The sequence below is a fragment of the Williamsia sp. DF01-3 genome (assembly GCF_023051145.1).
Classification (GTDB): Bacteria; Actinomycetota; Actinomycetes; order Mycobacteriales; family Mycobacteriaceae; genus Williamsia.
The window spans coordinates 2,754,456-2,812,126 of record NZ_JALKFS010000005.1 but is presented as its reverse complement, the minus strand read 5'-3'; the positions used below and the strand labels follow the sequence as shown (position 1 = coordinate 2,812,126).

The 57,671-nt window shown below is 66.1% G+C and carries 51 protein-coding genes and 2 pseudogenes (2 of these 53 cut by a window edge); 13 read left to right on the top strand and 40 right to left on the bottom strand.

Features of this window, described 5'->3' with window-relative positions; translation table 11 throughout:
- Nucleotides 1–1,070: the 3' portion of an alanine dehydrogenase gene (ald, locus tag MVA47_RS15370; RefSeq protein ID WP_247208556.1), read on the top strand. Its footprint begins 85 nt before the window's first position; 1,070 of the gene's 1,155 nt are visible here — the last part of the coding sequence; its start codon lies off the left edge, out of view; it ends in the stop codon at nt 1,068–1,070.
- Here ald and MVA47_RS15365 read toward each other — a convergent pair.
- From MVA47_RS15365 to MVA47_RS15345, 5 genes are all read right to left on the bottom strand, one after another.
- The gene (locus tag MVA47_RS15365; protein ID WP_247208555.1) at nt 1,031–2,884 is read right to left on the bottom strand and encodes a putative nucleotidyltransferase substrate binding domain-containing protein; all 1,854 of its coding nucleotides are present in this window, start codon (nt 2,882–2,884) and stop codon (nt 1,031–1,033) included. The genes ald and MVA47_RS15365 overlap by 40 nt on opposite strands.
- Nucleotides 2,885–2,912: 28 nt before the next feature.
- Complete coding sequence (locus tag MVA47_RS15360) at nt 2,913–4,235, bottom strand: pitrilysin family protein (RefSeq protein WP_247208554.1); 1,323 nt, start codon at nt 4,233–4,235, stop codon at nt 2,913–2,915.
- 14 nt (nt 4,236–4,249) lie between these two features.
- A complete protein-coding gene (locus MVA47_RS15355; RefSeq protein WP_062797833.1) occupies nt 4,250–6,532 on the bottom strand; it encodes a polyribonucleotide nucleotidyltransferase in 2,283 nt (760 codons plus the stop codon).
- A gap of 366 nt (nt 6,533–6,898) precedes the next feature.
- The gene (gene rpsO, locus MVA47_RS15350) at nt 6,899–7,168 is read right to left on the bottom strand and encodes a 30S ribosomal protein S15 (RefSeq protein ID WP_023959738.1); all 270 of its coding nucleotides are present in this window, start codon (nt 7,166–7,168) and stop codon (nt 6,899–6,901) included.
- Between the two features lie 184 nt (nt 7,169–7,352).
- Entirely contained in the window at nt 7,353–8,330 is a 978-nt protein-coding gene (locus MVA47_RS15345; protein ID WP_247208553.1) for a bifunctional riboflavin kinase/FAD synthetase, read from the bottom strand.
- 158 nt (nt 8,331–8,488) lie between these two features.
- On the opposite strand from MVA47_RS15345, the gene MVA47_RS15340 reads away from it, so the two are divergent.
- The gene (locus MVA47_RS15340) at nt 8,489–9,151 is read left to right on the top strand and encodes a metal-dependent transcriptional regulator (RefSeq protein ID WP_247210819.1); all 663 of its coding nucleotides are present in this window, start codon (nt 8,489–8,491) and stop codon (nt 9,149–9,151) included.
- Between the two features lie 33 nt (nt 9,152–9,184).
- Here the strand turns inward: MVA47_RS15340 and truB are convergent, their stop codons facing one another.
- From truB to rimP, 11 genes are all read right to left on the bottom strand, one after another.
- Nucleotides 9,185–10,108, bottom strand: a complete 924-nt coding sequence (truB, locus tag MVA47_RS15335) for a tRNA pseudouridine(55) synthase TruB (protein ID WP_247208552.1) — start codon at nt 10,106–10,108, stop codon at nt 9,185–9,187.
- Between the two features lie 10 nt (nt 10,109–10,118).
- Complete coding sequence (locus MVA47_RS15330) at nt 10,119–10,772, bottom strand: 4'-phosphopantetheinyl transferase (RefSeq protein ID WP_281504774.1); 654 nt, start codon at nt 10,770–10,772, stop codon at nt 10,119–10,121.
- The gene (locus MVA47_RS15325; RefSeq protein ID WP_247208551.1) at nt 10,769–11,761 is read right to left on the bottom strand and encodes a metallophosphoesterase; all 993 of its coding nucleotides are present in this window, start codon (nt 11,759–11,761) and stop codon (nt 10,769–10,771) included. Before MVA47_RS15325 ends, MVA47_RS15330 begins: the two co-directional genes overlap by 4 nt.
- Nucleotides 11,762–11,814: 53 nt before the next feature.
- A complete protein-coding gene (locus tag MVA47_RS15320) occupies nt 11,815–13,248 on the bottom strand; it encodes an MATE family efflux transporter (RefSeq protein WP_247208550.1) in 1,434 nt (477 codons plus the stop codon).
- Complete coding sequence (locus tag MVA47_RS15315; RefSeq protein ID WP_247208549.1) at nt 13,245–14,219, bottom strand: bifunctional oligoribonuclease/PAP phosphatase NrnA; 975 nt, start codon at nt 14,217–14,219, stop codon at nt 13,245–13,247. Before MVA47_RS15315 ends, MVA47_RS15320 begins: the two co-directional genes overlap by 4 nt.
- Nucleotides 14,216–14,704: a 30S ribosome-binding factor RbfA gene (gene rbfA / locus MVA47_RS15310; RefSeq protein ID WP_247208548.1), complete on the bottom strand. Its 489-nt coding sequence runs from the start codon at nt 14,702–14,704 to the stop codon at nt 14,216–14,218. Before rbfA ends, MVA47_RS15315 begins: the two co-directional genes overlap by 4 nt.
- A 73-nt stretch (nt 14,705–14,777) precedes the next feature.
- Complete coding sequence (locus tag MVA47_RS15305; protein WP_030163524.1) at nt 14,778–15,071, bottom strand: DUF503 domain-containing protein; 294 nt, start codon at nt 15,069–15,071, stop codon at nt 14,778–14,780.
- Nucleotides 15,072–15,230: 159 nt separating this feature from the next.
- Nucleotides 15,231–18,155 (bottom strand): translation initiation factor IF-2, encoded by a 2,925-nt coding sequence (gene infB / locus MVA47_RS15300; protein ID WP_247208547.1) that lies wholly within the window; start codon nt 18,153–18,155, stop codon nt 15,231–15,233.
- 103 nt (nt 18,156–18,258) lie between these two features.
- Entirely contained in the window at nt 18,259–18,555 is a 297-nt protein-coding gene (locus MVA47_RS15295) for a YlxR family protein (RefSeq protein WP_247208546.1), read from the bottom strand.
- 104 nt (nt 18,556–18,659) lie between these two features.
- A complete protein-coding gene (gene nusA / locus MVA47_RS15290) occupies nt 18,660–19,685 on the bottom strand; it encodes a transcription termination factor NusA (protein ID WP_030163530.1) in 1,026 nt (341 codons plus the stop codon).
- Nucleotides 19,682–20,278, bottom strand: coding sequence for a ribosome maturation factor RimP (gene rimP, locus MVA47_RS15285; RefSeq protein WP_247208545.1), 597 nt, complete (start codon nt 20,276–20,278; stop codon nt 19,682–19,684). The genes nusA and rimP overlap by 4 nt, the downstream gene beginning before the upstream one ends.
- Before the next feature lie 256 nt (nt 20,279–20,534).
- On the opposite strand from rimP, the gene MVA47_RS15280 reads away from it, so the two are divergent.
- Entirely contained in the window at nt 20,535–21,047 is a 513-nt protein-coding gene (locus MVA47_RS15280; protein ID WP_247208544.1) for a hypothetical protein, read from the top strand.
- Between the two features lie 2 nt (nt 21,048–21,049).
- The gene (locus MVA47_RS15275) at nt 21,050–21,478 is read left to right on the top strand and encodes a ferritin-like domain-containing protein (protein ID WP_308280556.1); all 429 of its coding nucleotides are present in this window, start codon (nt 21,050–21,052) and stop codon (nt 21,476–21,478) included.
- A 1-nt stretch (nt 21,479) separates the two neighbouring features.
- Here the strand turns inward: MVA47_RS15275 and MVA47_RS15270 are convergent, their stop codons facing one another.
- Nucleotides 21,480–23,219, bottom strand: a complete 1,740-nt coding sequence (locus tag MVA47_RS15270; RefSeq protein WP_247208542.1) for a proline--tRNA ligase — start codon at nt 23,217–23,219, stop codon at nt 21,480–21,482.
- A gap of 73 nt (nt 23,220–23,292) precedes the next feature.
- Between MVA47_RS15270 and yaaA the strand changes: the two genes are divergently transcribed.
- Nucleotides 23,293–24,042 carry a peroxide stress protein YaaA gene (gene yaaA / locus MVA47_RS15265; protein ID WP_247208541.1) on the top strand — a complete coding sequence of 250 codons (750 nt, stop codon included), beginning with the start codon at nt 23,293–23,295 and terminating at the stop codon, nt 24,040–24,042.
- A 15-nt stretch (nt 24,043–24,057) separates the two neighbouring features.
- On the opposite strand, the gene MVA47_RS15260 is transcribed toward yaaA, so the two are convergent.
- From MVA47_RS15260 to mqo, 7 genes are read right to left on the bottom strand one after another with little or no spacing between them, the layout of a single operon-like run.
- Nucleotides 24,058–25,563 (bottom strand): MFS transporter, encoded by a 1,506-nt coding sequence (locus MVA47_RS15260; protein WP_374474206.1) that lies wholly within the window; start codon nt 25,561–25,563, stop codon nt 24,058–24,060.
- Nucleotides 25,564–25,611: 48 nt separating this feature from the next.
- Nucleotides 25,612–26,883 (bottom strand): uroporphyrinogen-III C-methyltransferase, encoded by a 1,272-nt coding sequence (cobA, locus tag MVA47_RS15255; RefSeq protein ID WP_023963905.1) that lies wholly within the window; start codon nt 26,881–26,883, stop codon nt 25,612–25,614.
- Between the two features lie 60 nt (nt 26,884–26,943).
- Nucleotides 26,944–28,353 (bottom strand): cobyrinate a,c-diamide synthase, encoded by a 1,410-nt coding sequence (locus MVA47_RS15250; protein WP_247208539.1) that lies wholly within the window; start codon nt 28,351–28,353, stop codon nt 26,944–26,946.
- Nucleotides 28,347–28,961 (bottom strand): cob(I)yrinic acid a,c-diamide adenosyltransferase, encoded by a 615-nt coding sequence (cobO, locus tag MVA47_RS15245; protein WP_031333727.1) that lies wholly within the window; start codon nt 28,959–28,961, stop codon nt 28,347–28,349. The genes MVA47_RS15250 and cobO overlap by 7 nt, the downstream gene beginning before the upstream one ends.
- A gap of 58 nt (nt 28,962–29,019) precedes the next feature.
- Nucleotides 29,020–31,005 (bottom strand): VWA domain-containing protein, encoded by a 1,986-nt coding sequence (locus MVA47_RS15240; RefSeq protein ID WP_374474400.1) that lies wholly within the window; start codon nt 31,003–31,005, stop codon nt 29,020–29,022.
- Nucleotides 30,971–31,429, bottom strand: coding sequence for a GNAT family N-acetyltransferase (locus tag MVA47_RS15235; protein ID WP_023963909.1), 459 nt, complete (start codon nt 31,427–31,429; stop codon nt 30,971–30,973). The genes MVA47_RS15240 and MVA47_RS15235 overlap by 35 nt, the downstream gene beginning before the upstream one ends.
- A gap of 13 nt (nt 31,430–31,442) precedes the next feature.
- Entirely contained in the window at nt 31,443–32,996 is a 1,554-nt protein-coding gene (gene mqo / locus MVA47_RS15230; protein ID WP_308280555.1) for a malate dehydrogenase (quinone), read from the bottom strand.
- Nucleotides 32,997–33,133: 137 nt separating this feature from the next.
- On the opposite strand from mqo, the gene MVA47_RS15225 reads away from it, so the two are divergent.
- Together MVA47_RS15225 and mtr are read left to right on the top strand one after the other, a co-directional pair.
- Nucleotides 33,134–34,168 carry an alpha/beta hydrolase gene (locus MVA47_RS15225; protein ID WP_247208538.1) on the top strand — a complete coding sequence of 345 codons (1,035 nt, stop codon included), beginning with the start codon at nt 33,134–33,136 and terminating at the stop codon, nt 34,166–34,168.
- Nucleotides 34,161–35,585, top strand: a complete 1,425-nt coding sequence (gene mtr / locus MVA47_RS15220) for a mycothione reductase (RefSeq protein WP_247208537.1) — start codon at nt 34,161–34,163, stop codon at nt 35,583–35,585. Before MVA47_RS15225 ends, mtr begins: the two co-directional genes overlap by 8 nt.
- Before the next feature lie 38 nt (nt 35,586–35,623).
- Here the strand turns inward: mtr and MVA47_RS15215 are convergent, their stop codons facing one another.
- Genes MVA47_RS15215 through map form a run of 3 tightly spaced genes read right to left on the bottom strand, consistent with a single transcriptional unit; the run spans nt 35,624 to nt 38,888 of the window.
- Complete coding sequence (locus tag MVA47_RS15215; RefSeq protein WP_247208536.1) at nt 35,624–36,445, bottom strand: alpha/beta fold hydrolase; 822 nt, start codon at nt 36,443–36,445, stop codon at nt 35,624–35,626.
- 35 nt (nt 36,446–36,480) lie between these two features.
- Entirely contained in the window at nt 36,481–37,998 is a 1,518-nt protein-coding gene (locus MVA47_RS15210; protein ID WP_247208535.1) for a cobyric acid synthase, read from the bottom strand.
- A 26-nt stretch (nt 37,999–38,024) separates the two neighbouring features.
- Nucleotides 38,025–38,888: a type I methionyl aminopeptidase gene (gene map / locus MVA47_RS15205; RefSeq protein ID WP_247208534.1), complete on the bottom strand. Its 864-nt coding sequence runs from the start codon at nt 38,886–38,888 to the stop codon at nt 38,025–38,027.
- A 95-nt stretch (nt 38,889–38,983) separates the two neighbouring features.
- Between map and MVA47_RS15200 the strand changes: the two genes are divergently transcribed.
- The 3 genes and pseudogenes from MVA47_RS15200 to MVA47_RS15190 form a co-directional block, all read left to right on the top strand.
- Nucleotides 38,984–40,033, top strand: a complete 1,050-nt coding sequence (locus MVA47_RS15200) for a hemin ABC transporter substrate-binding protein (RefSeq protein ID WP_247208533.1) — start codon at nt 38,984–38,986, stop codon at nt 40,031–40,033.
- Between the two features lie 80 nt (nt 40,034–40,113).
- Nucleotides 40,114–41,112, top strand: a complete 999-nt coding sequence (locus tag MVA47_RS15195; protein WP_247210810.1) for an iron ABC transporter permease — start codon at nt 40,114–40,116, stop codon at nt 41,110–41,112.
- Nucleotides 41,109–41,876: pseudogene (locus MVA47_RS15190) on the top strand (heme ABC transporter ATP-binding protein); the annotation flags it as partial. The gene MVA47_RS15195 and the pseudogene MVA47_RS15190, both read left to right, overlap by 4 nt.
- A 207-nt stretch (nt 41,877–42,083) precedes the next feature.
- Here MVA47_RS15190 and MVA47_RS15185 read toward each other — a convergent pair.
- The 6 genes and pseudogenes from MVA47_RS15185 to puuE form a co-directional block, all read right to left on the bottom strand.
- The gene (locus MVA47_RS15185; protein ID WP_247208532.1) at nt 42,084–43,898 is read right to left on the bottom strand and encodes a penicillin-binding transpeptidase domain-containing protein; all 1,815 of its coding nucleotides are present in this window, start codon (nt 43,896–43,898) and stop codon (nt 42,084–42,086) included.
- 84 nt (nt 43,899–43,982) lie between these two features.
- On the bottom strand, nt 43,983–44,819 hold the full coding sequence (locus tag MVA47_RS15180; RefSeq protein WP_023963927.1) for a GNAT family N-acetyltransferase: 837 nt from the start codon (nt 44,817–44,819) through the stop codon (nt 43,983–43,985).
- A 71-nt stretch (nt 44,820–44,890) separates the two neighbouring features.
- Complete coding sequence (ispG, locus tag MVA47_RS15175; protein WP_023963929.1) at nt 44,891–46,066, bottom strand: flavodoxin-dependent (E)-4-hydroxy-3-methylbut-2-enyl-diphosphate synthase; 1,176 nt, start codon at nt 46,064–46,066, stop codon at nt 44,891–44,893.
- 42 nt (nt 46,067–46,108) lie between these two features.
- Nucleotides 46,109–47,326: an RIP metalloprotease gene (locus MVA47_RS15170; protein ID WP_247208531.1), complete on the bottom strand. Its 1,218-nt coding sequence runs from the start codon at nt 47,324–47,326 to the stop codon at nt 46,109–46,111.
- A gap of 29 nt (nt 47,327–47,355) precedes the next feature.
- Entirely contained in the window at nt 47,356–48,522 is a 1,167-nt protein-coding gene (gene dxr, locus MVA47_RS15165; RefSeq protein WP_247208530.1) for a 1-deoxy-D-xylulose-5-phosphate reductoisomerase, read from the bottom strand.
- A gap of 59 nt (nt 48,523–48,581) precedes the next feature.
- Nucleotides 48,582–49,561: pseudogene (gene puuE, locus MVA47_RS15160) on the bottom strand (allantoinase PuuE).
- 136 nt (nt 49,562–49,697) lie between these two features.
- On the opposite strand from puuE, the gene MVA47_RS15155 reads away from it, so the two are divergent.
- Both MVA47_RS15155 and MVA47_RS15150 read left to right on the top strand, forming a co-directional pair.
- Entirely contained in the window at nt 49,698–49,952 is a 255-nt protein-coding gene (locus MVA47_RS15155) for a DUF2631 domain-containing protein (protein WP_247208529.1), read from the top strand.
- Nucleotides 49,934–50,656: an ankyrin repeat domain-containing protein gene (locus MVA47_RS15150; protein WP_247208528.1), complete on the top strand. Its 723-nt coding sequence runs from the start codon at nt 49,934–49,936 to the stop codon at nt 50,654–50,656. The genes MVA47_RS15155 and MVA47_RS15150 overlap by 19 nt, the downstream gene beginning before the upstream one ends.
- A gap of 39 nt (nt 50,657–50,695) precedes the next feature.
- Here the strand turns inward: MVA47_RS15150 and MVA47_RS15145 are convergent, their stop codons facing one another.
- Nucleotides 50,696–51,748 (bottom strand): class I SAM-dependent methyltransferase, encoded by a 1,053-nt coding sequence (locus tag MVA47_RS15145; protein WP_247208527.1) that lies wholly within the window; start codon nt 51,746–51,748, stop codon nt 50,696–50,698.
- A 150-nt stretch (nt 51,749–51,898) separates the two neighbouring features.
- Nucleotides 51,899–53,008 carry a 23S rRNA (adenine(2503)-C(2))-methyltransferase RlmN gene (rlmN, locus tag MVA47_RS15140; RefSeq protein ID WP_247208526.1) on the bottom strand — a complete coding sequence of 370 codons (1,110 nt, stop codon included), beginning with the start codon at nt 53,006–53,008 and terminating at the stop codon, nt 51,899–51,901.
- A 108-nt stretch (nt 53,009–53,116) separates the two neighbouring features.
- On the opposite strand from rlmN, the gene MVA47_RS15135 reads away from it, so the two are divergent.
- The gene (locus MVA47_RS15135) at nt 53,117–53,512 is read left to right on the top strand and encodes a lipopolysaccharide assembly LapA domain-containing protein (protein ID WP_247208525.1); all 396 of its coding nucleotides are present in this window, start codon (nt 53,117–53,119) and stop codon (nt 53,510–53,512) included.
- A 45-nt stretch (nt 53,513–53,557) separates the two neighbouring features.
- Here MVA47_RS15135 and MVA47_RS15130 read toward each other — a convergent pair whose 3' ends face one another.
- The 5 genes from MVA47_RS15130 to rpsB all read right to left on the bottom strand — a co-directional run.
- The gene (locus MVA47_RS15130; RefSeq protein WP_247208524.1) at nt 53,558–54,469 is read right to left on the bottom strand and encodes a phosphatidate cytidylyltransferase; all 912 of its coding nucleotides are present in this window, start codon (nt 54,467–54,469) and stop codon (nt 53,558–53,560) included.
- A 7-nt stretch (nt 54,470–54,476) separates the two neighbouring features.
- The gene (frr, locus tag MVA47_RS15125; protein WP_023963949.1) at nt 54,477–55,034 is read right to left on the bottom strand and encodes a ribosome recycling factor; all 558 of its coding nucleotides are present in this window, start codon (nt 55,032–55,034) and stop codon (nt 54,477–54,479) included.
- Nucleotides 55,035–55,109: 75 nt separating this feature from the next.
- Nucleotides 55,110–55,856, bottom strand: coding sequence for a UMP kinase (gene pyrH / locus MVA47_RS15120; RefSeq protein ID WP_232232762.1), 747 nt, complete (start codon nt 55,854–55,856; stop codon nt 55,110–55,112).
- Between the two features lie 132 nt (nt 55,857–55,988).
- Nucleotides 55,989–56,813 carry a translation elongation factor Ts gene (gene tsf, locus MVA47_RS15115; RefSeq protein ID WP_247208523.1) on the bottom strand — a complete coding sequence of 275 codons (825 nt, stop codon included), beginning with the start codon at nt 56,811–56,813 and terminating at the stop codon, nt 55,989–55,991.
- A 54-nt stretch (nt 56,814–56,867) separates the two neighbouring features.
- On the bottom strand, nt 56,868–57,671 hold the 3' portion of the coding sequence (gene rpsB, locus MVA47_RS15110) for a 30S ribosomal protein S2 (RefSeq protein ID WP_030163598.1). The gene runs 36 nt beyond the window's last position; only the last 804 of its 840 coding nucleotides appear in the window; its start codon lies beyond the right edge, outside the window; its stop codon occupies nt 56,868–56,870.

Sequence of the window (57,671 nt, the reverse complement as noted above, 5' to 3'; positions counted from 1 at the left end):
GGGGCCACGAGGTCATCATCGAGCAGAACGCCGGCGCCGGATCTGCCATCTCCGACACCGATTTCAAAGAAGCCGGCGCGCAGATATTGGGCACAGCCCAGTCCGTGTGGGAGCAAGCCGAACTACTGCTCAAGGTGAAAGAACCCATCGCACCCGAATACGAGCTGATGCGTGAAGGTCAGGTGCTCTTCACCTACCTGCACCTCGCGGCGAGCAGGGCGTGCACCGACGCCCTGCTCCAGTCCGGTACCACTGCCATCGCGTACGAGACCGTGCAGGCCGCGGACGGTTCGCTCCCGCTACTGGCACCGATGAGCGAGGTCGCCGGTCGGCTGGCGCCGCAGGTCGGCGCCTATCAACTGATGCGGTCGGCCGGTGGACGTGGTGTGTTGATGGGCGGGGTCCCGGGTACCGCCCCCGCCGACGTGGTGGTGATCGGGGGCGGGGTCAGTGGCGTGAACGCCGCGACCATCGCGATGGGTATGGGGGCGACGGTGACCGTTTTCGACCTCGACATCGCCAAGCTCCGTGCGATCGACGCCCGCTTCTCCGGTCGGGTACACACCCGGTACAGCACCGCGCTCGCGCTCGGTGAGGCGGTCAAGAACGCCGATCTCGTGATCGGCGCGGTTCTGGTCCCAGGCGCGAAAGCCCCTGTGCTGGTATCCAATACGCTGGTGTCGGAGATGAGAGAAGGATCGGTCCTTGTCGACATCGCCATCGACCAGGGTGGATGCTTCGAGGACTCACGACCGACCACGCACGACGACCCGACGTTCATGGTGCACGACTCGGTGTTCTACTGCGTGGCCAACATGCCGGGCTCGGTCGCCCGGACCTCGACGATGGCGCTCACAGGCGCCACCTTGCCGTACGTACTGAAGCTGGCCGACCTCGGATGGACCGAGGCGCTGCGTCGCGACACCGCACTCGCCAAGGGCTTGAGCACCCACCGCGGTGAGATGCTGTGCCCGCACGTGGCAGCCGATCTCGAGATCCCGCTGGGCACATCGCCCCTCGACGATTCCGCTCATGCGGGTGGGTCGACGAACTCCCGGACAGACAAGTAGTGCGACATGTTCTCCATCCGCCGCTGGACCGCCGACACCTCTCGCACGGCCTGTCCGACAAGACTGCGGTCCAGGGGTGACAGTCTGGACATGGTGAGCACGTCGGTGGCCCTCTCCCCTCTGTCGAGTTGCGCTACCTGATAGGTCAGCCGGATCTTCTGCAAGACCTCGAACACCTCGATGAGTGTGTTGGCGTTGTCCTCGGTGAGCATCGGACTACCTGCGGCGGCGCCCAACCGTGCGCGCGTACCCAACTCCGGACTCTGCACGCTCAGCGCAGCCCACCGGGCGATGTTGATCACGGGGATCAACGCGTGGGACTTGATGTCGAATGTCCCACCGCGCCGCGACAACACGTCGCGCATCGAGCGGAGTTTCGCTCGATACGACAGCGATTCGGCAAGCAGCAGTCGCATGGTGCCAGGATGCGACCGCACATTGCCGAACACCTCGGACACGGCGGTCACACCGGGATCACCCCAGATGGGCCGGCCATCGAGCAGCAGGGAGGCCAAGATCATGCCTTTGTTGTCCAGGGGCGACATCAGCCACTGCTGGGCCGCTCCCTGCCACTGACTGTGGGTGCGGGAGAACAGTGGCATCTCTGCCGATGCGCCGTTGCTGTCGATGCTGAGACCGCAGCCGCGCAAGACCTCACCGACCTCGGCGAACGCTGCGCGATACGCCCCTATCGACTCCGGGTCGTTCACCGATTCGGCGAACGAGACCGCACTGTCCACGTCAGAACTGAGAACTGGTTCCCGACGCGCATTGCTGCCGAGCGACAGCCAGGTGAGGGCGGCGGGGTCCAATTCTGGGTGCCCACCCAAGACGATCTCGAGGGCACGGCGCACCACGGCATCGGTGACGACCGACAGAACGGCGGTGACCTCGAAGGACGGCCGACCACGTCGCAGCAGATCAGCCACCAGGTATCGCATCCGCTTGCCACGGTCCTGCAGGGTGTCGATCGAGTCGGCACGCGTGATCTGTTCTCGCAGAGCAACACTGATACCCGCAGGGGCATTGACGAAGTCACCGGGCAGAACAACTCCCCGGAGCTTGCCGCCCGGATCGACCACCGGGACACAGGTCAGATCGTGCTCCAGGATGTTGACGAGTACGTCGGAAGCGGGCGCATTGGTCACCGCGGTGATCGCGGGGAAGGTCATGACCTCGTGCACCGGGGTCCGCAGATCTGCTCCGGTGGCGACGACACGGGCGCGGATGTCGCGGTCGGTCAGCACACCGAAACGCCCGTCGTCACAGGGGATCACAATGTACCCACTGCGATGCTCGGTGATGACGGATGCGGCCTCTCGCACGGTCATCGATCCGGAGCCGACCACCGGGGCCGTGCGGATCAACTCGTCCACGGTGCCGTAGTCGTTGATCGACAACGAATCGGTGCGTTGCGCGACGGTGAGCTTACGGGCGAGGAACTCAGCACCCGCTAGGGACGAGAAGACCGCACGCACAGCATGATTGGGGACGCGACAGACCTGAACCGGACCAGCCGCGATGGCGAGTGGCCCGATCGACGATCCGGTCAACATCGCCGAGTAGCCGAACACCCCGCCCGGCCCGAGGATCTCGTCCGGGCCATCGGGTTTGTGATCGGGCGAGTTCCACAGTTCCACCTGGCCGGCTACGACAACGGCGAGTTCCTCGACCGGCCGGCTGAATCCGTCCATGATCTGGCTACCGGACTCGTGGTGCTCGAGCCGGGACGACGCAGCGATCCGTGTGATCTCCGACTCGTCGAGTGAGTCGAACGGCGGGTAGGCGGCAAGGAACTCCGCGATCTGGACCATTGACTCATCGTGCCAGGCCGGGACCCGATCAGCAGATCAGACCGGTCAGTGACTTCGGCAATTGCCGACGGGAGCGGTATGGGCCGACCACCGCGGCTCCCATGGGCCGGCTCAGCAACTCGCCTGCCACCCGGCTCGTGTCGGACACGGTGACCCGTTCGATCTTGCGAAGCGTTTGTTCGACGGAGAGCTGTTTGCCGTAGTTGATCTCGCCGCGTCCGTTGCGATGCATCCGGGACTGGGAGTCCTCGAGCCCCAGCACCATGCCGCCGATCAACGAACCCTTGGCGCGCACCAGTTCTTCCTCGGTGATGCCCTCGCGGGCAACCTGGGACAGGATCTCTCCGGTGACGGTGACGACCTCGGCCAGATGGTCGGGCGAACAACCGGCATAGACGGAGAACGCTCCGATATCGGCAAATGAATCAACCGACGAGTAAACCGAGTACGCCAGACCTCGCGACTCCCGAATCTCCTGGAAGAGCCGAGAACTCAGTCCGCCCCCGAGCGCGGTGTTGAGCACGGACAGTGCCCAACGATCCGGATTGCCCCTGCCGGGCGCGCGAACACCGAGGAGGATGTGTACCTGTTCGGTGTCGCGATAGGACAACTCGAGCGATGGCAGGCCACCGATCGTCTTGCTTCCCACACGAATCGGGGCGGGCGCGGCGTCGCCGCCGAGATGACCGGCGAAGGTGGACCGAACTGCTGCGAGAACATCGGCGTGTGAGACGTTCCCGGCGACCGACAGCACCATCTTGTCGGGTGTGTACCGACGACCGTGAAATGACTTGATCTGCGTTCGGGTCATGTCGGTGATCGATTCTGCCGACCCGATCACCGGCCGTCCGATCGGATGGTCCCCGTACATCGCCGTCATGAACAGATCCGCAAGCAGATCTTCGGGATCGTCGTCGCGCATCGAGATCTCCTCGAGCACAACGGTCCTCTCGACCTCGACGTCTTCGGCGCGACAACGACCGCGCAGGACGACGTCACCGACGATGTCGATGGCCGTGGCGAGGTGCTCGTCGAGTACATGCGCGTAGTAGCAGGTGTGCTCTTTGCCGGTGAAGGCGTTGAGTTCACCGCCGATGGCATCGATCTGCTGCGCCGTACTCGCTGCCGTTCGCGTGGGCGTCGACTTGAACAGCAGATGCTCGAGAAAGTGTGCAGCGCCGGCAACCGACGGCTTCTCGTCACGCGAACCGACCGCCACCCAGAGGCCGACCGATGCGGACCTGACCCCCGGGATGTGTTCGGTGACCACCCGCAGCCCGCCGGGCAGCACGGATCTCCGTACTGCCCGGTGGCTTGCGGTCGACGCGGACTTCGGCCGCGACGAGGTCAAACCTGTTGCGTTGCTCAGGCGTTCGCCTCCGAGACGGGCTCCGCCTCGGCCGGGGCCGAAGCCGCGTCGTCGTCGACGGGGACGAGGCTGATCTTGCCGCGGTCGTCGATGTCGGCGATCTCCACGCGAAGCTTCTCGCCCACGTTGACCACGTCCTCGACCTTGCCGATGCGCTTGCCCTTGCCCAGCTTCGAGATGTGCACCAGACCGTCGCGGCCCGGGAGCAGCGACACGAAGGCACCGAAGGTGGTGGTCTTGACCACGGTTCCGAGGAACCGCTCGCCCACCTTGGGCAGCTGCGGGTTGGCGATGGCGTTGATCATGTCGATCGCGGCCTGCGCAGACGGACCATCGGTGGCGCCGACGAACACGGTGCCGTCGTCCTCGATGGAGATGTTCGCACCGGTCTGCTCGGTGATCGAGTTGATCATCTTGCCCTTGGGCCCGATGACCTCACCGATCTTGTCGACCGGCACCTTGACGGTGGTCACGCGAGGCGCGTACGGGCTCATCTCGTCCGGCTCGTCGATGGCCTCGGCCATCACGTCGAGGATGGTGATCCGAGCGTCCTTGGCCTGGGCGAGCGCCGATGCCAGAACCTTCGACGGGATGCCGTCGAGCTTGGTGTCGAGCTGCAGTGCGGTCACGAAGTCCTTGGTGCCTGCAACCTTGAAGTCCATGTCGCCGAAGGCGTCCTCGGCTCCGAGGATGTCGGTCAGGGCGACGTAGCGGGTCTGGCCGTCGATCTCGTCCGACACCAGGCCCATCGCGATGCCGGCGACCGGCGCCCGCAGGGGCACGCCGGCGTTGAGCAGCGACATCGTGGAGGCGCACACCGAGCCCATCGACGTAGAGCCGTTGGAGCTCAAGGCCTCGGACACCTGGCGGATCGCGTACGGGAACTCGGCGACGCTCGGCAGTACCGGCATCAGGGCGCGCTCGGCGAGTGCGCCGTGGCCGATCTCGCGACGCTTGGGTGAACCCACCCGGCCGGTCTCACCGGTCGAGTACGGCGGGAAGTTGTAGTGGTGCATGTACCGCTTGCTGGTCTCGGGCCCGAGGGAGTCGACCTGCTGCGCCATCTTCACCATGTCGAGTGTGGTGACGCCCATGATCTGGGTTTCACCACGCTCGAAAAGGGCACTGCCGTGTGCGCGAGGAATGATGGCAACCTCGGCAGACAGCGAGCGGATGTCGGTGACACCGCGACCGTCGATCCGGAAGTGATCGGTCAGGATGCGCCCGCGTACCAGCTTCTTGGTCAGCGACCGGTATGCGCCGCCGATTTCCTTCTCGCGGCCTTCGAACTGTCCGGCGAGCTGCTCGAGGATCTCACTCTTGAGTTCATCGGTCTTGTCGTCGCGCTCGGCCTTGGCCGCGATGGTCAGGATCTCGGAGAGCTTGGCCGAACCGGCAGCCTCGACAGCGGCGAAGACGTCGTCCCCGTACGGCGGGAACAGCGGAAAGTCGCCGGTGGGCTTGGCCGCCTCGGCGGCGAGCTTTTGCTGTGCCTCACACAGACGGGCGATGAACGGCTTGGCGGCCTCGAGTCCCTCGGCCACGATGGCTTCGGTGGGCGCCTGCGCGCCACCCTCGATCAGTTCGATCACGTTGTCGGTGGCCTCGGCCTCGACCATCATGATCGCGACATCGGCGGAGTCACCCTCGCCGGAGACGATTCGGCCTGCGACGACCATGTCGAAGACGGCGCCTTCGAGCTGCTCGACGGTCGGGAAGGCGACCCACTGGCCGGCCTTGTTCTCGTCGGTCGGGATGAGCGCAACCCGCACGCCACCGACCGGCCCGGAGAACGGGAGACCCGCGATCTGGGTGGACGCCGAGGCGGCGTTGATGGCCACCACGTCGTACAGGTCCTTGGGATCAAGGCTCAGGATGGTGACGACGACCTGGATCTCGTTACGGAGACCGTCGACGAACGACGGGCGCAGCGGCCGGTCGATCAGGCGGCAGGTCAGGATCGCGTCGGTGGACGGACGGCCTTCGCGACGGAAGAACGACCCGGGGATGCGGCCGGCCGCATACATGCGCTCCTCGACATCGACCGTCAGCGGGAAGAAGTCGAAATGGTCCTTGGGGTGCTTGCCGGCACTGGTGGCCGACAGCAGCATCGTCTCGTCGTCGAGGTAGGCGACAACCGCGCCTGCGGCCTGCTGCGCGAGCCGGCCGGTCTCGAAACGGATGGTGCGGGTACCGAAGGTGCCGTTGTCGATGACAGCGGTGGCTTCGGTGATCTCGTCGTCGTAATCGACGGTGTCTGTGGTGGTGACGTCAGTCATGTGTTGGTGGTTCCTCTCGTCAGGCGTCAGAGATGACGACCTGCTTACGGTCGGTCGACTCGCGGGCGAACACACGCGAGTAGGCCCTGAACCAAGAGGAGGCAATTGCACGTCGCGTGACGGCCATCGATCGAAGCCGCCGGAGAATCGTGTCTCCGGGAGCCACTACCGAGGACCGCTCACCTACTGCAGTGTGTCCGGGCCGCAGATGCCGACCGGGTACTGCCGCGCAAACGGCCGTGATCTTCTTGGTACAAAGCCAACGCCGAGGATATCACTCGATATCCTCGGCGTTCGCACTCTCGGTGGTGCAGTGGCCTGCCGGGCGCCATTCGGCACCTCCGGCGCAGGCCAGTTGGGGCCTTACTAGCGGCGCAGGCCCAGACGCTCGATGAGCGAGCGGTAGCGCTGCACATCGACCTTGGCGACGTACTTGAGCAGACGACGGCGACGGCCGACGAGCAGCAGGAGTCCGCGACGGCTGTGGTGGTCGTGCTTGTGCTCTTTGAGGTGCTCGGTGAGGTCGGTGATGCGCTTGGTCAGCATCGCGACCTGAGCCTCGGGAGAACCGGTGTCGGTCTCGTGCAAGCCGTACTCGGCGAGAATGGTCTTCTTCTGTTCAACGGTCAAAGCCACAAAAAACTCCTGAAAATGCCGTCCGCGCGTTGATGGGAGAACTCCGGGTGGTTTTGACCCACCACCCTCGAAGATCTTGGTGCAGCCACCGCGAACCGCAGCACACACCGACTGGCCACTGTACCGGCGCGGCGGTCACCAGGCCAAATCGAGGCCTGGACCCTCGAGTGGGCCGATGCGCGAGTCAGTCCCGTGGATTGGGCCCGGATGCCAGCACCACACGGGTCTCTTCGACATCGGCTGCGATCTGGTCGATCAGCGACTGCACCGACTCGTACTTGACCTGCCCTCGGATACGTCCGACGAAGTCGACTGCCACGTGCTGGCCGTAGAGGTCGGCCTTGGTGTCGAGAACAAACGCCTCGACGGTGCGCGTACGTCCGGAGAACGTCGGGTTGGTCCCGACCGACACGGCCGCCTGGTAGCTCTCCCCCGGTTCCACCTGCCCGACGACCGGACCCGCTCCCAGAACGGTGAACCAGGCGGCATACACACCGTCGGCCGGAATGGCCGAGTACATCGGCGGTGCCACGTTGGCAGTGGGGAAACCGAGCTCGCGGCCACGTCCGTCGCCACGGACGACCACGCCCTCCACCCGATGGGGCCGGCCGAGGGCCTCGGCCGCCGCCGCGACGTCTCCGGCGTCCACACACGAACGGATGTACGTCGACGAGAACGTCACGGCATGCTCGCCCAGCAGTGACACCGCTTGCACACCGAACCCGAACTTCTCGCCGAATGTTCTGAGTACCTCGACGTTGCCCGCGGCCTTCTTCCCGAACGTGAAGTTGTCGCCGACCACGACCTCTTGCGCGTGCAGGCGCTCCACCAGCACCTCGTGCGCGAAGTCCTTCGGGGACTGGGCAGCGAGGACGGGGGTGAACGGCATGACGCAGAAGACGTCTATGCCCAGCTCTTCGGCGAGCTCGGCACGCCTGGTGAGTGTGGACAACTGGGGAGGGTGACTTCCCGGGCGCACCACCTCGGCTGGATGGGGATCGAAAGTCATCAGCACCGCCGGCACACCACGTTCTTTGGCGGCCTTGGTCGCGGTCGTGATCAACTGCGCGTGACCTCGGTGCACGCCGTCGAAGACGCCGATCGTGACCACACATCTGCCCCAGTCCGCGGGGATATCCTCAAGCCCTCGCCAGCGCAACACGGCACAAGCCTACGACCCCGCCCGCGGGACCGCGACACCGAACTCCCCATGGCGATCTGACGTCTGGTGGTGTCGCGTCCTAAGCTCGACAGGTGCCTCCATCTGATGCTCCCGAAGAAACAGGGAAGGATCTCACCGACTCCGCCGATCAGCGGGGCGTGTCCGAACTGTCCTCGGTGACGCAGGACTACCTGAAAGTGATCTGGACCGGCCAGGAATGGCGTCCGGAGAAGATCACCACCAAGATGTTGGCCGAACGTCTCGGCGTGTCACCGTCCACCGCGTCCGAGGCGATCCGCAAGCTCGCCGATCAGGATCTCGTGGTGCACGAGCGCTACGGATCGATCACGCTCACCGAGGCCGGCAGAACGGCCGCGGTGCTGATGGTCCGGCGGCACCGTCTGCTGGAGACATTCCTGGTCCGCGAGCTCGGCTACGGATGGGATGAGGTGCACGACGAGGCCGAGGTACTCGAGCACGCCGTGTCCGATCGCTTCCTGTCGAGGCTGGACGCGAAACTCGACTTCCCCACCCGAGATCCCCACGGCGACCCGATACCGCAGGTGGACGGGTCGGTCCCGTCGCCATCGGCCCGGATGCTGGCCGATGTGGACGTGGGCACCGCCGGACGGATCGCCCGCATCGCCGACACCGACCCTGAGATGCTGCGCTACTTCGACTCGGTGGGCATCGCGCTCGACCGCACCATCGCCGTCCGAGAACGTCGCCCGTTTGCCGGCACCATCGAGATCTGTATTGACGGCGGAACCCCGATCGATCTCGGAGACATTGCCGCACGGGCTATTTGGCTCGCCGACTGAAGTGAGCCGAACTGAACTCGGCCGGGACGGTTCTCAGCGCAACGTCGCCGGCCGGACCACCATCACCGAGCTGGCCCTGCGGCCCTTTTCCTGCAGCAGCGCGATGGTGTGGCCCTCAGGGTCGATGGCTGCGTAGACCCCCGCCATCCCGATCGGCTCGAGCCAGCGCCCCTGACTGATCGACTCGGCTTCCTCCGCGGTGATGTTGCGATGGGCAAAGGCGAACTGCGCTGCTGCATCGATGTCGAGCGACACCGTCGGGTCGTCGGCCAATTCGGCGATCGTGCGCGACACGTCGAGCCCGAACGGGCCGACCCTCGTGCGCCGCAGTGCCGTCAGGTGGCCACCCACGCCGAGTTCGGCCCCGAGGTCCCGTGCCAGCGACCGGATATAGGTCCCCGCCGAGCACTCGACCTGGACACGCACGTCGGTGTAGACCGCGTCGCCGTCCTGGACGGTCTCGATGTCGACGACGTCGAATCGCGACACCGTCACCTGCCGGGCCTTGAGTTCGAAGTCGGCGCCTTCGCGGGCCAGCGCATGCGCACGCTGACCGTCGACCTTGATGGCACTGACGCGGGCCGGGATCTGGCTGATCTCCCCCGTCAGCGGTTTGACCTCGGTGTGAATGCGCGCGTGGTCGAGGTCGCTCGTGTCGGTGCGGGTGAGAACGCTGCCTTCGGCGTCGTCGGTGTCGGTGGTTGCCCCGAGCCGGATCGTCGCGTCGTACGCCTTGGTGGTCAGCGACAGGAGGCCGAGCATCTTGGTGGCCCGCTCCACCCCGATGACCAGTACCCCCGTGGCCATGGGATCGAGTGTCCCGGCGTGCCCGACACGCCGTGTCTTGAGTAGCTTGCGGCACGAGGCGACGACGTCATGGCTCGTGACGCCCGCGGCCTTGTCGATGATCATCAGGCCCGCGCCGTCAAGGCCTGAACGTGGTGGTCGAGAACTCACGGTCGACTCCTCAATGCACGATCGCGGTGACGATGAGACCGTCCTGCACCAACCAGCGCCCATCGAACCCGAGCAAGGGCCGGCCCCCGTCCACGGTGGCACCGTCCACGAGGAGTTCGGTACGGAAGGTGCCCGTGCCCTCTGCGGTCTGCTCGAACGTGATGTGCGCATCCTCGAAACCGAGCCAACGTTTGGCCAACGGGAACCACGCCTTGTACGTGGCTTCCTTTGCGCAGAACAGCAGTCGGTCCCAGTGGACGTCCGACTCCCGGGCCGCCAACACTTCTCGCTCGGGCTCGATGCTGACGTGCTCGAGAACTCCCTCGGGCAGGGGCTCGTGCGGTTCGGCATCGATGCCCAACGAACGGACCTGCATCGCATAGCCCGCGACCGCAGCCCGGTACCCGTCGCAGTGGGTCAGGCTGCCCACGATCTGGCGGGGCCACAGCGGTTCACCGTTGTCGCCACGCAGGATGGGCACCGGCTCGACACCCAGTCGGCTCAACGCCTCTCGTGCGCAGTTGCGGGTGGTGACGAACTCGCGACGACGCTTGTCCACGGCACGGGCGATCAACGAGGCCTCGGCGGCCATCGGTTCGGCGTCGGCCATCTCGCCGAACGACTCTGCCACTGCGACCCCTGAGGGAAACAGCTTCTCGATCATGGTGTCTCGTCTCGCTTCTGTTCACGCTCGGCGCGGCGCACCTTCACGTCCTCACGTTTCTTGGCCAGCTTCTGGGCGAACTCCTCGGCGCGTTCCTTGTAGTCCGGGGGCAGCTCGAACCGGGCGCCATGTTCAGGCAGGTGCTCGGGCAGCAAACCGTCATCGGGAACGATCTTGCGCAGCAAGGGATCCGGCAGGCCACGGCGGCCCCACTCGCGCGGGTAGCCGACCGACACCTCTTCGAACCGCACCCCGTCGTACCAGGTGGTGCGGGGAATGTGCAGGTGTCCGTACACGCTGCACATCGCGTTGTACCGCAGATGCCAGTCGTCGGTGAGTTCACTGCCGCACCACAGGGCGAACTCGGGGTACATCAATGCGTCGGTGGGCTCTCGTCGCAGCGGCCAGTGGTTGATCAGCACTGTGCGCTCGGCGGGATCGAGTCGGTCGAGTCGGCGGCGGGTCTGGTCGATGCGGGCCCGACTCCAGGCGTCGCGCGTCTGAAATGGCTCGGAGGACAACAGGAACTCGTCCGTGGCCACGACGTTGTTCTCCCGGGCCACAGCCAGGGCCTGCAACTTGTTGACGGTTCCCTTGGGTCGAAAGGTGTAGTCGTACAACAGGAACATCGGCACCACGCGAACCGGCGCGGTCCCGTTACGCGGGTCGAACAGCGGGTAGATGTCCTCGGGCGTGACCACGCCCAGATCGCGGCACATCTGCACCAGGTAGTCGTAGCGGGCGACGCCGAAGATCTGCATGGGATCTTTGGCCGTGGTGTAGAGCTCGTGGTTGCCCGGGGTCCAGATCACGGTCTCGAACCGCGCTTTGAGGCGGCGCAGGGTGTCGGAGATGTCGTCGGTACGTTCGCTGACGTCACCGGCGACGATCAGCCAGTCGCCGTCGTCCTCGGGCCGGATCCGGTCGATGATCGATTCGTTCCCGCGGTGCGCGACATGCAGGTCACTGATCGCCCACAGTGTCGCCATGTCGCGTCCTTTCGCCGATGTTCACAGATCTGCCCGTCTCGTCTTCCGCCCCGTCACGCGAGGGTAGTCGAAGGTTCGGGTGGACCCGGTTCAGGGCGCTGGGGTCGCCCGGATGCCACCTCGGTCCAACGGCCACCGCGCACTCGCCATGCACCGGTGATCAGCCGCAGCACCATGAACACGACTAGGCCGGTCCAGATACCGGCCAGACCCCAATCGAACGCCAGGGACAACCAGATGAGCGGCAATAATCCGATGATTGCCGACAGCAGTGTCGAGGTGCGGAGGAAGGCCGCGTCTGCGCTTCCGAGGAGGATGCCGTCGAGGGCGAAAACGATTCCCGCGATCGGGAGCATCGCGACGAAGAACCACCACGGCGTCGACAGTTCGTCCAGTACCGCGGCGTCGGAGGTGAACACTCGCGGGAAGACGGCGTTGCCCGCGGCGAACATCGCGGCCAAAAGGACCGACACACCCAACGACCAGGCGATCACGCGGCGGGCGACTCTCCATGCTGCCGGGACCGCACCGGCCCCGAGGGCGGCACCGACCAGAGCCTGGGCCGCTATGGCAAACGAGTCGAGGACGAGGGCGACAAAGTTCCAGAGCTGCAGGACGAGCTGGTGGGACGCGACCGCTGCGACGCCGAACCGGCTCGCCACTGCGGCTGCGGACAGGAAACACACCTGAAAGGCGAGACTGCGCATGATGAGGTCGCGACCAAGGGTCAGCTGCGCTGCGATGACCGTCCATTGAGGACGCCTGGACACCGTCGACAGATCACCGGGTCCGGCGCCCTCCGGCGTCCGGCGGGTGACCGCACTGAACTCGCGGAGTACGCGGATCGCGAACAGGAGCCCGGCCAGACTCTGGCCGATGACGTTGGCGATTGCGCTGCCCACAAGCCCCAGGTGCGGCGCACCGAGCAGTCCGTGCACCAGAATCGGGCACAGAATTGCCGAAAGACCCAGTCCGGCAACCACGTACAGAATGGGACGTCGGGTGTCCTGCACGCCGCGCATCCAGCCGTTACCGGCCATCGACAGCAGGATCAACGGCACCCCACAGACCGCGATGCGCAGCCAGTCGACCGCCTCGGTGGCCACGTCACCGCCGCCGGTGAGCACGTCGAGGATCCAGGGGGCGGCCACTTGCATGACCGCCACGATGATCGCACCCACTGCCAGCGCGATCCACGTGGCCTGCAACCCCTCGCCCACCGCTCCGGCTCGATCGCCTGCGCCGAACTTCTGCGCAGCCCGAGCCGTCGTGCCGTACGACAGGAACGTGAGCTGGGTACTGACAACAGACAAGACGAGCACTCCGACACCGAGCGCTGCGAGGTCGAGACCGCCGAGCCTGCCGACAACGGCCAGATCGAGCATCAGGTACAGCGGCTCGGCCACGAGAACAACCAGGGCCGAGGCCGACAACCGCAGGATTCGGCTGTTGGTGGGAGTGAACTCCCCGACGCTCGCTTCGGTCACACCGAGCGCAACAACTGCCCGACGACCTCCGTGGCCGTTCCGGTGGCGCCGTATCCCGCAGCGAGCCGATGACCACCGCCGCCGTGTATCCGAGCCAGCGGGACGAGGTCGACGTCCGATTTGGCGCGCATCGACACCGTCCACTGACCCGGCGAGGCCTCCTTGAACACAACCGCGACCTCGGCTTCGGAGGTGGTGCGCACGATGTCCACCACGCTCTCGCTCTCTTCCCAGCCGAGCGCTGCCGTGGACTCGTGATCGACCACGGCGTACACCAGACCGCGTCCGGCAAACGCGTGGGGAACCAGCTCCGCCGAGTCGAGGGCGGCGGCAACCATCGCCAGCCAGGCGAACCGGTGGGTGTCGAGAAGTCGCCGAGTCCACCTCCGGCCGTCCACACCCAGTTCGAGCAACCGAGCGGCGATCCTGTGTGATCGGGGGCTCGCCCACTTGAATGATCCGGTGTCGGTGACCACGCCGGCATAGAGACAGGTGGCGACCTCGACGTCGAGCGGCACCTCGAGCGCATCGATGATCTCGAGAACGAGTTCGGCCGTGCAGTCCGCGGTGGGATCAACGAAGTTGATGGTGCCGAAGCCGTCGTTGGACGCGTGGTGGTCGATGACCACCGATGACTGCGCCGCCTCCACGACGGCGGCCAGCGATTCCAGACGATGGATGCTGGCGCAGTCGACTGTCACCACAACGGGGTGGCCGACGACCTCGCTCGGCTCGACAAGCGTGTCGGCACCGGGCAATTCGGCCAGCGCCGCAGGTAGCGTCGTCGAATCGGGGAAGCTCACCTCCACCACGGCGCCTCGGCGCCGCAGTGCCCCGGCTATGGCAAGGCCGCTACCGATGGTGTCGGCGTCAGGCCGCGTATGACAGAGGACGGTGACGTGCTCGGCAGCTGCCAGCACGTCGACGATCGACCGTAGTGCGGAGGTGGCCGCCGTTTCGGTGGTGTTCACCTTTCGTCAGCACCCGCAGTACCCGCACCTTCGTCGCCGGGATCGCCATCGGCACGGGCTGGTTCCTTGTAGGGGTCCGGGTCGCCGGCCGGGGCGGCATCGCGGGCCAGACGGGCGACTTCCTCGTCCTGCTGGCGGGCGCGCTCGAGTAGTTCTTCGAGATCACGTGCGGTGTCGGGCACCTTGTCCAACACAAAGCTCAGTGTCGGGGTGAAGCGGACACCGGTTCCGGCTCCGACCTTCGACCGCAGGATGCCGGTCGCCTTGGCCAGACCCGCGGCGGCTGCCGCGTAATCGGGTTCTTCGTCGAGCGACGGACCCATCACCGTGTAGAAAACCGTTGCATCGTGTAGATCACCGGTCACCTTCGCGTCCGTGACGGTGACGTAGGCCAGGCGGGGATCCTTGATTTCCTTGGCGATGGCCGTGGCGACAATCGATGAGATCCGCTTCGCCAACCGCTGTGCCCGTGCGGGGTCTGCCATGGGACCTCACTCCTTCTGTTCTCAGACCGGCCCGTGAGCCGAATTCTTCTCGAGTAATTGTGCTGCAGTGAGCTCAGTCGTCGTCGCTGCTGCGAATTCTGCGCCGGACGGACAACACTTCGACCTCAGGCCGTTGCATGACCAGATCTTCACTGGCATCGAGTATTTCACCGATGTGCCGCGAATCGGTGGCGACTGCCGCGACCCCGATCCGCGCTCTGCGGTGCAGATCGTGGTCGTCGACCTCGGCGACCGAAACCCGCAGACGCGCCAGTGATGCGACGATGGGCCGCACCACTGAGCGCTTCTGCTTCAGGGACCGGACGTCTCCGAGCAGTAGGTCGATCTCCAGGGAGCCGACAAACATGACGTCCTGGTCCGGGATTACTCCCGGGCCTTCTCCCGCAACTCGTAGGTCTCGATGACGTCGGCGACCTTGATGTCCGTCGCCGACGTCATTCGCGTGCCTTCTCCCGCAACTCGTACGTTTCGATGACGTCGTCGACCTTGATGTCCGTCGCCGACGTCATTCGCGTGCCTTCTCCCGCAACTCGTACGTTTCGATGACGTCGTCGACCTTGATGTCGTTGTACGTGATCGTGAGACCGCATTCGTAGCCGTCGCGGACCTCGGTGACATCGTCCTTCTCGCGCTTGAGTGAGGAGATGGTGAGGTTCTCGGCGATCACGACGTTGTCGCGCAACAGACGGGCCTTGGCGTTCCGGCGCATGATGCCCGATGTGACCAGACAACCCGCGATGTTGCCGACCTTCGACGAACGGAAGATCGCACGGATGTCGGCCCGACCCAGTTCGACCTCTTCGTAGATCGGCTTGAGCATGCCCTTGAGCGCGCTCTGGATCTCGTCGATGGCCTGGTAGATCACCGAGTAGTACCGGATGTCGACACCCTCGCGGTTCGCGAGTTCGGTTGCCTTGCCCTCGGCACGGACGTTGAACCCGATGATGATCGCGTTCGATGCCGACGCCAGGTTCACGTTGGTCTCGGTGACGCCACCGACACCGCGGTCGATGACCCGCAACTGCACCTCGTCGTCGATCTCGATACCGAGCAGCGCTTCTTCGAGCGCTTCCACGGTTCCCGAGTTGTCGCCCTTGAGGATCAGGTTCAGCTGCGAAGTCTCCTTCAGAGCCGAATCGAGATCTTCGAGGCTGATCCGCTTGCGGCTGCGTGCGGCCAGCGCATTGCGCTTGCGCGCATTGCGGCGATCGGCGATCTGGCGGGCGATGCGGTCCTCGTCGACGACCAGCAGGTTGTCGCCTGCACCGGGCACCGAGGTGAAACCGATGACCTGGACCGGGCGCGACGGCAGCGCCGCCGTGACATCGGCGCCGTGCTCGTCGACCATCCGTCGGACACGTCCGTAGGCGTCTCCGGCGACGATCGAGTCGCCGACCTTGAGCGTTCCGCGCTGCACGAGCACGGTTGCCACCGGGCCGCGGCCACGGTCGAGGTGGGCCTCGATGGCCACACCCTGCGCGTCCATGTCCGGGTTCGCCCGCAGGTCGAGTGAGGCATCCGCGGTCAACAGAACCGCTTCGAGCAGCGCGTCGATGTTGGTGCCCTGCTTGGCGGAGATGTCGACGAACATGGTGTCGCCGCCGAAGTCCTCGGCGACCAGACCGTATTCGGTGAGCTGAGCGCGGATCTTCTGCGGATCAGCACCTTCCTTGTCGATCTTGTTGACCGCCACGACGATCGGCACGTCGGCCGCCTGTGCGTGGTTGATCGCCTCGACCGTCTGCGGCATGACACCGTCGTCGGCCGCGACCACGAGGATCGCGATGTCGGTGGCCTTGGCACCACGGGCACGCATGGCGGTGAACGCCTCGTGACCCGGGGTGTCGATGAAGGTGACCAGACGTTCGTTGCCGTCCAGTTCGGTGAGGACCTGGTAGGCACCGATGTGCTGGGTGATGCCGCCGGCCTCGCCTTCGCGGACCTTCTCGTTTCGGATCGTGTCGAGCAGTCGCGTCTTACCGTGGTCGACGTGACCCATGACGGTCACCACCGGCGGACGTTGCTCGAGATCTTCCTCGCCACCGGCATCTTCGCCGTAGGTGAGGTCGAAGGAGTCGAGCAGCTCGCGATCTTCGTCTTCAGGACTGACGACCTGCACGACGTAGTTCATCTCGCCGCCGAGCAGCTCGAGCGTCTCGTCGTTCACCGATTCGGTGGCCGTGACCATCTCACCGAGATTGAAGAGCGCCTGCACCAGTGCTGCCGGGTTCGCGTCGATCTTGTCGGCGAAGTCGGACAGCGATGCACCGCGCGCAAGGCGAATGGTCTCGCCGTTGCCACGTGGCAACCGCACGCCGCCGACTGCGGGAGCCTGCATGCTCTCGTACTCGGCGCGTTTCGCCCGCTTCGACTTGCGACCACGACGGACTGCACCGCCGGGGCGACCGAAGGCACCGGCTGCGCCGCCACCACGTCCACGACCGCCGCCACCCGGGCGTCCGCGGAACCCACCGGGAGGACCACCGGGAGCACCTGTCGGGGCTCCGCCGCCACCGCCGCCGGGACCGCCGCGGTATCCACCGCCGCCGCCACCGGGACCGCCGCGCGCACCACCGGCGCCACCGGGTCCGCCACGTGCGCCACCGGGACCGCCGCGCGCACCACCGGGTCCGCCCGGACCGCCTGGGCGGGCCGAACGAGCCGGCATGGCACCGGGATTGGGACGGGGAGGCATGCTGCCGGGGCTGGGACGGGGACCGCCCTGACCCGGTGCCGGGCGTCCGCCGGTCGCGCCGCCGGGTGCGGGGCGCTGGCCGCCGCCGGGGCGGGGACCGCCCGCGCCGGGTGCCGGACGTGGTGCCGGACGCTCGACCGGAGCGGCCGTCGAATAAGGGTTGTTACCGACCCGCGGCGCACGCGGACCGGGCTTGGGGCCCGGAGCGGCCGGACGTGCGGCCGGAGCCGGACGGGAAGGAGCCGCAGGCGGGGTCGCGGAGGCTGCCGATTCTGCGGGAGCCTGAGGAGCCGCCGGAGCCGGACGCTGGGGAGCGGGCCGGTTCTGCGGGGCCGGAGTTGCTGCCGGGGGCGCCGGGGGTGCTGCCGGTGTCGCCTTGGCTGCGGGAGCCGCCGGGCGCGGGGCGCCGGGCTTTGCGCCGGTCGACGGCGCGGCCGGAGCCGAACCGCTGGGTGGCGGTGCCGAAGGAGCCGAGGTGCGCGCGGCACCCGGCTTGGCTGCTGATGGTTTTGCTGCCGGGGCGCTGCCTCCGGCGTTTGATGATGGTGCTCCACCGTTGGCGGCGGGAGCGTCCTTCCCGGGGAAGGACTGGCGAAGTCGCCGGGCCACCGGGGCCTCTACGGTCGACGACGCTGATTTGACGAACTCGCCTTGTTCGCTGAGTCGGGCGAGTACTTCTTTACTCGTCACGCCCAGTTCTTTGGCCAATTCGTGCACGCGGGCCTTGCCTGCCACTGCTCTCCTCACTTGGAGGTCGAGCGGCATTGCCCGCTACGACCTCGGTCTACGTCCGAAACGTGCTCATCGCAAGAACTTCACGGTGTGCTCATGTCTTCTGCTACCTGTCCTTAGTGGCCGACTGCTGCCGGCCTCTCTGTGTGGCTACCGACTCGATCTCTCGGGTCAGTAGATCGACGTCGACGGTCAACCCGCCGAGCCGAAATGCCCTTGCGAAGGCTCTGCGCTGCACCGCCGTGACCAGACATGCCGGTTCGGGATGCAGCCAGGCTCCTCGCCCTGGCATGGTCTTTCGATGGTCGATCACAACAGCCGGGAGACCGTCGTCAGTGCAGACGACCAGCCGAATGAGTTCGGTGGCCGGGCGACACTGTCGACATCCGACGCAGGTACGCATCGGAGTTTTCTCGCGGTGGGGCGAAGGATCACTGTGGACCACCGCAAAGTCTACCGTCCTGGGCGCTGCAGATGCCAATGCCACCCTTTCCGGCGAGTTTTCGGTCAGCTCGCACCCGCCGCCGACTCGACATGGTCGGGATCGGGCTGGGCGTCACTACGGATGTCGATACGCCACCCGGTGAGCCTCGCCGCGAGCCGGGCATTCTGCCCTTCCTTGCCGATGGCCAGCGACAACTGGTAGTCGGGAACCACGACCCGCGCCGCCTTGGCAGCCAGATCGACCACCGTGACCGAGATGACCTTCGACGGCGAGAGCGCGTTACCGACGAACACCGCGGGATCGGTGTCGTAGTCGATGATGTCGATCTTCTCTCCGGCCAGTTCACTCATCACGTTGCGGACCCGCTGCCCCATCGGCCCGATGCAGGCGCCCTTGGCGTTGAGCCCGGCGACCCCGGTGTGCACTGCGATCTTCGATCGATGCCCGGCCTCGCGGGCCACGGCGACGATCTCCACCGACCCGTCTTCGATCTCCGGGACCTCGAGCGAGAAGAGTTTGCGGACCAGGTTCGGATGGGTTCGCGACAGCGTGATCTGGAGTCCACGCGCTCCGCGGGTGACGCCCACCACGTAGCACTTAATCCGCTCGCCGTGCACGTACTTCTCTCCCGGCACCTGTTCCGCCGGCGGCAGCACACCTTCTTGTCCCGTTGCCTCGCTGCCGATCCGCACGACCACCATGCCGCGTGCGTTCGCCCGGGCGTCCTGCTGGACCACGCCGCCGACGATCTCGCCCTCGTGGGTGGAGAACTCGCCGAAGTTCTTGTCGTGCTCGGCATCTCGGAGACGCTGCAGGATGACCTGCCGTGCGGTGGTCGCCGCGATCCGCCCGAATCCCTCTGGTGTGTCGTCCCATTCGGAGATGACGTTGCCGTCCTCGTCACGTTCCTGCGCCATCACCCGCACCTGACCCGACTTGCGGTCCACGTCGATGTACGCGTGGGGCGCGAATCCGTCGGTGTGGCGGTACGCGGTCAGCAGAGCCGACTGGATGGTCTCGATGACGGTGTCGATCGAGATGCCCTTCTCGGCCTCGATCATTCTCAACGCTGCGATATCGATATTCATTTGTTCCCTTTCCGTCTTGCCTCGATCTGTTCGGGATCGAGGCCGCACTTCTCTAGTTCCGCAGGGGACGGTTCACCGAAGTCCACCTGTACGAACGCCTTGCGTACCGCCGCCAGCTCGATCTCCCGGGTGGTCAGTCCCCGGCCGGACTTGATGACCACCGACACGCTGTTCTCGTCATCGGCCAGTCGCCCCACCCGCCCGGCGACCCGCTCGGGTGGCTCGCCGACGAGGTCGACGACAACTTTGCGGCCGGCGGCGCGTCGCCAATGACGCGCTGCCGTGAGCGGGCGGTCCACGCCCGGTGAAGTCACTTCCAACACATAGGTGTCGAATGCGGCAACCGGGTCGGCCGATGTCCTGTCGCCGACGGAGTCGCCGGATTCGACCGGAGCGTCGAGCACTTCGGAGATGGATCTGCTCAGGGCGGCCAGTTCGTCGAGTGTGGCGCCACCATCGCGGTCGACGACCACCTTGACCACGTTCTCCGCACCGGAGGCGGACACCGTCAGTTCCTCGACGTCGTAGCCGTTCTGAGCGGCGATCGGCTCGAGCAGTGCGCTGATCCGGTCCTGGTCGATTGCCCCGGGCATCGGCGTCTCCTCCATGTGCAGTTGTCGGTTTCCAGCATGTCGAGCGGTCGATGGTCGACCGCATGCCTCGCATCGGCGATGCGGCGTGTGGCCATCAGCTTAACGCCCCGCGGACACCGTTTCGCCCACCTGCTCGGTCGGCAGGGCACGCGACCCACCGCGAACCGGCAGAGTCTTCCCTTGCCGAGCGCGACTGGCACTATGTGAACCTGTGACGGTCAGTGACGTACGAAACTCGATGGACCTGGTGAGGTCCGTGGAAACCTCGGACTCCACCAGCTGGAGTCCTACGCGACGGATTTTCCTGCGATCGACGCTTGTGTTGTCGGCGGGTGCGGCCGCGGTCGCGACGGTGGCTGCGTGCGGTGACAGCGCGGAGGTCACCGCGAAACAAAAGCTCGCCGACCAACTACTCCCCCAGGTAGCCTCGGCGAACGCCGATGCAACTGCCGCGACGGCAGCGGTGGCGACCAATCCCGACCGGGCGGCCGCACTGACGGTGATCGCTCAGGAGCGCAGCACGCATGCACGGGCGCTGACCGACGAGATCACCCGTCTCGACAGCGGACGCGCGGCCAGCGCATCGAGTTCCGCGGCGCCGAGTCCGAGTCCACCGGCCCCACCGACGATCGATCAGTTGCGTGTACAGCTCACCGCCTCCGCCCGGTCGGCCGGTGACCTGGCGGTGCAGACCCAGGGGTATGTCGCCGGGCTCCTCGGGTCGATCAGCGCCGGCACCACAACGGCTGTGGCGGTGCAACTGTCGTGACCGTGACCACCGACGCCCTCGCTGCGACCCTTGATGCGGAGAACGCGACTATCTTCACCTACGGGGTGGTCGCGGCGTACGCGGCCACGGCCCGCGCACAGACCATCGCCGAGTTCACCGCCGAACATCGATCACGTCGAGAAGAGTTGACCGCGGCTCTCACCACCGCCGCGGCCGAGGTGCCGGAGGCAGCACCCGGCTACGATCTACCGCAGCCGATCACCGACCCGGTTTCTGCCCTCACCGTCGCGCTGTCCACCGAAGAGGACTGCACGATCGCTTACCGGGCCCTGCTGGAACGCGCCGAGGACGCCGCCGCACGCGGCCTGGCGCTGGGCGGATTGACCGACAGCGCCCGTCGGGCGGCGACATGGCGTCTGGCGCTGCGGATCTCGCCGTCGACCGTCGCGTTGCCCGGCAGCACGATCTGAGTCAGCGGCCCGCAAGCAACGTCTCGACCGCCACGTCGGAAGCGACCTCGGTGGCCTCTCCGGTGAAGCGATCCCGGATCTCCACCGTGCCGTTCGCCCAACCTCGGCCGACCACCACCACCACGGGCATGCCCAGCAGTTCGGCGTCCTTGAACTTCACTCCGGGTGAGGCCTTTCGGTCGTCGATCAACACGGACATACCGGCTGCGTCGAGGTCGGCGGCCAGGCTCTGCGCCCCGGCCCACGCCTGCTCGTCCTTGTTCGCGATCACGAGGTGGATGTCGAAGGGCGCCACGGACTTCGGCCACCGTAGACCCTTCTCGTCGTGGTGTTGCTCGGCGATCACGGCGACCATCCGGGACACGCCGACCCCGTAGGAACCCTGGATGAGCCGGACGGGCTTGCCGTTCTCGCCGAGGACGTCCACATCGAATGCGTCGGTGTACTTGGTACCCAGCTGGAAGATGTGGCCGATCTCGATCCCCCGGGCGGTCACCAGCGTGCCAAGGCCATCGGGCGACGGATCCCCGTCGCGCACCTCGGCGGCTTCGATCGTGCCATCGGGCACGAAGTCCCGCCCGACCACCAGGTCCACCACATGCTTGCCCGGCTCGTTCGCGCCGGTGATCCACGCGGTGCCGTCGACGATCCTGGGGTCGACCAGGTAGCGCACACCGTTGTCCTGCAAGGCCTTCGGGCCGATGTAACCGCGGACCAGAAACGGGTTGGCCGCAAAGTCGGCGTCTGTGATGAGTTCGGGCACAGCAGGTTCCACAGCTGCTTCGAGCCGCTTCATGTCGACTTCGCGATCCCCCGGCACACCCACCGCGAGCAATTCGGTCGTGCCGTCGGGTCGGCGCAGCTTCACGACCACGTTCTTGAGCGTGTCCGCCGCAGTGAAGCCGCGATCAGGGAAGGTCTCCCGGGCCCACGCCACGAGTGTGTCGATGGTGGGGGTGTTGCCGGTGTCGTGCACGGTCGCCTCGGGCAGGCCCTCGATGGCGCGCGCCGGCGGTGCCGGGGTGATGACCGCCTCGACGTTGGCCGCATACCCGGATTCGGGGCTGCGGACATAGGTGTCCTCGCCCACCTCGCTCTCGGCGAGGAACTCCTCGGACGCGCTGCCCCCCATCGCGCCCGAGGTGGCGGCCACGATGACGTACTTGACCTGGAGCCTGCGGAAGATCGCCTGATACGCCTCTCGGTGGGCGTCGTAGGACGCCTTCGATCCGTCGGTGTCCAGGTCGAAGGAATACGAGTCCTTCATGATGAACTCGCGGCCGCGCAGGATGCCCGCACGCGGGCGTTCCTCGTCGCGATACTTGGTCTGGATCTGGTACAGCGTGACCGGGAGGTCTTTGTAGGACGAGTACTCCCCCTTCACCAGCTGCGCGAACAGCTCCTCGTGTGTCGGTCCGAGCAGCATGTCGGCGCCCTTACGATCCTTGAGCCGGAAGAGGGCATCGCCGTATTCGGTCCAGCGGCCGGTGACCTCATACGGGTCGCGCGGGAGCAGCGCGGGCAGAGAGATCTCCTGGCCTCCGATGTTGTCCATCTCTTCGCGCACCACGGTCTCCACCTTGCGCAACACCTTCAGGCCCAGGGGCAGCCAGCTGTACACGCCTGGGGCGACCCGACGGACGTAACCGCCGCGGACCAGCAGCCGGTGGCTGGGTACCTCGGCGTCGGCTGGGTCGTCGCGCAGCGTGCGCAGGAACAGGGTCGACATGCGTGTGATCACGGTGTCACCTTAACGGGGTCTGGACGCCTTCCCGGCGGTGCCCGGTCACGGCTGAGCCGTCGGCGATACGGTGTTGCACTGTGCTGATCGTCTTACCCCCTCGGAGACCAAGGCCGGAGGCGGCCGCGGCGCTCCACTGGACCTGGACGCGTTGTCGTTGCCCACCCTGACGCCCATCCGCCGCAAGCTGGCCGAGGCCATCGTGTCCCTCGCCGACGACCACGACGCGAGCCGGAAGGCTCTGGGCCTGGGGGCGTCGGCAACGCCCGAGATCGAGCGGAACGCCCAGCTGTGGACGAGTCCGACACGACCGGCGATCGAGCGTTACACCGGTGTGTTGTTCGACGCACTCGACTACCCGTCGCTGACCCGGGCAGGCAAGAACAAGGCAATCGACCGTCTGGCTGTCGGCTCGGCACTGTTCGGCGTCGCGCGCGCGGGCGACCTGATCCCGGCGTACCGACTGTCCGCGGGGTCGAAGATTCCCGGGTTCAGAACGCTGGCAGCCGAATGGAAACCCGCGCTCCCCGAGGCACTGGCAGCTCTGGGCGAGGACGTGGTCATCGACCTGCGGTCGGGTGGTTACCAGCAACTGGGTCCGGTCCCCGACGCCATCACGGTGACCGTGCTGACCGAGGGCACTGACGGCACACGCACCGTGGTCAGCCACTTCAACAAACACCACAAGGGTGTGGTGGCCCGCTCGCTGATCCGGTCTCGCAAACAGGTACGCGACATCAACTCGCTGGCCGCAATCGTCGCCGACGGGGGTCAGCGAGCCGAGGTGGCCTCTGAACGGGAGCTGATCGTCTTCACCGACTGAGCGGTGGGCACAGGGTCAGGCAGTCAGTTCGTTGGGGTCGATGTCGGTGTGAGCGGCCTCCTGAGCCGCTTGCCCCTCTGCGACGTCCTCGGGGGTGAAACGCATGAACATCACCACCACACCGGCAAGGACGGCGATCGCGGCGCAACAGACGAACGCCAGGCCATAACCGCTTGCGAGCGCATCGAGCTGGCCTGCGTCCATCTCTTCCACCGGCCCGGTCACCCCGCCCTCGGACAATGTCCGCGAGGTCACCATCGCCCCGACCGCAACCAGGGCAATCGCTCCACCGAGGTTCTGGGCCACCTGCGCGAGCGCGGTCAGCGGTCCGATCTCGGTGGGCCCGACTCCGGCGACCACAGACAGCGTCAGCGGGATCACCGCCATGCCCACGCCGGCGCCGATCACGACCACCGGAATGAAGATGTGCGGCATGTAGGCGGGAGCATCGCGGGCGATCGCGGCAGCGTAGGCGCAACCCGCGACCACCACCGAACCGCCGGCGATCACCAACCATCGCGGCTGAAAACGCAATGCCAGTTTGGATGCGACGGCCGCCGCGATCCCGAGACCGAACGCGAACGGAACCACGGCCATGCCGCTCTGGATCGGTGAGTACTTGAGAATGCCCTGCAGGTACAGCGAGATGAAGACCGCCATGCACATGATGATGGCGCCCGCCAGCAGGATCGCGACCAGCGCTGCGACGCGGCTGTGGTTGGCGAACAGACTGAACGGGAGGATGGGGTTGTCGGCATGGCGCTCGACCATCACAAAAGCGATCAGCGCACAGATCCCCACGATGAGCGGGACCACGACGATCGGACGTAACCAGCCCCCGGGTCCTTCGTTCACCGCCAGCACCACTAGGGAACAGCCGGCGGTGCCGAGTACGGCACCCCGGACGTCGAGCGGCAGTCGCTCACCCTGTGACTCCTTGAGGACAAAGATGGCGCCGATCGCGACCAGCAGACCGATCGGGACGTTGATCAGGAACACCAGTCGCCAGGACAGTTCGGTGAGCACGCCTCCAGCGATCAGACCTGCAACCGAACCGATCCCGGTCATCGCGGCGTAGACCGCAAATGCCTGGTTGCGGGGCTTGCCCGGCGCGAATGTGGTTGCCACCAGGGCCATTGCGGTGGGCGCGGCCACCGCCGCCGAAGCGCCTTGCAGCCCGCGCCCGATGATCAGGCTGAGCGGATCCCAGGCGAGTCCACAGAGCAGAGAGGTGACGGTGAAGGCCGCCACACCCCCGACGAACATCCTCTTGCGTCCGAAGGTGTCGCCGAGCCTTCCGCCGAGCAGCATCAGACCGCCGAACGCAAGCACGTACGCGGTGATGATCCACGCTCCGGCGCTGTCGGAGAGCTCCAACGCTGTCTGTATGCGGGGCAGAGCCAGGGCGGCCACCGTGCCGTCGAGCACCACGAGCAGCTGCATACCGCCCAGCACGACGATCTGCGGACCCCACACGCGGGTCTGTCCGACGTCAGCAGACATGCGTGTCGATGAGGTCATGGGCATCGACGGTACCGCCGCCTGGTCGCCATTTCACAATCAAGCTTGTCACGGTCCGGTCGCGGGAGTCCCGGTGCTGCCGGTTTCCGCGTCGAACCCGGCGACCGGACCGATCACCACGATCGCGGGCGGGCGAACGTTCTGCGAGCGTGCGTCCGCGGCCGCCGCAGCAAGCGTCGAGCGCACGACCCGCTGGCTGCTGAGTGTGGCGTTCTCGATGATCGCGACGGGCGTCGCCTCATCCCGGCCACCTTTCAGCAGCGCCGCGGTGAACACGTCGAGTCGCTCGACGGCCATCATCAGCACGATGGTGCCGCGCATCTTCGCCAGCGCAGGCCATTCGACGAGGGAGTCGGGATGATCGGGCGGGATGTGCCCGGAGACCACCACCACCTCGTGGGTCATCCCCCGGTGCGTCACCGGGATGCCGGCGGCCGACGGACCGGCGATGGCGCTGGTGATCCCGGGGACCACCGTCACCGGCACACCCGCGGCCACACATGCCGCGAGTTCTTCGAATCCCCGGCCGTAGACGTACGGATCCCCGCCCTTGAAGCGGACCACGAACTTGCCCGCCTTGGCGCGGTCGATGAGGACCTCGTTGATCGACTCCTGCTTCATCGCCCGTCCATAGGGGACCTTCGCGGCATCGATGATCTCCACGTGCGGGCCCAGCTCGGCGAGCAGCGCCGGCGGCGCGAGGCGATCGGCGACGACCACATCGGCAGCGGCGAGCAACCGCCGACCACGCACCGTGATCAGATCCGGGTCACCCGGACCACCTCCGACGAGCGCGACGCCGGGTGGCTGTGAACCGTGCGCAGCAGCCTCCAGACCGGCAGCGCCCAACTCGCCGCCGCCCAGCGCCTGACCGATCGCGGTCCGGACCGCGGCAGACCGTCGATGGTCTCCACCGGCCAGCACACCGATGCTCAGGTGGTCGTGCCGCAACGATGCAGGGGTCACGGCGGTACCGTGCCGCGCATCGTCGGCGCGAACACAGAAGATGCGCCGTGATTCGGCCTCGGCCACCACCGCGGCGTTGACCTCGGGATCGTCGGTGCACGCGAGCGCGTACCAGGCATCTGCGAGATCGCCGTCGCGGTATTCCCTCAGCGACAACGTGATGCCCGGGAACGATTCGACGGTCGGGGTCGCCTCGGGGGCGATGACGTGGATGTCCGCACCGCTGTGGGCGAGGGTGCCCAATCGTCTCTGCACCACCGAACCCGCACCGATGATCACCACCCGACGTCCGGACAAACTGAGCCCCACCAGGTAGTGATCGGCCTGCTGGCCTTCGAGTTCCTTGTCCGACATGCGATAAACCGTACCCAGCGCACTTCGTGTGCACGGTCGGCACCTAGGGCGTCGGGCTCGTCAGTACTGCGAAACGCTGTCGAACGCGGTTCTCGCCGCCCGCACCAGGCGCGCGACGACCTCCGGCCGGCCTGCCGGATGAGTGTGCAGATACGACGCGTGCACATTGCCCTGTACCCAACCCTCGATGTGGGCCACCCCATCGCGCCGCCACCCCCAGGCGCTCGGCTTGGAGCCGTCGAGAGCCGTGATCGTGGTGCGGTGGAACTCGTGCCCCCGCATCCGGGAACCGGCATCGAACAGCACCGAATCCGTCAGGGCGACGGCGTCCCGGTAGCCGAGTGTCAGTGTCTTACCGAAGGTTCCGCGCAACGGGAGCACTCCGGCCATCACATGATCATCGAGGCTTTGGGCCAGGTACAGCAGTCCCGCGCATTCGGCGTGGATGGGAATGCCGGAATGTGCGACTGTGCGGAGCTGGGTCAGCAGCCGCCGGTTGGCGGCAAGCGCGGCGGCATGTTCCTCGGGGAATCCGCCACCGATGACCACACCGGAACACCCATCGGGTAACAGGTCGGTGAGGGGGTCGAACGGCACCACCGAGGCGCCGGCGGCGGTGAGGAGTTCGGAGTGTTCGGCGTACCCGAATGTGAAGGCCGCACCGGACGCCAGCGCGATGACCGGCCTGCTGTCGGCCGCCACAGATTCGTCGACCCCGACCTCCAGTTCCGGCGACCACATCGGGCCGACGGCACCCGCACCGATGTCGGCGGCGGCGACCAGGGCGGCCAGATCAACTGCGCCGCCGATCAGTTCGGTCATGGCGTCGATCGCGGCGACTGCTTCGGGCCCACGTTCGGCAGCGGGTATCAAGCCCAGGTGGCGCGAGGGCACGGCCATCTTCGCGTTGCGGGGAACGGCGCCGAACACCTCGAGCCCGGCGCGGGCACAGGCCTGGCGAAGCACGAATTCGTGACGGGGGGAACCCACCCGGTTGAGGATCACACCCCGGATGTCGATGCCGGGATCGAAGCTGACGAACCCGTGCAGGATCGCGGCGAGGCTCTGACTGTGTCCCGATGCGTCGATCACCAGCACCACCGGCGCACCGAGCAGAGACGCGACCTGAGCGGTGGATCCGGGCGCGATCGCCGGCATGTGGTCTTCGGTGATGCGGCCGTCGAACAACCCCATGACGCCTTCGACGACGGCGATGTCGCAGCCGGCGGATCCGGCTCGATACAGCGGACCGATGCGGTCCTCGCCGACGAGCACGGGGTCGAGATTGCGGCCCGGCCGGCCCGCCGCCAGTCCGTGGTAGCCGGGGTCGATGTAGTCGGGGCCGACCTTGAAGGGCGCCACCCGGTGCCCGGCCCGGGCCAGAGCTCCGATCAAACCCGTTGTGACAGTGGTCTTACCACTCCCGGATGCCGGAGCGGCGATGACGAGTGCCGGTGGAGCCGTCACCATTCGATCCCCTTCTGACCCTTGCGACCGGCATCCATCGGGTGTCGGGTCTTGACCATCTCCGTGACGAGGTCGGCGGCGTCGACCAGCGCGGCCGGAGCGCGACGACCGGTGATCACCACGTGCTGCTTGCCTTCCCGGGACCTCAGCACCTCGATGACGTCGTCGACGTCCACCCACCCCCAGTTGAGTGGATAGGTGAACTCGTCGAGGACATAGAACTCGTGGGTCCTCTCGAGGATGCGGCGCCGGATCTCGAGCCACCCCTGAGCAGCCTGCTCGGCGTGGTCTGATTCCTTGCCCGAGTGGCGGATCCACGACCAGCCCTCGCCCATCTTGTGCCACTGCACCGGACCACCCTGGCCTGTCTGGGCGTGGAGTTCACCGAGCGCGGTCAGTGCGGACTCTTCGCCGACTTTCCACTTGGCACTCTTGACGAACTGGAACACGCCGATGTCGAGGCCGGCATTCCAGGCACGCATGGCCATCCCGAATGCTGCCGTGGACTTGCCCTTGCCGTCACCGGTGTGAACAGCCAGCACCGGCAGGTTACGGCGCGCCCGGGTGGTCAGACCGTCGTCGGGGATGACCGATGGAACTCCCTGTGGCACAGCTCTTCCTCTCTCGGTGTGGTGGTCTGTGAGTGTCTCGGCGTCTACACATCCGTGCTCAAGCAGCCGCGCGGATGACGCCGGCGACACCACCGGCGGTGAGGTCGGCGAGTTGCACGCACTGACCACCGAGGCCGTGGGCGAGCGTTGCCGCAAGCCCGAGACGGATCATGCCTTGTTCACAGTCGATCACGATGGATGTGGTCCCGTCGCGACGGAGCCGGTCGGCCGCCGCGGCGGCCCTGGGCAAGGCGCCCGCACCGGCTGTCGCCCGGCCATCGGTCAGCACCACCACCAGTGGGCGTCGATGGGGCTCTTTGAATGCGTTCCGGCGGATCACCTCGCGGGCCGTGAGCAGGCCTTCGGCCAGTGGCGTTCGTCCGCCCGTGCGCAGACCGGTCAGCCTCCGTACCGCGGCGTCCACCGACCGGGTCGGTGGAACCGCGACCTCTGCGCCGTCACCACGCACCGTCACCACGGCGACACGATCACGTCGCTGGTACGAATCGCGCAGCATGGACACCACTGCGCCAGACACTGCGTCCAGGCGCTTTCGTGCCGCCATCGATCCCGACAGGTCGAGGACAAAGACCACCAAGTTGCCTTCTTTGCCGCGGCGCAGCGCACCCCGGACGTCTTGCGGTAGTACCTGCAATCGCGTGGTGCCCCGCTCGAGGTGGCCTTCCGCAGCGGCCAGAACCGTGCCGATCAGGTGCACGCCACTTCCGCCTTCGGTGACCGCTCGAACTGCCTGCCCCCGTAGGCTCAGCGATTGCGAACGTCGACCCGGCTCCCCGGCGCCAACACCCACAGCACTGATCGGCTTGACCTTGCCGGACGCGCGGGTCGGCGAGAATCCGCCACTCGGCGGCGTCGCTCCCCCACCCTTCGGGCCGTCCGGACCGGGGTCGTCGGGGTCAGGGTCGGTGCCCGCCGGATCGCCGGGAGGCGGTGACTCGGATTCTGGTCCGGGCGCTTGCTCTTCCGAGTTCTGACTGTCCGGCTCGTGTGACTGCTCGTCCGCCTTCTGCAGGGCGTCGTCGAGTTGGTCCTCGGTGAGACCGGGCTCATCAAAGGGGTCGCGGCGACGTCGGTGCGGCAACGCGAGTTCCACCGCACGCCGGACGTCGATGTCCTCGACAAGGTCGGATCCACGCCATGCGGCGTGCGCCCGGGCCGCACGGGCGACCACGAGATCACCGCGCAGACCGTCCACCTGGAGCTCCATGCAGATCGCCGCGATGCGCCGAAGTTGGGCCGGCGGCAGCCGTACCGATCCGAGCACCGAGCGTGCCCGCGCGATGGCCGCGGCGACCTCGGCGTCCTGGTCGGTGAACTGTGCCGCGAAACCTGCCGGGTCGTCTTCATACGCAAGTCGGCGTTCCATCACCTGGACGCGCGTCGCGACCTCCTGCGGTGCGGCGACATCCACCGCCAGACCGAATCGATCCAGCAGCTGCGGGCGGAGCTCACCCTCTTCTGGGTTCATCGTCCCCACGAGGACAAAACGGGCCGCTTGCGTGTGCGAGACGCCGTCACGCTCGATGACCACCCGGCCCGTCGCCGCTGCGTCCAGCAGCACGTCGACGAGGTGGTCGGCGAGCAGGTTGACCTCGTCGATGTAGAGCACTCCCCCATCGGCGTTCGCCAACAGCCCTGGCGTGAAAGCCTTTTCACCCTCGGACAGAATTTTCTGCAGGTCGAGTGAACCGACCACCCGATCCTCGGTGGCACCGATCGGCAATTCCACCACCGATGCCCCGGTGTCGTCGCGAGCAGGCAGCAGCGGACCGAGCGCCCTCACCACGGTGGTCTTGGCCGTGCCCTTTTCGCCCCGGATCAGCACGCCGCCGATCGACGGCGCGATGGCGGCGAGGATGAGCGCCAGCTTGAGCTGTTCTTGTCCGACAACAGCACTGAACGGAAAGGGGAGGTCCAGCCCGGCATTGCTGTCGTGCCCAGGGCCCCCGCCTGAGGCTGCCTCTCGGGAGAGCGGATCCTTCACACGGTCAGCGATGTCCGCCGCCACGAACCATCGGCACATGTGGGACACCGTCGAGCAGATGCTCCTCGCCGTCGACGACGAATCCGTGCTTGGCGTACATGTCGATGAGGTAGGTCTGCGCATGGATGCGGCAGAGATCCGAACCGACGTCTGCCAGAGCCGTCTGCAGCAGCCGGGTTGTGTGGCCCTGACCTCGGTGCGCGCGGTCGGTGCACAGGCGGCCGATCCGGTAGGACTTGCCGCCTTCGTGCTCTTCGAGCAGTCGCAAGGTGCTGATGATCTCACCGTCTTCTTCGAGCCACAGATGCCTCGTGTCCGGATCGAGGTCACGCCCGTCGAGGTCGAGATACGGGCACGACTGCTCGACGACGAACACCTCCACTCGCAGCTGCAGGATCTTGTAGAGGGTCGACATCTCGATGTCTTGGGCCCAACTGCGGTGCAGGCTCGCGGTGGCGGTCATATGCAAGTGCCTATCACACGGTGCTCGGTGTCGCCAGATGAGCGCCACGCTCATTCGGCGTCGTCTCGACCGTGTTCTGCAGTCCGAGAACCTTGGACGTGTGGTCCCAGATCTGCTCGAAGAGACGGGGGTTGTCGTTCAGTTTGTGGCCCAGCGAAGGGATCATGTCGGACAGCTGCGGCTGCCACGCCTCGTAGTGCTTCGGGAAGCAACGCTGCAAGACATCGAGCATCGCCGGGACGGCGGTGGAGGCACCGGGCGACGCGCCCAGCAAGCCTGCGATGCTGCCGTCCTCGGCCGCGATGACCGCGGTCCCGAACTCGAGCACACCGCCGCGACCCTGCTTGCGGATGACCTGCACTCGCTGGCCGGCGACGATGAGTTCCCAGTCTTCGCCCTGCGCCCTCGGCACGAACTCGGACAACGTCTCGACCCGATCCGCCGGTCCGGCGGCGAGCTCGCTGATCAGGTACTTCAGCAAGCCGAACTCCTTCGGCGCGATCGACATCATCGGCAGGAGGTTGCCTGGTTTGATCGAGGCGGGCAGATCGGTGATCTTGCCCTCCTTGAGGAACTTGGGCGACCACCCGGCATACGGTCCGAAGAGCAGTCCTGCCTTGCCGTTGATCACGCGGGTGTCGAGGTGGGGCACCGACATCGGTGGCGCACCGACAGCTGCCTTGCCGTACACCTTCGCGCCGTGGTCGTCGATCAGATCGGGGTTGGTGCAGCGGAAGAAAGCGCCGCTCACGGGGAAGCCGCCGAATCCCTTGGCTTCCTTGATTCCCGACTTCTGCAGCAGATGCAGGGCGCCGCCGCCCGCACCGATGAAGACGAAACCTGCTTTGACCGTGCTGGTTTCCTTGGTCCGGAGGTTCTTGACCTTCAGGATCCAGGTGCCGTCGGATTGCTTCTTCAGGTTGGTGACCGCGTGCCCGAAGTTCACCGTGCCGGCGTGGCCGATGTAGCCGAGCAACTGCTGGGTGAGAGCGCCGAAGTCGACGTCGGTTCCGCCGTCGAACCAGTTGAGGGCTACCGGATCCGCGAAATCGCGACCTGCCGACATCAGCGGCAGACGCTTGGTGAACTCCACGGGGTCGGTGATGTACTCCATCCCCTTGAACAGGGTCTCGCCCGCCAGCTTGTCGTACCGCTTACGCAGGTAGTCGATGTTCGATTCACCGTGCACGAAGCTCACGTGCGGGATCGGGTTGATGAACTCCTCGGGGCGCCGCAGCACACCCGCTTCAACCGAGTTCGCCCAGAATTGGCGCGAGACCTGGAACTGCTCGTTGATGTGCAGTGCCTTGGTGATGTCGACGTCGCCGTCAGCTGTCTGCGGCGTGTAATTCAATTCACAGAGCGCGGAGTGCCCGGTACCGGCGTTGTTCCACGGATCGCTGCTCTCGGCGGCCGCCGCGTCGAGGCGCTCGAACACACTGATCGACCAGTCCGGCTGCAGCCGGTGGATCAACGCGCCCAGCGTGGCGCTCATGATTCCTGCGCCCACCAGCACGATGTCGGTTGTGATGACTCCGCCGTCGCGCGGGTTTGCTGACTCAGACACTCCGGCTCAACTTCCTGATTCGGCGAACTTTCGGATGTGTTCCATTGTCTCTCATGCGGGTGCGGTCATTGCAACGCGGTCGGCAGTTGCCTCGGGCACACTCCCCGTGGCCGCGCGCACATCTACAGTGAACGATTGTGGCCCCTTCCCGCTGGCAGCCCGATGTACTCGGCCCCGACTTCTCGGCATCGACCTTCGACCTCGGCATCGACCCCGACGGTGAAGGTGAGATAACCGCCACCCTCGTCCGCCACGAGCCGCCCGGTCCAGTGACCGGTGCGGTGCTGTACGTCCACGGCTTCACCGACTACTTCTTCCAACGACCGCTCGCCGAGTTCTTCGCTCAGCGCGGGTACGCCTTCTACGCGTTGGATCTGCGCAAGTGCGGACGTTCGCAGCGACCGGGGCAGACCCCTCATCACATCACCGACCTGGCCGCCTACGACTTCGAGCTCGACCTCGCCGTCGCGGAGATCAACGCCGGCACCGACGGGGCTCCGCTCCTGGTGGCCGCGCACTCCACCGGCGGCCTGATCACCGCGCTGTGGCTTGATCGGCTGCGAGCACTCGACAGGCCGCGGGAGCTTGATCCCCTGGTTTCGGCCCGCCCACGCGGGCTGGTGTTGAACTCGCCCTGGTTCGACCTGCAAGGCGCTCCGATCCTGCGCACGGCCGGGACCGCGCTGATCAACGGCGTCGCCCGGGTACGCCCCTTGGCCGCCATACCCCGTAACATCTCCGGCGCCTACGGCGAGAGTCTGCACCACAGCGTGCACGGCGAGTGGGAGTACGACCTCAATTACAAACCCCTACAGGGTTATCCGGTCACGTTCGGCTTCCTCAGCGCAGTACGCCAGGGACAGGCCAGATTGCACCACGGACTCGACATCGGCGTTCCCTCGCTGGTGCTGCACTCGACCGAGACGACCCTCAGCGGGCCCGGGGCCAACGGCAGTGTCGCAGACATCGACTCGGCAGACGGAGTCCTCGACGTGCGTCAGATCGCCAAGTGGTCGGGTTGCCTCGGTGGCCGGGTGAGCGTCGTCCCCGTCGAAGGAGCACGCCACGACGTCTTCCTGTCGCGCACCGGGGTGCGCGACACCGCCTACTCCGAACTCGACCACTGGCTTTCGAGCAACAACGACCGGATACGAGGTGTCATCCATGGCTGAATCGACAACGACCAGCGGCCATCCACACGTGCACGAGGTGGACCTGGCGATCATCGGTTCGGGAACCGGCAACTCGATCCCCGACGAGAGGTTCGCCGATCAGGAGATCGCCATGTTCGAGGAGGGCATCTACGGCGGAACCTGCCTGAATGTCGGCTGCATCCCCACGAAGATGTTCGTGTACGCCGCGGAGATCGCCCAGACCATTCGGGAGGGCGAACGTCTCGGCGTCACGGGCTCGGTGGAGAAGGTCGACTGGCCGGGCATCGTCGACCGCGTCTTCGGGCGGATCGATCCGATCTCGGCGGGCGGTAAACGCTACCGCGTCGAGGACTGCACCAACATCACCGTTTACACCAGTCATGTGGAGTTCGACGGGGTCACCGACGACGGCCGGTATCGGCTGCGTACCGCTGCCGGAGACCAGGTCGTCGCCACCAAGGTGGTGCTGGCCGCCGGATCGAGGCCGGCCATCCCGGACGTGGTCGCCGCGAGCGGCATCAACTTCCACACCAACGAAGACGTGATGCGTCTACCCGAGCTCCCCAGGCATCTGATCATCATCGGCAGCGGCTACATCGCGGCCGAGTTCGCCCACGTGTTCGGCGCATTGGGTTCGAAGGTGTCGATCATCGCCCGCAGCAACGCTCTCCTGCGAGCGCAGGACGCCGACATCTCCCGCAGGTTCACCGAAATCGCGTCGGCCGCATGGGATGTGCACTTCGAGTCCGCGATCCACAGTGTCGAGCAGGAGGATTCCGGCGACGTCCGGGTGCAGCTCGCCGACGACACCGTCATCACCGGAGATGCCCTCTTGGTCGCTGTCGGCCGGATCCCCAACGGCGACAGGCTGGCGCTGGACACGATCGGCGTCGACATCGACTCCGAGGGCCGCGTCTGCCGAGACGCCTACGGGCGCACCGCAGCCCGGAACGTGTGGGCAGTGGGCGACGTCACCTCGAAGTACCAGCTCAAGCACGTGGCCAATCACGAAGGTCGGGTGGTGCAGGCCAACCTCCTGCGCGATTGGGACGGCACCGAACTCGAATCCTTCGACCACCGGTTCGTACCGGCTGCAGTGTTCACCCACCCGCAGATCGCGTCGGTCGGATTGACCGAGGACGAGGCAGTGCAGACCGGCCTCGACATCACCGTCAAGGTGCAGAACTACGGCGATGTGGCGTACGGCTGGGCGATGGAGGACCTCACCGGTCTGTGCAAGGTGATCGCCGAGAAAGGCACCGGGCGCATCCTGGGCGCACACATCATCGGCCCGCAGGCGCCGTCGGTCATCCAACCCGTCATCCAGGCCATGTCGTTCGGTCTGGACGTCAAGAACATGGCCCGCGGTCAGTACTGGATCCACCCCGCCATGCCGGAAGTCCTCGAGAACGCGCTCCTCGGCCTCGAGGTCTGAGGAGACCGGACCTGAGCCGCGTCACCGGACGGGGAAGATCACCATACGGCTGAACGCAACGCGACCTCGCTCGCGAGCGCGGCCGCCGCATTCTGCGGCACCCAGTGATCGACGCCCTCTAGGGCAGCGAATCGGTAGTCGGAGTAGACGTATCGTCCACTCCCCTCTGCTTGCTCGCGCCCCAGCGCGAAATCCTGGTCGCCCCAGAGCATCGTCGTGGGGGCTTCGATCGGCGGGCACGACAGGTGCGCCTTGATGTCGCCGGTGAAGTTCGCGCGGTACCAGTTCAGCGCCGCTGTCAGTGCCGGACGCTCGGTCAGGGGCAGCACGCTGTCGTCGGGAACCAGCTCTCGCAGCATCCTCGCGCCGTCGGCGAGCATGGTGTCCTCTGCGTCGGGCTTGACGAAGTCGAGGATGTACGACGACCGCTCGCGCTGATCGCTCGCGGCCAGCGACGTCGAGATCGCCGATGGGTGACCCACGCTGACCGCGACGAGTCCGGTCACCCGATCCGGATGGTGTCCGGCCAGATGCCACGCCACGAGCGACCCGAAGTCGTGCCCCACCACCATCGTGTACCCGATGCCCAGAGCGTCGAGGATGCCGATGGCATCGGCGGCCAGGTGCCGCAGTTCGTAGGCTGCGACGTCGTCGGGCCGGGCTCCGGGACTGTAGCCGCGCTGATCCGGGACGATGGTGCGCAGGCCCGAATCGTGCAGCCGTCCGACGACGCCGTCGAAACAGGCTCCGGTGGTGGGAAATCCGTGCAGCAACAGCACTGACGGCGCCTTGTCCGGCCCACCGATCCTGACGTCGAACTGCAGGTCGCCCACGGTGAGGGTGCGGTGTTCGATACTCACCCGGTCAGCCTACGTGTCCGGGTACGACGATCGGGTCAACTCAGCGTGGCCGTGAGCGTCGGCAACCCCGGCTTCGGCCCGTTGGTGACCACGTCGGCAATGAACTCCATGTCGAGTTCGGCTTCCACCAGGTCGGCGATCAGATCGAGCTGCGACATCCTCGCCTCTTCGAACGACACCTCCCCTGCCACGAACCCGGAACGTCCGACGTGGTCGGCCACTCGGCGGAGATAGTCACGACGGAAATCGTCCGATGCCAGCAGCCCGTGCCAGTGGGTTCCCACAACAGCTCCACGCACACTTCCCTCGCCGCCCGCCTCCGCATCGATCAGCAGTGCGTCATCTCCGGAGGCGACCACCCGTCCGTGGTGTATCTCATACCCGGTCACCGGATTTCCCCATGCCGTGCCCTTCACCTGCCGGAGCACCTTGTGCTCGCCGAAGACAACGTCGAGGGCGAGGATCCCCAGGCCGGCGACTTCTCCCGCGTGACCTTCCACGTCGTCGGTGATCGATCTGCCCAGCATCTGATAGCCACCGCAGATCCCCAGGACGGGCCGTCCGGTTCTGGCGCGGGCGATCAACACCGAGTCGATTCCCCTGGCACGCAACCACTTCAGATCAGACACCGTTGCCTTGCTTCCGGGGATCACCACAAGATCGGCCACGGCAACGCTCGCCGGGTCGTCCACCCACCGCACGTCGACTCCCGGCTCGCACGCCAGCGCCTCGACGTCGGTGGAGTTGGATATCCGGGGCAGGCGTATCGCCGCCACCGACAACCGGTCCGTGCCCACAGCCGGAGCAGATCGCCCCACGGGGTGCCCGACCACGCTGGCAAGCGAGTCCTCGGCGTCGAGCCACAAACCCTCCGCGAAGGGGATCACGCCGATGGTCGGCCGCCCCGTGAGGGCGTGGAGTTGCTCGAGACCCGGCTCCAATATCGATCGGTCGCCGCGGAACTTGTTGACCACAAACCCTGCGATGCGCGCCTGGTCGGCCGCCCCGAGCGACGCCAGCGTTCCGAGCAGATGAGCCAGCACACCACCGCGATCGATGTCGCCGACCACGATCACCGGCAAATCGCCCATCTCGGCGAGACCCATATTGGCGATGTCGGACGCACGGAGATTGATTTCGGCGGGCGACCCCGCACCCTCACAGATCACGACATCGAAATCGTCGCGCAGTGAACGCAATTCGTCCCCCACGACGCCGGCCAGAGCAGCTCTGCGACTGTGGTAGTCCACCGCACCGACGAACCCGTCTGCCTGTCCACGGACCACAACCTGCGAGCGCCGGTCGCTACCGGGCTTGAGCAGAACCGGATTGAAACGCACCGACGGCGCCAGCCCGCAGGCCGCGGCCTGCATTGCCTGTGCTCGCCCGATCTCACCCCCGTCGAGCGTGACGACCGAGTTGTTCGACATGTTCTGCGCCTTGAACGGCGCCACCGACACACCCGAACGATGAAGCGCACGACACAGCCCGGCGACGATCAGACTCTTACCGGCGTCGGAACTGGTGCCCGCGACCAGCAGGGCGCCTTTCATCGACGAAGGTCCGGGTGCGCCACCGGTCAGGCGTCCGGCAGGGTCAAGATCTCCGCCCCGGTGTCGGTGACCACCAGGGTGTGCTCGAACTGCGCGGTCCATTTGCGGTCTGCCGTGGCGACGGTCCAGCCGTCGTCCCAGATCTCGTATTCGAGGGTGCCGAGATTGATCATCGGCTCGATGGTGAACACCATGCCCGGTTCGATCAGCGTCTCGACGTTGGGCTGGTCGTAATGCAGGATCACCAGACCGTTGTGGAACGTCTCCCCGATCCCGTGGCCGGTGAAGTCGCGGACCACGTTGTAGCCGAAGCGATTTGCGTACGATTCGATGACCCGCCCGATCACGTTCAGTTCCCGGCCCGGACGCACTGCCTTGATCGCCCTGTTCGTCGCCTCGCGGGTGCGGTCGACGAGATCGACCACATCTGGAGCGACGTCGCCGGCGAGGAAGGTGGCATTGGTGTCGCCGTGCACCCCGTCGATGTAGGCCGTGACGTCGATGTTGACGATGTCACCGTCCTCGATGACGGTCGAGTCCGGGATCCCGTGACAGATCACCTCGTTGAGCGAGGTGCAGCACGACTTGGGAAAACCCTTGTAGCCCAGCGTCGAAGGGTACGCGCCGTGGTCGATCATGTACGCGTGGGCGATCCGGTCCAGCTCATCCGTTGTGACCCCGGGGGCCACCGCCTTACCCGCCTCGGCCAGAGCGTTGGCCGCGATCTTGCTCGCGACCCGCATCTTCTCGATGGTCTCGGGTGTCTGAACCCACGGCTCCTGGCCTTCGTTCACCGTCGACTTCCACACGTACTCGGGGCGCGGGATGAACGACGGCACGGACAGGGTGGGCGAGATCTCGCCGGGGGTCAGGGCAGCACGAACAGGCATGTATCCAGCCTAGCCCGCGGCTGTCCCCCGCACGATCACAGCCGTATCGCCCTAAGTAAGGTAAGGCTCACACTGTGCTGGGATGGAGTGCGACGATGGTCAACAACCGGTCTTCCGGTAGAAGAACTGCGCCGGTCGCCGCGCTGATCATGATCGTCGGCGTGCTGATGGGAGCTTGTTCCACCGCGCCGATCACCGACTCGGCGAACAGTTCGACCGCGCAGGACGACATCTTGCGGTCCGGTCCGCAGACCGCCGCGCTCGAGGGCCCGGACGTCCAGCCGATTGCAGACAATGCCGTCCCGGTCTTGCCGGTGACCGTGGATTCGGTGGGCGGCGGACGGGTGACGGTCGCCGACGCGAGCCGCATCATCGCGATCGATCGCTCGGGCACCCTGGCGAACATCGTGTTCTCCCTCGGGCTGGGCGAACGAGTGGTCGCACGTGACCGGTCCACCGTCATCCCCGAAGCGGCGCAGCTTCCTCTGATCACCGACAGCGGGCACTCGGTCAACATCGAAGCGGTGTTGGCCGCCGATCCCAGCGTGGTGCTCATCGACGAGTCGGTGAATCCGCCGGGGAACATCGATCAACTGCGCGCTGCGGGGATCACGGTCGTGGTGTTCGGCAAGGACCGCACCATCGCCTCGACCGGTCCGCTCATCACTGCGGTCGCCGGAGCGCTGGGCGTGCCCGATCAGGGCCGCGCCCTCGCCGCCCGCACCGACGCGGAGATCGAGGCGGCACGAGCATCGGTGCCCGAGCAGGCGTATGGGTCGAAGATGGCGTTTCTGTACCTGCGTGGCGAGAGGTTCAAGCTCCTGGCAGGACCTGGCTCGGGTGCCGACGATATGATCGAGGCAATCGGAGGTGTCGATGCCGGAACCGCGGCCGGGTTGACCTCCTCGTTCACCACCGTCGACGCGGAGGCGATGATCAACGCCGATCCCGCGGTCATCCTGGTGATGACACAGGGAGCGGAATCGGTCGGCGGAATCGACAAGGTGCTGCAGTTGCCGGGCCTGGCCCAGACCGACGCGGGGCGCAATCGGCGTGTGGTGCAGATGGACCAGGCCGAGATCCTCACCTTCGGCCCCGACACCGGGCGGGTGCTCGCGGCACTGGCCGAAGCGATCTACGTGTGAAGGCACTTCGCGAGCAGATCCCGACCGTCGGCAGCGCCAAACGGGTTGTCCTCTCCCGCAATTCCCTCGTGATCGCCCTCATGCTGGCGCTGCTTGTCGTCTTGGTCGGGTGGTCGGCTGCCAGCGGCCAGGTGTATGTCCCGCCTGCCGAGGTGTTCGGCTCGGTGATGCATCACCTGGGCCTGGACATCGGGCCGATGCCGAGTTCCCCCAATGGGGAAGAAACCTTGTGGACCGTGCGGTTTCCCCGCATCGTGATGGGTCTGCTCGTCGGAGCGACGCTTGCCTGCGCAGGCTGTCTGCTCCAGGGCGTCCTGGCCAACCCACTCGCCGAGCCCGGTGTCATCGGGGTGTCGGCCGGGGCCGCGGTCGGCGCCTGCCTCGCCATCGTGTCGGGCGGGATCTGGGCGAGTGTGTGGGGGCTGGCCGGCGCCGCCTTCATCAGCGCACTGATCACAGTGGCCGTGGTCTACACCCTGTCGATGCGAGATGGATCGTCGTCGCCGATCATGTTGATACTCATCGGCATTGCCGTCAACGCGTTCGCCTCGGGCATCATTGCCTTCCTGACCTTCCTCGCGGACACCAACGACCGCGAACAGATCGTCTTCTGGCAGCTGGGGTCGCTCCAAGGTGTCGGCTGGCGTTCGGTGTGGGTGGTGCTGCCGCTGGCGACTGCGGCCATCGCCGTGAGCCTGCTGCTGGTCCGCAGGCTGGATCTGTTGTCGCTGGGCGAGATTCAGGCCGCCGCCCTGGGCGTCAGGGTGGAAACGGTTCGGCGCATTGCCATTCTGCTGGTCGCGGTGCTCACCGCTGCCGCCGTCGCATTCACCGGGATCGTGATGTTCGTCGGATTGGTTGTCCCCCACCTGATGCGGTTGATCGTCGGGCCGCGGCACGTGATCCTGCTTCCCGCCAGCGTCATCGGCGGGGCGATCGTCGTGTGCGCCGCCGATCTGGGCGCCCGGACACTGATGACCGGCGCCGACCTTCCGCTGGGGATGCTCACGTCCCTGATCGGTGGGCCTGTGTTCTTCCTGCTGCTGCGTCGCAGCCGTCACACCGGAGTCGGCTGGTGACGGAGTCGACACCCGGGCAGGCTCTCGTCGCACGCGACGTGCACGTCGCCATCGGTGGCCGTCCCATCGTGACCGACGTGGACCTCGAACTCGGCACGGGCGAGATCGTTGCATTGGTGGGCCCGAACGGCTGTGGGAAGTCGACACTGTTGTCGGGTCTTGCGGGTCTGCGTCGCCTCGCCGCGGGGTCGGTCACCGTGGCGGGCGCTGACCTCGGGTCACTGTCCCCCGTCGAGCTGGCGCGACGGCGGGCCTTGGTGACGCAGTCGCACCGTGAAGACAACCCATTCCTGGTGCACGAAGTGGTGGAGATGGGCCGTTTTCCCTGGTCCAGGACCGAACGGGCGGCGCAGTCCGCAGCAGTGGTGGAAGCGGCACTGACGCAATGCGATCTGCTGCAGGTGCGCAATCGCCCATTCAGCCAACTGTCCGGTGGGCAGCAGGCCCGGGTTGCGCTGGCTCGCGCACTGGCTCAGCAGACACCGATCTTGATGCTCGACGAACCGACCGCGGCCTTGGACATCCATCACCAGGAACGTCTGCTGACGATTCTGAGCGAACGGCGCCATGACGGCGGCGCGGTCCTGATCGTGGTGCACGATCTGTCGCTCGCGGCGGCGTATGCGGACCGGGTGCTGGTGATGAAGGGCGGCACGATGGTGGCCGCCGGGCCGACACGCGAGGTGATGACGGCCGCGCTGCTCAGCGAGGTGTACGAACATCCGGTGCTGACATGGACCCACCCGGACACCGGCCAGTTCCTCGTGGTCCCGGATCGAACTGCCCCGGATCGGGCCACCTCGGGTCGAACAAACGGATCGGCGGGGTACCCCCTCCAGTGCCCCGCCGATCCGACTAGGAATCTGACGAGAGCTTCTCAGGTTTGGTTCCATCCCGTGCCGGAATCGACAAAAAATATTGGCAGGATGTCTTTTACAAAGCTCACTACCGCCCCGACCAGCTTGAGCCGGTCACCGTGGCTGGAGTGCCGCCAAGAACTCGTGCGTGACGGCCACCGCGTTGTCCGAACTCCCGCCGAGCACCACCAACGTGGCCCAGGCCAGGTCACCGCGGTAGCCGGCAAACCAGGCGTGTGAACCCGCCGCGACCTCGGCTTCTCCGGTCTTACCGAACACCTCACCGAGATCCTGCATGCGCAACGCGGTGCCGGACGAGATCACCTCGCGCATCATCGGGCGCAACTTCGTGACCACGGCCGGGTCCATGTCCGGGTGAGGCCCGGAAATGGTGGTGTCCCGACCGACGATGAGCGACGGGATCGGCGTCGAACCGCGTGCCACCGTGGCCGCCACCATCGCCAGACCGAACGGGCTGGTCAGCACCTTGCCCTGGCCGAACCCGTCTTCCGTGCGCTGCACCAGTTCGGGTGCGATCGGGACCGACCCGCTCTCCGTCGGCAGGCCGACCACGTGATACTCGGGACCGATACCGAGAGATGCGGCCGTCCGCGTCAGATCAGAGGGACCCATCTCACTGGCCAGTTTGGCAAAGGTGGTGTTGCACGAGCGGGCGAAAGCGGTTTGCATCGGGACCGTGCCGAGACCGAAACCGTTGTAGTTCGGGACGCTGCGTTCGCCGATGGTGACCTCACTGGGGCACCCGACCATGGTCGATGGCTGGGCCAGCCCGGTGCTGATCGCAGCTGCGGAGGTGACCACCTTGAAGGTCGAGCCGGGCGGATAGAGGCCGATGGTCGCGATCTGGCCGTCCCGGTCGGCCAGCTCATTCTGGGCGATCGCAAGAATGCGCCCGGTGGACGGCTGAATGGCGACCATGGCCACCTGGAAATCTGTGCGTTGGTCCACCGCGCGCTGCGCCGCTTCCTGCACTTCGCGGGACAAGCTGATCTGCACCGACGGAGCAGGGGCAGGGGCGGTCTCGGCCAGCACATCGGCATCGAGTCCGTTCGGGTTGACCGACACCACGCGCCAGCCGGCTTTGCCCACGAGATCCTTGGACACTTCTTTCTTCACCTGGGTGAGCAGCGCCGGAGCGAACTTCGGATCAGAGGGGACAAGATCTGCCTGGTCGACCGTCGACACCCCGGGCAGACCTGCGAGCTGGTCGCGGACCTGGTCGAAATCACGCTGACCCAGCGTGATCACCGAATACTCGCCACCCAGTCCGGTCGCCTGCTCGGCGATGGCCTGCGCGGACATCGGAGCAAACCGACCTAGAACAGTCGCCAGTGCCGTCGCGGTGGACACGACCGCGCCGGAATCGGCGGCCACCGCGGCATCGAACCGGACGTCGTAGACAGTGCCGGGAACCAGCACATTGGTGCCGTCGCTCTCGCGGACCGCTGCACGCTGGGCCTCGAGCGTGCGCAGTTGCATCGTCTGATTCCCACCGAGTTTCGGATGGACGTTCGACGGCACCCAGCGAACCTGCCAGCCAGCGTCACCGCGGGACATCTGCACGGTCGCCCGGTACTCCCAGGTGCGCCCGCCCGGCAGTTCCCACGTGTAGTCGGTTGCGACCGTGGCCGTGTCCCCGGTGACCTTCACCTGCCCTGTGTCGGCCGACATCTCGGTGGCGGACAGGCCGTTCCAGGTCGCGTCGATTGCAGACGTCGCAGACACGGGATCGTCGGTCAGGGCTCCGGCGCGGCTGCCGTCGTGATCGGCAAAAGCATTCAGGAATCGTTGCGCTGCAGCGCCCGGTCCGTTGTCATCACCGGCACAACCTGCCGACGCGACCCCGATGACCACCACGAGGGCGATCCCGAGGAGTCGAACGGGCCACAGGTGTATTGATCGGGTCATCACCGGTCATCGTATTTGCGCGCGGCACTGCAACCCGGTTGCCACGCAGGCGAGACAGGAGCGATCCCACCCGATTGCGGTCGGTCAGTCCACCAACACGGTCGCGAACGTACCCACCTCGTGCATGCCGACTCTCCGATATGCCTCGCGCGCAGGCGTGTTGAACGAGTTGACGTACAAGCTGGCGGTGCGGCCGGCAGCCACGATGGCTTCGACAACGGCCGCAGTACCCGCAGAACCGAGGCCAGTGCCCCGACGGTGCGGGGCAACCCACACACCTTGGATCTGTCCGACCCGACGCGACATCGCACCGACCTCGGCCTTGAATACCACTTCGCCGCGTTCGAACTTCGCGTATGCACGACCTGCGTTGATCAGGCCTGCGATGCGTCGGCGGTAGGACCGTCCACCGTCTCCCGCGCAGGGGTCGATTCCCACCTCCCCCACGAACATCTCGACTGCGGCAGGCAGGTATGCGTCGATCTCGTCCAGTCGCACCCGTCGCACGAAAGGGTCTGCACGGATCGCAGGTTCGGTGCCCAGAGCCAGAAGCGGCTGGCTGCAACGGATTTCGCGGGCCGGGCCCCAGTGTTCACGGGTGTGTTCCCAGAAGGGCATCACGAGCTCGGCCGGCCCGACGATCGACGAACAGGCCCGCGGATTACGGATGGCCCGCTCGGCGAAGGTGCGCACATCGTCAGCGGTTCCGAGCAGCGGGACGAGATTGGCGCCGGAGAAACACAGCGAGTCGACCGGCTGTCCGTTGCTCCACAGCTCCCCGCCCAGCGCTCGCGGATTGATTCCGTGGTCCTCCACCCGTGCCGCGACCATGCACGACGACACCGGATCCAGGGCGAGAGCCTGGCTGACCGCGTCGAAGTCCCGCTCGCCGAGCGGACGGTCACCCAACAGCTTCAGCACCGCGGCTCCCAGGTTAGTAACGGGCGTACGAGAGCGTACGTCGCCATTCTGCCAGCCCGCTCGGTGCCAGGTCAGCTCACCGTGACAATCGGTGCGCCGGCCCCTGCCGCGTCACCGGATTCACCTGCCGCCTCGGCGATTCGCATCGCTTCTTCGATGAGCGTTTCCACGATCTGAGCTTCGGGAACGGTCTTGATGACCTCACCCTTGACGAAGATCTGACCGCGTCCGTTTCCGGAGGCGACGCCGAGATCGGCCTCGCGTGCTTCTCCCGGCCCGTTCACCACGCAGCCCATGACGGCCACCCGCAGTGGGATCTCCATACCTTCGAGTCCGGCACTCACCTCGTCGGCAAGCTTGTACACGTCGACCTGCGCGCGGCCACAGGACGGGCAGGAGACGATCTCGAGCTTACGAGGGCGCAGGTTGAGCGATTGCAGGATCTGGTTGCCGACCTTGATCTCCTCGACCGGTGGCGCCGACAGCGACACCCGGATCGTGTCGCCGATCCCTTCGGCGAGTAGGGCGCCGAACGCCACGGCCGACTTGATCGTGCCCTGGAAAGCCGGTCCTGCCTCGGTGACACCGAGATGGAGGGGGTAATCACATGCGGCGGCCAGCTGGCGGTAGGCCTCGACCATGATCACCGGGTCGTTGTGCTTGACCGATATCTTGATGTCGCCGAAGCCGTGCTCCTCGAAGAGACTCGCCTCCCACAGCGCTGACTCCACCAGCGCCTCCGGCGTCGCCTTGCCGTACTTCTGGAGCAGCCGCGGGTCGAGTGATCCTGCGTTGACGCCGATACGGATAGGGATCCCGGCATCACCGGCAGCCTTCGCAACCTCCTTGACCCGGCCGTCGAACTCCTTGATGTTGCCCGGGTTGACCCGGACGGCAGCACAGCCGGCGTCGATTGCGGCGAAGATGTACTTGGGCTGGAAGTGGATGTCGGCGATCACGGGGATCTGCGACTTCCTGGCGATGGCCGGCAGCGCCTCGGCATCTTCGGGACGTGGGCACGCCACCCGAACGATGTCACACCCCGACGCGGTCAGTTCGGCGATCTGCTGCAGAGTCGCGTTGATGTCGTGGGTTTTGGTGGTGGTCATCGACTGCACCGACACGGGATGGTCGCTGCCGACGGGCACCGTGCCCACCTGTAGCTGCCGCGTCTTGCGGCGCGGTGCGAGAACCGGCGGCGGTGCGGCGGGCATTCCCAGACCGATCGCGGTTGCATCTGCACTCATCGGGGTCACTTCCTGATCTTCATGTTGGGGAACCAGTCGGCACTAGAAACCAGCGTTGATCGGATTGATGATGTCGGCGGTCAGGGTGAGCGCCATGTATCCGCCCATGATCACCAGCACCACATACGTTGCGGGCATGAGTTTCAAGTAGTCCACAGGCGCACCGGCGGCGAGTCCACGAGAGCGGCGCAGCAAGTCACGCACCTTCTCATAGCCCACTATCGCGATGTGCCCACCATCCAAGGGTAATAGCGGAACCAAATTGAACAGGGCCAAGAAGAAGTTGATACTTGCCAACAAGAAGATGAAGAACCACCAGTAACCCTCATCGGCCGCATCTCCGCCGATGACCGAGGCGCCGTAGACGCTGACGGGGGTGTCGGCGGCTCGCTCCCCTCCGGTCACCGAGGTCCACAGCGCACCCACCTTCGAGGGCAGCGATAGCAGCGAATGCCAGGTCTTCTCCATCAGCTCACCGGTGAACGCCAACGACGCCGGGACGGCGCCCGCGACCGACGGGTGTTCGAACCGGGGAGGGAGATCGTAGGTGATCCCGACCCTGCCAACGGTTTCGGTTCGGGTTCCACCGTTTCCATCCGGCACCGGGACCTGAACGGACTGCGGTGTGACAGCGATCTCGACCTCGCGACCCGCGCGATCCACGATCAACGTGACAGGTTCGGCCGCCTTCTGCAGGATCAGGCTCAAGTCGGAGTAGTCGGTGATCTTCTCACCGTTGGCGGCCACGATCACGTCGCCGGGTTCCAGACCGGCCTGCTGAGCGGGGCCCGCGGGCATGCCCTCGCAGGGTCCGGCGTCTCCATTCGGCAACACGTTGACGCAGGTCACAGCCCCGACCTTGGCCGGCGCGTTTTCGGCGAGGTTGGGCAGCCCCCAGGCGAGCCCCATGATCACGATCAGCACGAACCCCAGGATCAGGTTCTGCACCGGACCGGCGAGCAGCACCACAACCCGTTTCCACGACTTCTGGCGGTACATCGCACGGGGTTCGTCCTTGGGTGCGAGTTCGTCGTGGGTGGTCATGCCTGCGATGTCGCAGAAGCCGCCGAGGGGGATCGCCTTGATCCCGTACTCGGTCTCGCCCCGTCGTGTCGACCAGAGGGTCGGGCCGAAACCGACGAAGTAGCGCCGCACATACATTCCGGTGCGCTGTGCAGCCCACATGTGACCGCACTCGTGCCAGGCGATCGACGCCAGCAACCCGAGTGCAAAGAGCACCACGCCCAGAGCAAACATCATCGGCCGCTACTTACCCTTCTGGAAACCTGCTAACGGTGCACACCGGCGACGAGCAGACGAGCGCGTTCCCGCGCCCAGGCATCGGCCGCCAGGACGTCATCCACCGTACCTGGGTCCTCGGTCCACTGATCCGCAGCTGCAAGCACCTCTTCGATGATCCCGACTATCCGGGGGAACCTGATGGCACCTGCGAAGAACCCGTCGGCAGCTGCTTCATTGGCGGCGTTGAACACCGCCGTCAGCGATCCCCCACGCATTCCGGCGTGACGGGCGAGATCGATGGCCGGGAACACCGCGTTGTCGACCGGTTCGAACGTCCACGTCGCCGCGGACGAGAAGTCGCACGGCGTCGACGCCCCCGCAATGCGGTCCGGCCAGCCCAGGGCGAGGGCGATCGGCAGCCTCATCGACGGAGGAGACGCCTTGGCGACCGTGGCGCCGTCGATGAACGTGACCATGGAATGCACGATCGACTGGCGGTGAACTGTCACGTCGATGCGTTCGTATGGAACCCCGAACAGCAGATGGGCCTCGATCACCTCCAGCGCCTTGTTCACCAGGGTCGCCGAGTTGAGGGTGATCATCGGCCCCATCGACCAGGTCGGGTGTTTGCCGGCTTGCTCTGGGGTCACGTCCTCCAGGGCTGCGGCACCCCAGCCGAAGAACGGCCCGCCGGACGCGGTGAGCACCAGCCGGTCGACCTCGGCAGCCGTACCGGCACGTAGGCATTGCGCTATCGCAGAGTGTTCGCTGTCCACAGGCACGATCTGATCCGGCCCGGCCGCGGCCAGCACCAACGCTCCCCCGGCGACGAGCGACTCCTTGTTGGCCAGCGCCAACCGGGCACCGGATCGCAGCGCCGTCAGCGTCGGCCTGAGTCCGAGCGATCCGACCACGGCGTTGAGCACCACGTCTGCGCCGGTCGCCTCGACCAGGTCGCTCATGGCATCTGGACCCGACAGGACGCCGTTCGTCCCGGTGACGGACTCGACGCGTGCGGCAGCATCAGGATCGGCGACGGCGACCGCCGAGCCGGGGAGCTGCCACTGACTGATCTGCTTCGCGAGCAGGTCGACGTTGCCGCCACCGGCGCCGAGGCCGGCCACGGCGAATCGGTCACGGTTGGCTGAGATCACCTCCAGCGCCTGGGTACCGATCGATCCGGTGCTACCGAGGATGAGAACGCGTGTGGTCACCCACCCAGTGTGATCGATCCCGTACTACCCGCGCGACCACCTCGACGGGCGGCGACCTGTCATCCGCCGGCCCCAGGCGCCGGATGTCGCTCGGCCCAGTGGCGAGCGATGTCGACCCGCCGGGCGATCCACACCTTGTCATGCGACTGCACGTGGTCGAGAAAACGCTCCAAGGCTGCAGTACGAGCGGGGCGGCCCGCCAACCGGCAATGCAACCCGATCGACAACATCTTCGGGGCCCCCGCCTCACCCTCGGCGTAGAGAACGTCGAACGCATCGCGCAGGTGGGCGAAGAACTGGTCGCCTGAGGGGAAGCCCGCCGGTGAGGAGAACTTCATGTCATTGGTGTCGAGGGTGTACGGCACAACAAGATGATCAACGGTGCGGTCTGAGGTACCGGGTCCCCGACCCGGGACGGTCACCTTGTCCCAGTACGGCAGGTCATCGGCATAACTGTCGGAGTCGTACAGGAAACCGCCGTGCTCGACGACCAGCCGACGGGTGTTGGGCGAATCCCGGCCGGTGTACCAGCCGAGCGGCGCGCTTCCGGTCAGTTCCGTGAGGATCTCGACGGCTTCGGCCATGTGGGCACGTTCGATGTCGGGGTCGACCAATTGATAGCTGAGCCAGCGCAAGCCGTGCGAAGCGATCTCGTCGCCCCGTTCGAGAAAAGCAGCGACGGCCTCGGGGTTGCGCGCCATGGCTTGTGCGACGGCGAAGATGGTCAGGGGCAGTTCGCGGCGGTCGAAGACGCGGAGCAGTCGCCACAGGCCGCCCGCGAACCGTACTCGTACAACGACTCCATGCTCATGTGCCGGTTGGGAAATGATTCTGCGCCAACCATTTCCGACAGGAACGTCTCACTCCCGCGGTCGCCCTCGAGGACGTTGTTCTCCGAACCCTCCTCATAGTTGAGGACGAATTGCACGGCGATGTTGGCCTCACCTGGCCACTGCGGTTGCGGTGGGGTCCGGCCGTATCCGACCAGATCACGCGGGTAGTCGGCGCTTGCATGATTTTCCAGCGGCACGGCGTTCATTCTGGCACCGGGTCACCCAAGGCGCAGCGGAGACGGTGCGGGGCGCCCGGCTCGACCAACCCCACGTCGGCCGGGGGCCTGCCACCCACGATATGCTGACGCGGAAGAATCGTCGGTCCAACCATCAGGAGTAGCCGTGGCCAGCACTGAGGTCGAGTACAAGCGCGAGCCCGCGGATGCGCCGTCGGCCCGATTCGGCTGGCACGGCGAAGGTCTCAAGACTTTCAAGATCGCCGCTGTGGTCTCGATCGTGGCGCTGCTGGTCATGATGATCGGAAATCACGAAGGCCACATCGAAGACCTCTTCCTGCTCGGCTTCGCCTTGCTCCTCGCCTTCATCTTGATCCGCGGCGAGATCCTCAGCCGCAGAAAATGGGCGATCAAGAAGTAGGCGCGGTCGCGTCCTCGCCCTCCCGCCTGCGACGGGCACTGTCCGCCACAGCGGGATGCCTGATCCTCCTTTGCGCTGCGTGCACCGCCACGTCCGAGCCCCCTCGCGCCAACAGCACCGAGCCGTCGGCCGCTCGTCCATCGGTCATCTTCACAACGCCCCCGCCGGCACCGCCGAGTTCGACACCCAGCCCCGATCCCGCACTCGAGGTCACCGATGCCGACGGACGCACGCCCTTGATCGCGGCCACCAAGGCTGGTGATGTCGAGACCGCGCGACGGCTGATCCTCGCCGGCGCCGATGTCAACGCCAAGGATCATCTCGACGATTCGGCGTATCTGTACGCGGGCGCCGAAGGCCTCGACGAGATACTCGTCCTCACCCTCGACCACGGCGCAGATGTGCGGTCGCTCAACCGATTCGGGGGCACCGCCCTGATTCCGGCAGCGGAGAAGGGGCACCCGACAACCGTGCAGTTGCTGATCGACGCCGGGGTTCCGCTGGACCACATCAATTACTCCGGCTGGACCGCACTTCTCGAAGCCGTTGTCTACGGGGATGGTTCGGCGCCGTACCAGGACATCGTGGCGCGCCTGCTCAGGGCGGGTGCCAACCCCGATATCCGGGACGCGCAAGGACGAACTGCCCTGGACAATGCACGCAACCTCGGTCAGACCGACATCGTGCGGCTCCTGGGTGGTTGACCGCGGCCGGCGTGGTCCCGCGGCATCACCCGATTGCCGTCATTGGAGCCGGTAGAACCGGAAGATGTCATGCTCGATGTCGAGCACGGAGGCCCCGTCCAGTCCTGCCGACCGGGCGTAGGCATCAAGCGTGGACGTCCGCATGACAGTTCCGGTGGCTGCACTGTCCCCGCCGGACATGCTGTCGGGCAGGCAACACCCGATCGAGAATCCGTACAACAGTTGTTCCACCGGCCCGGCATCAGGGGTGAAGGAATCGGCTGTCCGTTCGTCCATCACGATGATCGGCGCGCCGGGTTTCGCTATTCGACGCATCGTCGCGAGGAACGACACCGGATCCGAGAGGTCGTGTACGCACTCGAAGGCGAAGACCGCATCGTGGCTGTCGGAATCCAGTTCTGACTGAGCATCGGCCACGGTCACCGTGACGCGGTCCGACACACCGTACTCGGCAGCGTTCCGCTGCGCGGCGGCCACCGAGTCCGTGTCGATGTCGTAGCCGTCGACTGTGACGTTCGGATATCCCACAGCAAGAGCGATCGACGACCATCCCTCACCGCATCCCAGGTCGGCGATACGCGCACCCGACGTCAACAACGCATGCAGATCAGGGATCTGCGGTAGGAACTCAGAAGTCAGCTGCCCCATGTACATCGGCCGGTTGGCGTACGACTGCGCCTCGCGGGCATCGGCGCCGAGTTGCTGCCACGACACACCGCCGCCGCTGCGATAGGCCTGCAGCAGTTCCGACATCTGACTCCCCGTGGCGACCGACAACCGTGCCAGCGGGGCGAGGTACGACAGGCTGTCACCGTTCACCAGAACCTCGGAATACTCTGCCGGCAGTGCGAATCGGGTGACCTCGGGCCCGATGTCGGCGATCACGTAACCCGAGACCGCCTGATGCTCGAGCCACTCCCGCGCATAGCGTTCCGCTGTCCCGGATCGCTCCGCCAATTCCGCTGGTGACAGCGGGCCTTCCTTCGCGAGCAGTTCGTACCAGCCGAGCCGGTCACCCAGATACAGCGCCTGGACCTGCTGGGCGCCGAGTAGAGCACCGAACACATGGTCGGCGAATTGGTCCGTGGTCATGGGCGCCTGGGAAGTCATGGTCTCGTCTCATCTGTTCGGGCGTGTGTGACGAGTACAGCATCTGATCGATGTACGGGGGGACACTTGTCCTGCGAATGCCGCACACATGGTGCGTGGCATCAGCCGAGGGCCGTGCCAGGTGAAGGTGCCTCAGCGCTCTTCGGCAGCGAGTTGCCCGCAGGCCGCGGCGATCTCCTGGCCACGGGTGTCGCGAACCGTACACGAAACACCCTGCGCGATCACGCGTCTCACGAACTCGCGCTCGACAGGCTTGGGGCTCGCGTCCCACTTCGAGCCCGGCGTCGGGTTGAGGGGGATCAGATTCACGTGCACCAGGGGTCCGAGTGCCTTGCGCAGCTTCTCGCCGAGCAAGTCGGCACGCCACGGCTGGTCGTTGATGTCGCGGATGAGGGCGTATTCGATTGAGACCCGCCGACCGGTGGAGTCCGCGTAGTAGCGGGCGGCGTCGAGTACCTCGCGCACCGACCACCGGTTGTTCACCGGAACCAGGGTGTCGCGCAGTTCGTCGTCCGGGGTGTGCAGCGACACCGCGAGGGTCACGGTCAGTCCTTCGTCGGCCATCCGCCGGATGGCGGGCGCCAGACCCACGGTCGACACCGTGACCGACCGCTGCGAGATCCCGAGGCCTTCGGGAGCCGGTGACGTGATGCGCCGGACGGCGTCGATGACCCTCTTGTAGTTTGCGAGCGGTTCGCCCATTCCCATGAAGACGACGTTGGAGAGACGCCCGGGGTCGCCGAGTTCCCCGTCACGCATGGACCGGGCGGCGGCGCGCACCTGGTCGACGATCTCTGCGGTGGAGAGATTGCGGTCGAGGCCGCCCTGACCCGTCGCGCAGAACGGGCAGGCCATGCCACAGCCGGCCTGACTAGAGATGCACAGAGTGGTGCGATCGGAATACCGCATCAACACCGACTCGAGAAGCGTGCCGTCATGAAGTCGCCACAGGGTCTTGCGCGTGGTGTTGTCGTCACAGGCGATATGGCGAACCACCGTCATCAGCTGTGGGAACAGAGCCTGACCGACGGTTTCACGCGTGGCCGCAGGCAAGTCCGTCATCTCGGCCGGGTCGGCGTTGAGGCGGGCGTAGTACTGGCGGGCCAATTGATCCGCACGGAACTTGGGCAAGCCCAGTTTTGTCACTGCGGCGACCCGGCCGGCGGCGTCGAGGTCGGCCAGATGCTGCGGCGGCTTGCCCCGTTTGGGCGCGTCGAACACCAGCGGCAGCGGACTTGTCATAACACAAGGGTGACGGACTGGGGCCACAGAAGCCAATTCGGCCCGGTGATGATGCCAATTCGATCACCGTCATTGTCGTTCGGTGCGCGCTGACGCACCATGGAGCACATGACTTACCAACAGCCCGAGGGTTACCCGCAGGAACCCGCGTACGACCCGGCCACCCCCGGCAGCGCGCCTCCCCCGGACTACACCGGCAGCGATGTCCCCGCCGCCGACCACCGCGAGGACGAGCGGCGCAAAGCGCTCGACGACGTGAGGCACACCCGCACTCGCGCAGCCTGGGTCGGGCTCATCATCGGTGTCCTGGTGACCCTCGTGCTGCTCATCTTCATCCTGCAGAACCTCGACAAGCAGCAGGTCGATCTCTTCTTCTGGAGTGTGAACCTGCCGCTCGGCGTGAGCCTGCTCGTCGCGGCGATCCTCGGCGCCGTCATCACCGCGATCATCGGGAGTCTTCGGATGTTGCAGGTTCGCCGGGCGGTGAAGAAGGCCCGGCCCTGAACCCGACGTTCACCGATTGCGGTTGAGACCGCGGTCGGTGAGCGATCAGAGCAGCGCGCCCAGCACGGCCCACACCACGAAGGCCGACGGCAGCACCGAGTCGAGTCGGTCCATGATCCCGCCGTGGCCTGGCAGCAGCGTGCCCATGTCCTTGATACCGAGATCACGCTTGACCTGTGACTCCACGAGATCGCCGAGTGTGGCGCACACGACCAGCACCGGCCCGAGGATCAGTCCGATCCACCAGTGGGAGTCGACGAGGTAGGTGACGGTGAGGACGGCGCCGACGATGCCGAACAGCATGGATCCGGCCATGCCCTCCCAGGACTTCTTCGGGCTGATCGCGGGAACCATCGCGTGCCGGCCGAAGGTGACTCCCGCGACGTACCCGCCGATATCGGAACAGGCGACGACGATCATCAGTGTGAAGACCTTCGCCGCACCGTGCTCTTCGAGCACCATCGAGGCGCCGAAGGCGCCCATCAGCGGTAGCCAGGCGAGCACCAACGTGGTGCCGGCGAGGTCCTGGAGGTAGTTCTGAGGCGCCGCATGCAATCCCTGCGAGAGCAGTTTCCAGATCATCGAGACCAGGACCGTCGCGGCAAAGGCCACCACTGATCCGGTGATCCCCCAAGGCCAGCTCACCCAGATGATCGCCTGTCCTCCCACGAGGATCGGGATCAGCGCCACCTTGATACCGGCGTCTCGGAATCGTTTGGTGACCTCCCAGCTGGCGACCGCGATGGCCACCGCCACGACCGGGAACCAGACCTCGGGGACGAAGGTGAGGATCAGGATCAGCGACACTCCCAGAGCGCCCCCGACCCCGATGGCGGCCGGGAGGTTCCGGCCGGCCCGCGAGGTGGAGCCCTTGGGCTGCGGTCCTGGTGTGTCCTGCGGCCGATCTGTGTCGGTCACCGTCTGCCCTGCTCCCCTGGAACTGCGTGAAGTCGTCATCGGATGACTAGACCTCGAGCAGTTCGCTTTCCTTGTGTTTGACCAATTCGTCGACCTGCGCGACGTACGTCGAGGTGGTCTTGTCCAGATCCTTTTCGGCCCGGGTCACCTCATCCTCACCGGCTTCGCCGTCTTTTTGGATGCGTTTGAGTTCATCGACCGCTTTTCGGCGCACGTTGCGGATGGACACCTTGGCGTCCTCACCCTTGGATTTGACCTGTTTGACCAGTTCACGGCGTCGTTCCTCGGTGAGCTGGGGTATGGCGACCCGGATGATGTTGCCGTCGTTGGTCGGATTGACACCGAGGTCGGAGTTGCGGATCGCTGTTTCGATCAGGCCCAGTGACGACTGCTCGTACGGCTTGATCACCACCATGCGCGGCTCCGGGGTGTTGATGGACGACACCTGTGTGATCGGGGTGGGCGCACCGTAGTAGTCGATGGTGACGCGGTTGAACATCGCCGGGTTCGCCCGACCGGTTCGGACCGAACCCATGTCGTCGCGGGCCACAATGACGGCCTTCTCCATTTTTTCCTCGGCGTCGAGCAGCGCGTCGTCGATCATGGTGTCCTCCGTTGTCGTGTGGTGATGGTGCCGCGGCGGCCCGTCTCCGCGACGACGGGCGGGCCGAGTCGCGGGTCAGGTGCTGACCAGTGTTCCGATCTTCTCACCTGCGACCGCACGGGCGATGTTGCCCTGCTCGAGCAGGTTGAAGACCAGGATGGGCATCTGGTTGTCCATACAGAGACTGAATGCGGTGGCGTCGGCGACCTTGAGGCCCTGTTCGAGCACCTCACGGTGGGTGATCTCGCGGTACAGGGTGGCGTCCGGGTCGATCCTGGGATCGGCGGAGTAGACGCCCTCGACGCCCTTGGCCATGAGAACCACCTCGGCCTTGATCTCGAGGGCGCGTTGCGCAGCGGTGGTGTCCGTGGAGAAGTACGGCATTCCCATGCCGGCTCCGAAGATGACGACACGGCCCTTCTCGAGGTGCCGCTGGGCACGCAGCGGAATGTACGGTTCTGCGACCTGCCCCATCGTGATGGCTGTCTGCACTCGGGTGACGACGCCGCGCTTCTCCAGGAAGTCTTGTAGCGCAAGGCAATTCATAACGGTGCCGAGCATGCCCATGTAGTCGGACCGGGCGCGCTCGAGGCCCCGCTGCTGTAGTTCGGCGCCGCGGAAGAAGTTTCCGCCGCCGATCACCACGGCCACCTGGACACCGGTGTCGACCACCTCGGCGATCTGGTCGGCGACGGTGGACACGACGTCGGGGTCGAGACCGACCTTGCCGCCGCCGAACATCTCGCCGCCCAGCTTCAGGACAACCCGTTTGAACCCGGCGCGTTGAGCTGTGGCGTCGTCGGTCATGTGGCGTTCCTCCATGGAGCGATTGTGGGCGCGGCGGGTTGTTGGTGCCGGCAGTTCCGGGATGCGTCCCGGGTCCGGGCCAATCCTAAACGAGCACAAAGAACCCCGGCGAATCGATTGATTCGCACGGGGTTCTCTCATGAAAACTCAGGCCTGTCCGACCTCGAAACGAGTGAAGGACACAACCTGCGCCCCTGCCTCGTCGAGGACGGCCTTGACCGTCTTCTTGGATTCCTGGACCGACGGCTGGTCGACCAGCACGACGTCCTTGAAGAATCCGTTGAGCCGACCTTCGACGATCTTGGGCAGTGCCTGTTCGGGCTTGCCCTCCTCGCGAGCGGTCTGCTCGGCGATGCGACGCTCGGAAGCCACCACGTCCTCGGGCACCTCGTCGCGCGAGGCGTACTTGGCGCGCAACGCAGCAACCTGCATTGCGGCTCCACGAGCAGCTTCCGCAGCCTCGGGGGTGTCGCCGGTGTACTCCACCAGGACGCCGACGGCAGGCGGCAGATCCGAAGCCCGCTTGTGCAGGTAGGACGCCACATTGCCCTCGTGGTACGAGACCCGGTTCAAGACCAGCTTCTCGCCGATCTTGGCGGAGAGCGCCTGGATCAGCTCGTCGACCGTCTTGTCGCCGACGCTGGTGGCCTTGAGGGCCTCCACGTCCGACGTCTTGGCGGCGACCGCAGCGTCGAGAACCTGAGCGGCCAGCGCCTGGAACTCGTCGTTCTTGGCCACGAAGTCCGTCTCGGAGTTGATCTCGATCATCGCGCCGTCTTTGGCGGCGATCAGACCTTCGGCGGTGGACCGCTCGGCACGCTTGCCGACGTCCTTGGCGCCCTTGATCCGCAGTTCTTCGACGGCCTTGTCGAAATCGCCGTCGTTGTTGGCCAGCGCGTTCTTGCAGTCGAGCATGCCCGCGCCGGTGAGGTCACGGAGCCGCTTGACGTCAGCGGCGGTGTAATTCGCCATGGGTGGGCGAGCCTCCTGTCGATTGTGTCGGGGGTGATGCGAAAGCCGGAGGGATCAGGCCTGCGCGGGGGTTTCGGCCTGCGCCGGGGCAGCTTCCTCGGTGCCTGCGGCCGGTGTGGTCGCCTGGGTGAGCAGTTCCTGCTCCCATTCGGCCAGCGGCTCGGTGGCGCCACCTTCGGGCTTGGCGTCGGCATCGGCACTCTGACCGGCACGAGCCTGCAGGCCCTCGGCAACCGCCGAAGCGACGACGCGGGTGAGGAGTGCGGCGCTGCGGATGGCGTCATCGTTACCCGGGATCGGGTAGTCGACGAGGTCCGGATCGCAGTTCGTGTCGAGGATGGCGATCACCGGGATGTTCAGCTTGCGAGCCTCGGAGACCGCGAGGTGCTCCTTGTTGGTGTCGACAACCCAGATGGCCGAAGGGACCTTCGACATGTCCCGGATACCACCGAGGGTGCGATCCAGCTTGGTCATCTCACGCGTGAGCATGAGGATTTCCTTCTTGGTGCGACCTTCGAAACCGCCGGTCTGCTCCATGGCCTCGAGTTCCTTGAGGCGCTGGAGACGCTTGTGCACGGTGGAGAAGTTGGTGAGCATGCCGCCGAGCCAGCGCTGGTTCACGTAGGGCATGCCCACGCGCAGCGATTCGGAGGCGATGGATTCCTGAGCCTGCTTCTTGGTTCCGACGAAGAGGATGGTGCCACCGTGGGCAACCGTCTCCTTGACGAACTCGTACGCCTTGTCGATGTACGTCAGCGTCTGCTGCAGGTCGATGATGTAGATGCCGTTGCGATCGGTGAAGATGAATCGCTTCATCTTCGGATTCCAACGACGGGTCTGATGCCCGAAATGAGCGCC

Bases quoted from the DNA above. Each gene is read 5' to 3' on its own strand.
- MVA47_RS15365 (WP_247208555.1), bottom strand. From the start codon at position 2,884: ATGGTCCAGATCGCGGAGTTCCTTGCCGCCTACCCGCCGTTCGACTCA.
- nusA (WP_030163530.1), bottom strand. From the start codon at position 19,685: ATGAATATCGATATCGCAGCGTTGAGAATGATCGAGGCCGAGAAGGGC.
- MVA47_RS15250 (WP_247208539.1), bottom strand. From the start codon at position 28,353: ATGGTGACGGCTCCACCGGCACTCGTCATCGCCGCTCCGGCATCCGGG.
- ispG (WP_023963929.1), bottom strand. From the start codon at position 46,066: ATGAGTGCAGATGCAACCGCGATCGGTCTGGGAATGCCCGCCGCACCG.
- MVA47_RS15145 (WP_247208527.1), bottom strand. From the start codon at position 51,748: ATGACCACGGACCAATTCGCCGACCATGTGTTCGGTGCTCTACTCGGC.
- MVA47_RS15330 (WP_281504774.1), bottom strand. From the start codon at position 10,772: ATGATCGAGAAGCTGTTTCCCTCAGGGGTCGCAGTGGCAGAGTCGTTC.
- MVA47_RS15130 (WP_247208524.1), bottom strand. From the start codon at position 54,469: ATGACGACTTCACGCAGTTCCAGGGGAGCAGGGCAGACGGTGACCGAC.
- rlmN (WP_247208526.1), bottom strand. From the start codon at position 53,008: ATGACAAGTCCGCTGCCGCTGGTGTTCGACGCGCCCAAACGGGGCAAG.
- pyrH (WP_232232762.1), bottom strand. From the start codon at position 55,856: ATGGAGGAACGCCACATGACCGACGACGCCACAGCTCAACGCGCCGGG.
- rimP (WP_247208545.1), bottom strand. From the start codon at position 20,278: ATGCCCGGGGCAATCGACCAGGACCGGATCAGCGCACTGCTCGAGCCG.
- tsf (WP_247208523.1), bottom strand. From the start codon at position 56,813: ATGGCGAATTACACCGCCGCTGACGTCAAGCGGCTCCGTGACCTCACC.
- MVA47_RS15150 (WP_247208528.1), top strand. From the start codon at position 49,934: ATGGGCGATCAAGAAGTAGGCGCGGTCGCGTCCTCGCCCTCCCGCCTG.
- MVA47_RS15295 (WP_247208546.1), bottom strand. From the start codon at position 18,555: ATGCGTACCTGCGTCGGATGTCGACAGTGTCGCCCGGCCACCGAACTC.
- MVA47_RS15305 (WP_030163524.1), bottom strand. From the start codon at position 15,071: ATGTTTGTCGGCTCCCTGGAGATCGACCTACTGCTCGGAGACGTCCGG.
- MVA47_RS15355 (WP_062797833.1), bottom strand. From the start codon at position 6,532: ATGACTGACGTCACCACCACAGACACCGTCGATTACGACGACGAGATC.
- MVA47_RS15135 (WP_247208525.1), top strand. From the start codon at position 53,117: ATGACTTACCAACAGCCCGAGGGTTACCCGCAGGAACCCGCGTACGAC.
- MVA47_RS15235 (WP_023963909.1), bottom strand. From the start codon at position 31,429: ATGACCGCCACCGCGAGCCTGCACCGCAGTTGGGCCCAAGACATCGAG.
- mtr (WP_247208537.1), top strand. From the start codon at position 34,161: ATGGCTGAATCGACAACGACCAGCGGCCATCCACACGTGCACGAGGTG.
- cobA (WP_023963905.1), bottom strand. From the start codon at position 26,883: ATGTCGGACAAGGAACTCGAAGGCCAGCAGGCCGATCACTACCTGGTG.
- MVA47_RS15195 (WP_247210810.1), top strand. From the start codon at position 40,114: ATGCTGGCGCTGCTTGTCGTCTTGGTCGGGTGGTCGGCTGCCAGCGGC.
- MVA47_RS15185 (WP_247208532.1), bottom strand. From the start codon at position 43,898: ATGACCCGATCAATACACCTGTGGCCCGTTCGACTCCTCGGGATCGCC.
- MVA47_RS15210 (WP_247208535.1), bottom strand. From the start codon at position 37,998: ATGAAAGGCGCCCTGCTGGTCGCGGGCACCAGTTCCGACGCCGGTAAG.
- MVA47_RS15260 (WP_374474206.1), bottom strand. From the start codon at position 25,563: ATGACCTCATCGACACGCATGTCTGCTGACGTCGGACAGACCCGCGTG.
- MVA47_RS15325 (WP_247208551.1), bottom strand. From the start codon at position 11,761: ATGGCGACACTGTGGGCGATCAGTGACCTGCATGTCGCGCACCGCGGG.
- MVA47_RS15200 (WP_247208533.1), top strand. From the start codon at position 38,984: ATGGTCAACAACCGGTCTTCCGGTAGAAGAACTGCGCCGGTCGCCGCG.
- MVA47_RS15170 (WP_247208531.1), bottom strand. From the start codon at position 47,326: ATGATGTTTGCTCTGGGCGTGGTGCTCTTTGCACTCGGGTTGCTGGCG.
- frr (WP_023963949.1), bottom strand. From the start codon at position 55,034: ATGATCGACGACGCGCTGCTCGACGCCGAGGAAAAAATGGAGAAGGCC.
- map (WP_247208534.1), bottom strand. From the start codon at position 38,888: ATGCCTGTTCGTGCTGCCCTGACCCCCGGCGAGATCTCGCCCACCCTG.
- rbfA (WP_247208548.1), bottom strand. From the start codon at position 14,704: ATGGCAGACCCCGCACGGGCACAGCGGTTGGCGAAGCGGATCTCATCG.
- MVA47_RS15240 (WP_374474400.1), bottom strand. From the start codon at position 31,005: ATGTGCCGATGGTTCGTGGCGGCGGACATCGCTGACCGTGTGAAGGAT.